General features: G+C 68.0%; 49 protein-coding genes, 3 tRNA genes and 1 pseudogene (1 of these 53 only partly in view). 29 read left to right on the plus strand and 24 right to left on the minus strand.

Features of this window, described 5'->3' with window-relative positions; translation table 11 throughout:
- On the minus strand, positions 1-252 hold a 252-nt coding region (locus tag M3G03_RS09395), incomplete at its 3' end, for a transposase (RefSeq protein ID WP_396121936.1).
- Here M3G03_RS09395 and M3G03_RS09400 point away from each other — a divergent pair.
- Positions 251-1,524, plus strand: a protein-coding gene (locus tag M3G03_RS09400; RefSeq protein ID WP_259809448.1) for an IS3 family transposase whose coding sequence is annotated in 2 segments (ribosomal slippage) — positions 251-602 and positions 602-1,524 — 1,275 coding nt in all. Because the reading frame shifts where the segments join, the coding sequence is not laid out codon by codon here. The genes M3G03_RS09395 and M3G03_RS09400 overlap by 2 nt on opposite strands.
- Positions 1,458-2,705 (plus strand): glycerol-3-phosphate dehydrogenase/oxidase, encoded by a 1,248-nt coding sequence (locus tag M3G03_RS09405; RefSeq protein ID WP_259809533.1) that lies wholly within the window; start codon positions 1,458-1,460, stop codon positions 2,703-2,705. The genes M3G03_RS09400 and M3G03_RS09405 overlap by 67 nt, the downstream gene beginning before the upstream one ends.
- Before the next feature lie 237 nt (positions 2,706-2,942).
- Here M3G03_RS09405 and M3G03_RS09410 read toward each other — a convergent pair whose 3' ends face one another.
- The 8 genes and pseudogenes from M3G03_RS09410 to M3G03_RS09440 form a co-directional block, all read right to left on the minus strand.
- The gene (locus tag M3G03_RS09410; protein ID WP_044496630.1) at positions 2,943-4,328 is read right to left on the minus strand and encodes a peroxidase; all 1,386 of its coding nucleotides are present in this window, start codon (positions 4,326-4,328) and stop codon (positions 2,943-2,945) included.
- Positions 4,328-5,044: a hypothetical protein gene (locus M3G03_RS09415; RefSeq protein ID WP_044496629.1), complete on the minus strand. Its 717-nt coding sequence runs from the start codon at positions 5,042-5,044 to the stop codon at positions 4,328-4,330. The genes M3G03_RS09410 and M3G03_RS09415 overlap by 1 nt, the downstream gene beginning before the upstream one ends.
- A gap of 24 nt (positions 5,045-5,068) precedes the next feature.
- A complete protein-coding gene (locus tag M3G03_RS09420; protein ID WP_259809449.1) occupies positions 5,069-6,148 on the minus strand; it encodes a catalase family protein in 1,080 nt (359 codons plus the stop codon).
- A 250-nt stretch (positions 6,149-6,398) separates the two neighbouring features.
- Positions 6,399-7,614, minus strand: a pseudogene (locus tag M3G03_RS09425) (IS256 family transposase).
- 281 nt (positions 7,615-7,895) lie between these two features.
- Positions 7,896-8,681 carry a bifunctional 2-polyprenyl-6-hydroxyphenol methylase/3-demethylubiquinol 3-O-methyltransferase UbiG gene (locus M3G03_RS09430; RefSeq protein WP_259809450.1) on the minus strand — a complete coding sequence of 262 codons (786 nt, stop codon included), beginning with the start codon at positions 8,679-8,681 and terminating at the stop codon, positions 7,896-7,898.
- A gap of 287 nt (positions 8,682-8,968) precedes the next feature.
- Positions 8,969-9,154 carry a helix-turn-helix domain-containing protein gene (locus M3G03_RS12955; protein WP_396121937.1) on the minus strand — a complete coding sequence of 62 codons (186 nt, stop codon included), beginning with the start codon at positions 9,152-9,154 and terminating at the stop codon, positions 8,969-8,971.
- Between the two features lie 38 nt (positions 9,155-9,192).
- Positions 9,193-10,224, minus strand: a complete 1,032-nt coding sequence (locus tag M3G03_RS09435) for a site-specific integrase (RefSeq protein ID WP_259809451.1) — start codon at positions 10,222-10,224, stop codon at positions 9,193-9,195.
- A gap of 362 nt (positions 10,225-10,586) precedes the next feature.
- A tRNA-Pro gene (locus M3G03_RS09440) sits at positions 10,587-10,662 on the minus strand.
- A gap of 275 nt (positions 10,663-10,937) precedes the next feature.
- Here M3G03_RS09440 and M3G03_RS09445 point away from each other — a divergent pair.
- The gene (locus M3G03_RS09445; RefSeq protein ID WP_259809452.1) at positions 10,938-11,429 is read left to right on the plus strand and encodes a cupin domain-containing protein; all 492 of its coding nucleotides are present in this window, start codon (positions 10,938-10,940) and stop codon (positions 11,427-11,429) included.
- Positions 11,430-11,463: 34 nt separating this feature from the next.
- Here the strand turns inward: M3G03_RS09445 and M3G03_RS09450 are convergent, their stop codons facing one another.
- Together M3G03_RS09450 and M3G03_RS09455 are read right to left on the minus strand one after the other, a co-directional pair.
- On the minus strand, positions 11,464-12,927 hold the full coding sequence (locus tag M3G03_RS09450) for a hypothetical protein (protein WP_259809453.1): 1,464 nt from the start codon (positions 12,925-12,927) through the stop codon (positions 11,464-11,466).
- On the minus strand, positions 12,909-13,724 hold the full coding sequence (locus tag M3G03_RS09455) for an Fpg/Nei family DNA glycosylase (RefSeq protein WP_259809454.1): 816 nt from the start codon (positions 13,722-13,724) through the stop codon (positions 12,909-12,911). Before M3G03_RS09455 ends, M3G03_RS09450 begins: the two co-directional genes overlap by 19 nt.
- 75 nt (positions 13,725-13,799) lie before the next feature.
- Here M3G03_RS09455 and M3G03_RS09460 point away from each other — a divergent pair, with 75 nt between their 5' ends.
- The gene (locus tag M3G03_RS09460) at positions 13,800-13,991 is read left to right on the plus strand and encodes a hypothetical protein (protein WP_259809455.1); all 192 of its coding nucleotides are present in this window, start codon (positions 13,800-13,802) and stop codon (positions 13,989-13,991) included.
- 24 nt (positions 13,992-14,015) lie between these two features.
- Here M3G03_RS09460 and M3G03_RS09465 read toward each other — a convergent pair whose 3' ends face one another.
- Complete coding sequence (locus tag M3G03_RS09465; protein WP_259809456.1) at positions 14,016-14,474, minus strand: ribose-5-phosphate isomerase; 459 nt, start codon at positions 14,472-14,474, stop codon at positions 14,016-14,018.
- Positions 14,475-14,524: 50 nt separating this feature from the next.
- Between M3G03_RS09465 and M3G03_RS09470 the strand changes: the two genes are divergently transcribed.
- Positions 14,525-15,793, plus strand: a complete 1,269-nt coding sequence (locus M3G03_RS09470) for a GNAT family N-acetyltransferase (RefSeq protein ID WP_259809457.1) — start codon at positions 14,525-14,527, stop codon at positions 15,791-15,793.
- Between the two features lie 6 nt (positions 15,794-15,799).
- Here M3G03_RS09470 and ligA read toward each other — a convergent pair whose 3' ends face one another.
- Positions 15,800-17,944 (minus strand): NAD-dependent DNA ligase LigA, encoded by a 2,145-nt coding sequence (gene ligA, locus M3G03_RS09475; RefSeq protein WP_396121939.1) that lies wholly within the window; start codon positions 17,942-17,944, stop codon positions 15,800-15,802.
- Between the two features lie 147 nt (positions 17,945-18,091).
- On the opposite strand from ligA, the gene M3G03_RS09480 reads away from it, so the two are divergent.
- Entirely contained in the window at positions 18,092-19,525 is a 1,434-nt protein-coding gene (locus tag M3G03_RS09480) for a sodium:alanine symporter family protein (protein ID WP_259809458.1), read from the plus strand.
- Between the two features lie 76 nt (positions 19,526-19,601).
- Here M3G03_RS09480 and M3G03_RS09485 read toward each other — a convergent pair whose 3' ends face one another.
- The gene (locus M3G03_RS09485; protein WP_259809459.1) at positions 19,602-20,228 is read right to left on the minus strand and encodes a DsbA family protein; all 627 of its coding nucleotides are present in this window, start codon (positions 20,226-20,228) and stop codon (positions 19,602-19,604) included.
- 146 nt (positions 20,229-20,374) lie between these two features.
- Here M3G03_RS09485 and pepN point away from each other — a divergent pair, with 146 nt between their 5' ends.
- The gene (pepN, locus tag M3G03_RS09490) at positions 20,375-22,951 is read left to right on the plus strand and encodes an aminopeptidase N (RefSeq protein WP_259809460.1); all 2,577 of its coding nucleotides are present in this window, start codon (positions 20,375-20,377) and stop codon (positions 22,949-22,951) included.
- Positions 22,952-23,022: 71 nt separating this feature from the next.
- On the opposite strand, the gene M3G03_RS09495 is transcribed toward pepN, so the two are convergent.
- The gene (locus M3G03_RS09495; RefSeq protein WP_259809461.1) at positions 23,023-23,298 is read right to left on the minus strand and encodes a hypothetical protein; all 276 of its coding nucleotides are present in this window, start codon (positions 23,296-23,298) and stop codon (positions 23,023-23,025) included.
- A 73-nt stretch (positions 23,299-23,371) separates the two neighbouring features.
- Here M3G03_RS09495 and pyrB point away from each other — a divergent pair, with 73 nt between their 5' ends.
- From pyrB to M3G03_RS09520, 5 genes are all read left to right on the plus strand, one after another.
- Entirely contained in the window at positions 23,372-24,415 is a 1,044-nt protein-coding gene (pyrB, locus tag M3G03_RS09500; RefSeq protein ID WP_259809462.1) for an aspartate carbamoyltransferase, read from the plus strand.
- A gap of 1 nt (position 24,416) precedes the next feature.
- Positions 24,417-25,184 (plus strand): GntR family transcriptional regulator, encoded by a 768-nt coding sequence (locus M3G03_RS09505; RefSeq protein ID WP_259809463.1) that lies wholly within the window; start codon positions 24,417-24,419, stop codon positions 25,182-25,184.
- Between the two features lie 71 nt (positions 25,185-25,255).
- Positions 25,256-25,927: a deoxyribose-phosphate aldolase gene (deoC, locus tag M3G03_RS09510; RefSeq protein ID WP_259809464.1), complete on the plus strand. Its 672-nt coding sequence runs from the start codon at positions 25,256-25,258 to the stop codon at positions 25,925-25,927.
- Positions 25,928-25,978: 51 nt separating this feature from the next.
- Positions 25,979-27,478, plus strand: coding sequence for a xylulokinase (xylB, locus tag M3G03_RS09515; protein WP_259809465.1), 1,500 nt, complete (start codon positions 25,979-25,981; stop codon positions 27,476-27,478).
- A gap of 85 nt (positions 27,479-27,563) precedes the next feature.
- A complete protein-coding gene (locus M3G03_RS09520; protein WP_259809466.1) occupies positions 27,564-28,826 on the plus strand; it encodes a dihydroorotase in 1,263 nt (420 codons plus the stop codon).
- Here M3G03_RS09520 and M3G03_RS09525 read toward each other — a convergent pair.
- The gene (locus M3G03_RS09525) at positions 28,816-30,681 is read right to left on the minus strand and encodes an alpha-amylase family protein (RefSeq protein ID WP_259809467.1); all 1,866 of its coding nucleotides are present in this window, start codon (positions 30,679-30,681) and stop codon (positions 28,816-28,818) included. The genes M3G03_RS09520 and M3G03_RS09525 overlap by 11 nt on opposite strands.
- Positions 30,682-30,898: 217 nt before the next feature.
- Between M3G03_RS09525 and gndA the strand changes: the two genes are divergently transcribed.
- Positions 30,899-32,404, plus strand: coding sequence for an NADP-dependent phosphogluconate dehydrogenase (gndA, locus tag M3G03_RS09530; RefSeq protein WP_396121940.1), 1,506 nt, complete (start codon positions 30,899-30,901; stop codon positions 32,402-32,404).
- Positions 32,405-32,519: 115 nt separating this feature from the next.
- Positions 32,520-34,223: a glycoside hydrolase family 13 protein gene (locus M3G03_RS09535; RefSeq protein WP_259809469.1), complete on the plus strand. Its 1,704-nt coding sequence runs from the start codon at positions 32,520-32,522 to the stop codon at positions 34,221-34,223.
- A gap of 20 nt (positions 34,224-34,243) precedes the next feature.
- On the opposite strand, the gene M3G03_RS09540 is transcribed toward M3G03_RS09535, so the two are convergent.
- Complete coding sequence (locus tag M3G03_RS09540; RefSeq protein WP_259809470.1) at positions 34,244-35,128, minus strand: thioesterase family protein; 885 nt, start codon at positions 35,126-35,128, stop codon at positions 34,244-34,246.
- Between the two features lie 70 nt (positions 35,129-35,198).
- Between M3G03_RS09540 and M3G03_RS09545 the strand changes: the two genes are divergently transcribed.
- The 7 genes from M3G03_RS09545 to M3G03_RS09575 all read left to right on the plus strand — a co-directional run bounded on the left by M3G03_RS09545 (position 35,199) and on the right by M3G03_RS09575 (position 41,513).
- Positions 35,199-35,756 (plus strand): MarR family winged helix-turn-helix transcriptional regulator, encoded by a 558-nt coding sequence (locus M3G03_RS09545; RefSeq protein ID WP_259809471.1) that lies wholly within the window; start codon positions 35,199-35,201, stop codon positions 35,754-35,756.
- A 25-nt stretch (positions 35,757-35,781) separates the two neighbouring features.
- Entirely contained in the window at positions 35,782-36,756 is a 975-nt protein-coding gene (locus M3G03_RS09550; protein ID WP_259809472.1) for a hypothetical protein, read from the plus strand.
- A 101-nt stretch (positions 36,757-36,857) separates the two neighbouring features.
- Complete coding sequence (locus tag M3G03_RS09555) at positions 36,858-39,632, plus strand: FAD-binding and (Fe-S)-binding domain-containing protein (protein WP_259809535.1); 2,775 nt, start codon at positions 36,858-36,860, stop codon at positions 39,630-39,632.
- Positions 39,629-39,817 (plus strand): hypothetical protein, encoded by a 189-nt coding sequence (locus M3G03_RS09560; protein ID WP_259809473.1) that lies wholly within the window; start codon positions 39,629-39,631, stop codon positions 39,815-39,817. The genes M3G03_RS09555 and M3G03_RS09560 overlap by 4 nt, the downstream gene beginning before the upstream one ends.
- The gene (locus M3G03_RS09565) at positions 39,814-40,146 is read left to right on the plus strand and encodes a putative quinol monooxygenase (protein WP_259809474.1); all 333 of its coding nucleotides are present in this window, start codon (positions 39,814-39,816) and stop codon (positions 40,144-40,146) included. Before M3G03_RS09560 ends, M3G03_RS09565 begins: the two co-directional genes overlap by 4 nt.
- A 156-nt stretch (positions 40,147-40,302) precedes the next feature.
- Entirely contained in the window at positions 40,303-41,238 is a 936-nt protein-coding gene (locus M3G03_RS09570) for a glycosyltransferase family 2 protein (protein ID WP_259809475.1), read from the plus strand.
- Complete coding sequence (locus M3G03_RS09575; RefSeq protein ID WP_259809476.1) at positions 41,160-41,513, plus strand: hypothetical protein; 354 nt, start codon at positions 41,160-41,162, stop codon at positions 41,511-41,513. Before M3G03_RS09570 ends, M3G03_RS09575 begins: the two co-directional genes overlap by 79 nt.
- 18 nt (positions 41,514-41,531) lie before the next feature.
- Here M3G03_RS09575 and M3G03_RS09580 read toward each other — a convergent pair whose 3' ends face one another.
- Complete coding sequence (locus M3G03_RS09580; protein WP_259809477.1) at positions 41,532-42,221, minus strand: Crp/Fnr family transcriptional regulator; 690 nt, start codon at positions 42,219-42,221, stop codon at positions 41,532-41,534.
- Between the two features lie 126 nt (positions 42,222-42,347).
- Here M3G03_RS09580 and M3G03_RS09585 point away from each other — a divergent pair, with 126 nt between their 5' ends.
- Entirely contained in the window at positions 42,348-42,578 is a 231-nt protein-coding gene (locus M3G03_RS09585) for a heavy-metal-associated domain-containing protein (RefSeq protein WP_259809478.1), read from the plus strand.
- 31 nt (positions 42,579-42,609) lie between these two features.
- Complete coding sequence (locus M3G03_RS09590; RefSeq protein WP_259809479.1) at positions 42,610-44,559, plus strand: cation-translocating P-type ATPase; 1,950 nt, start codon at positions 42,610-42,612, stop codon at positions 44,557-44,559.
- A 102-nt stretch (positions 44,560-44,661) separates the two neighbouring features.
- Here M3G03_RS09590 and ettA read toward each other — a convergent pair whose 3' ends face one another.
- The 5 genes from ettA to M3G03_RS09615 form a co-directional block, all read right to left on the minus strand.
- Positions 44,662-46,344, minus strand: a complete 1,683-nt coding sequence (gene ettA, locus M3G03_RS09595) for an energy-dependent translational throttle protein EttA (protein WP_259809480.1) — start codon at positions 46,342-46,344, stop codon at positions 44,662-44,664.
- A gap of 146 nt (positions 46,345-46,490) precedes the next feature.
- On the minus strand, positions 46,491-46,979 hold the full coding sequence (locus tag M3G03_RS09600) for a single-stranded DNA-binding protein (RefSeq protein WP_259809481.1): 489 nt from the start codon (positions 46,977-46,979) through the stop codon (positions 46,491-46,493).
- A 153-nt stretch (positions 46,980-47,132) separates the two neighbouring features.
- Positions 47,133-48,743, minus strand: coding sequence for a GTPase (locus M3G03_RS09605; protein ID WP_259809482.1), 1,611 nt, complete (start codon positions 48,741-48,743; stop codon positions 47,133-47,135).
- Positions 48,743-50,674, minus strand: a complete 1,932-nt coding sequence (locus M3G03_RS09610; protein WP_259809483.1) for a dynamin family protein — start codon at positions 50,672-50,674, stop codon at positions 48,743-48,745. Before M3G03_RS09610 ends, M3G03_RS09605 begins: the two co-directional genes overlap by 1 nt.
- A 64-nt stretch (positions 50,675-50,738) precedes the next feature.
- Positions 50,739-52,058: a PrsW family intramembrane metalloprotease gene (locus M3G03_RS09615; protein WP_259809484.1), complete on the minus strand. Its 1,320-nt coding sequence runs from the start codon at positions 52,056-52,058 to the stop codon at positions 50,739-50,741.
- A gap of 76 nt (positions 52,059-52,134) precedes the next feature.
- Here M3G03_RS09615 and M3G03_RS09620 point away from each other — a divergent pair.
- From M3G03_RS09620 to M3G03_RS09630, 3 genes are all read left to right on the plus strand, one after another.
- Positions 52,135-52,207, plus strand: a tRNA-Arg gene (locus tag M3G03_RS09620).
- A gap of 76 nt (positions 52,208-52,283) precedes the next feature.
- Complete coding sequence (orn, locus tag M3G03_RS09625; protein ID WP_259809485.1) at positions 52,284-52,958, plus strand: oligoribonuclease; 675 nt, start codon at positions 52,284-52,286, stop codon at positions 52,956-52,958.
- Between the two features lie 75 nt (positions 52,959-53,033).
- Positions 53,034-53,109, plus strand: a tRNA-His gene (locus M3G03_RS09630).
- On the opposite strand, the gene M3G03_RS09635 is transcribed toward M3G03_RS09630, so the two are convergent.
- Positions 53,102-54,010 carry a recombinase family protein gene (locus tag M3G03_RS09635; protein ID WP_259809486.1) on the minus strand — a complete coding sequence of 303 codons (909 nt, stop codon included), beginning with the start codon at positions 54,008-54,010 and terminating at the stop codon, positions 53,102-53,104. The two genes, M3G03_RS09630 and M3G03_RS09635, sit on opposite strands and share 8 nt — an antisense overlap.
- An 11-nt stretch (positions 54,011-54,021) precedes the next feature.
- Here M3G03_RS09635 and M3G03_RS09640 point away from each other — a divergent pair, with 11 nt between their 5' ends.
- The 3 genes in view from M3G03_RS09640 to M3G03_RS09650 are tightly spaced (at most 7 nt apart) and all read left to right on the plus strand, a layout consistent with a single transcriptional unit that may run on beyond the window.
- A complete protein-coding gene (locus M3G03_RS09640) occupies positions 54,022-54,990 on the plus strand; it encodes a hypothetical protein (RefSeq protein WP_259809487.1) in 969 nt (322 codons plus the stop codon).
- Between the two features lie 7 nt (positions 54,991-54,997).
- Complete coding sequence (locus M3G03_RS09645) at positions 54,998-55,351, plus strand: helix-turn-helix transcriptional regulator (RefSeq protein ID WP_142113285.1); 354 nt, start codon at positions 54,998-55,000, stop codon at positions 55,349-55,351.
- Positions 55,348-57,051 carry the 5' portion of a cation-translocating P-type ATPase gene (locus tag M3G03_RS09650; protein ID WP_259809488.1) on the plus strand. Its footprint extends 192 nt past the window's final position, so only the first 1,704 of its 1,896 coding nucleotides appear in the window; the start codon lies at positions 55,348-55,350; its stop codon lies off the right edge, out of view. The genes M3G03_RS09645 and M3G03_RS09650 overlap by 4 nt, the downstream gene beginning before the upstream one ends.

Below are 57,051 nucleotides of genomic sequence, written 5' to 3' on the forward strand. Positions count from 1 at the left end.
GGTCGAGCAGATCACCTTGCGGATCTCGACGTCGTAGTCCAGGAACGGGATGAACTCCGCCCAGGCGTTCTCCCACAGCCGCACGATCGCCGGGTAGGGCTTGCCCCATTTCTCGGCGAACTCCTCGAACCGGTCCCTGGCCGCGGCCGCGGTCGGGGCGGTGTAGATCGGGCGCACGTCGGGGCTTGACCCCGGTTCTTGGACACGCTGAATCCAGCACCTGCTGGGGAAGCGAGATGATCCAGGAATCATGGCCAGGAAGAACTACTCCGAGGAGTTCCGTCGTCAGGCCGTCGACTTGTACGAGTCCACCCCGGGCGCCACGGTCCGCGGCATCGCCGAGGATCCCGGCATCGTGCGCGGCACGCTGCGGCACTGGCTCGAGGTCTACGGGACCGGTAAGAAGACCGCCGCTGACGGGACATTGACCTCCAGCCCACTGCAGTCCAAGCCGTCGCCGACAAGCCCTACGGGTCCCGCCGGTGAGACGCCTGAGCAGAAGATCGCCCGGCTCGAGGCCCGGGTCAACGACCTCGAGGTCGAGACGACGAAGCTGACCACCGAGCGGGAGATCCTCCAGCGGGCGGCCAAGTATTTCGCTGGGGAGACGGGCTGGTGAGTCGCTTCCAGTTCGTCGCCGACAACTCCGCCACCTTCGAGGTGAAGCGACTGTGTGAGCTCGTCGAGATCGAGCGCTCGTCCTACTACGCCTGGCTCAAGGCTGCCCCGGCCCGCGAAGCCAGAGCAGCTGACGACGCAGCGCTGGCTGAGCGGATCAGAGCGGTCCATGCCGAGGACAACACCCAGGGCGCGCCGCGGATCACCGCCGAGCTCAACGCTCAACTCGGCGACAGCGCGGCTGCCGGTGAGCGGGTCAACCACAAGCGCGTCGCCAGGGTGATGCGGCTGCAAGGAATCCGGGGCTATGTGAAGAAGCGGCGGGTGCGGACCACGATCCCCGAACCGTCTGGCCAGAAGTACCCCGACCTGCTCAAGCGCGACTTCACCGCCCCGGCGCCAGGGCTGCGCTACGTCGGCGACATCACCTATCTGCCGATCGCCGACGGCACGAACCTCTACCTGGCGACCGTGATCGACTGCTACAGCCGTCGGCTTGTCGGGTGGGCCATCGCTGACCACATGCGTACCGAGCTCGTCGAGGACGCGTTGAAGGCCGCCGCCGCAACCCGGGGCACCCTCGAGGGCAGCGTATTTCACAGCGACCACGGGTCGGTCTACTGCTCGAAGGACTACGCCCAGCTCTGCAAGAAGTTCGGCGTGACCCAGTCCATGGGCGCCGTCGGGTCCAGCGCGGACAACGCGTTGGCCGAGTCGTTCAACGCCACCATGAAGCGCGAGGTTCTCCAAGACGCCGCCTGCTGGAGCAACGAACTGGTCTGCCGCCGGCAGGTCTTCAGGTGGCTCGTCCGCTACAACACCAAGCGACGCCATTCGTGGTGCCGCTACGTCCCGCCGGTCCTCTACGAGGCCGGCAACACCGCTACGCTGCCGACGGCTGCGTAATCACACCCCGTGTCCAAGATCCGGGGGTAGGGCCCTTGCGCGGTGCCGTCTACTACACCGACGGTCAGCTCGAGGACGACGCCCGCCTCGTGATCGCGCTGGCCCGCACCGCCGCGGCGCACGGCGCGGACGTCCTCACCCGGTGCGCCGCGACCGACCTGCGTGAGGACCGACTCACCCTCACGGACGAGACGACGGGCGAGAGCGTCGAGGCTCGGGGCACGGTCGTCTCGGCGACCGGCGTGTGGGCCGGTGAACACGACCCGTCGTTGCGGATCTCGCCGAGCCGCGGATCCCACCTGGTCGTGCGGGCCGAGGCGCTCGGGTGTCCCAGCGCCGTGTTCACCGCGCCGGTGCCGGGTCACTTCGGCCGGTTCGTGTTCGCTCTGCCACAGAGCGACGGCCTCGTGCTCGTCGGCCTCACCGACGACGCCGCTCCCGGGGTCGACGGCATCGCTCCGCCGGTGCCGGAATCCGACGAGGACTTCCTCCTCGCCACGATCAACCGCGCGCTGGAGCGCCCCCTGACCAGGCAGGACGTGGTGGGCCGGTTCGCCGGGCTGCGGCCGTTGGTGCTGCCGACTCCGTCGGGCGGGTCGACGGGAGGGACGAAGAGGCGGATCGGGAGGCACGGGTTCGGGGAGAGGCGCGAGCACGGCGCGTCGGGGGATCTGTCGGAGGGCGCGGAGCGCGCACTCGTCGAGGCGGGCGCGACCGCCGACGTGTCCCGACGGCACCTGCTCATCGACGAACCTGGCCGGCCCCTGACGATCGCCGGGGGCAAGCTCACGACCTATCGCACGATGGCCGAGGACGCCGTGGACGCCGCCTGCCGTCGTCTCGGGACGGACCGGGAGTGCCGGACGAGGACGCTCCCGCTCGTGGGCGCGGCGCCGCGGGAGGTGCTGGCCCGTCTCGAGGAACCGACCCGTCTCGTGCGCCGTTACGGCACCGAGGCCGGTCGTGTCGCGGAGTTGGGCCGTCGGTACCCCCGGTTCGCGGGCCCCGTCGCCGAGGGCGTCGCCTACACCGGTGCGGAGATGCTCTTCGGCGTGCTGGCGGAGGGCGCCCTCACGGTGGAGGACCTCGTCGAACGCCGCACCCGCACCTCCTTCGTCGAGTCCGCCGTCCCCGCCGCGCGCGAGGTCGCCGCCCAGGTCCTGGAACTCGCGACCACCTGACCCCCGCCCCCCGGATGACGTCATCGGGAAAGGGGGAGAGGAGGAAGGGGCAGGGGGGCCATCGACACGGCTGAGCGCGTCGAGCGCGTGCTCGCCCTCGTGAGGTCCGAGGGCGCGGACGGCCCCAGAGCCACGGCGTTCCGACTCGAGAGGCCCCCTCCCGGGTTGGGAGGGGGCCTCTCGCTCATCGCCGGTGCGGACGACCGGGCGAGCGCCGGTCTCGATCCGCCGGCCTGGTCAGCTCTCCCAGCCCGCGTCGGCGATCCAGCGGAGGGCGGTGAGGGAGGGCATGAACATGTATTCGCCGCCGCGGAGGCGGTTGAACGTGGTCACGCCGTCGACGCGCTTGCGGACGGGGCGGTCGGGGATGGTGAACCGGCCCGGTTCCTCGTGGAGTCCGACGACGGGGTCGCGTTCGGTGCCGAGGTCGACGAAGTTGCCGCGGTTGATCCACTCCTGCTGGAGGAACTCGACCGTGTCGTAGGCGCGGGCGCTGATGAAGATGAAGAACAGGCCGCGCTCGTCGTCCTTGTCGTCGGCGGCGGTGAGGTCGGGGTCCCATTCGGGGCCGAACGTCGAGGAGCGGCGGATGATCCGGTGGATGTTCTCGTCCGTGAGGATCGTCAGCTCGCTGCCGCGCGGGTTCATGCGGCGCACGTGCGCCGAGTGGGGGCACATGAGGCCGCGGCGGTCGTCGGAGTAGTCGAAGTCGTCGTTGCGGGACTGATCCATGCCGAGGTCGACATCGTCCTTCTCGGGGGAGAGGACGAGCGGCGCCCCCGACCGCCACCGGCCGACGAGCTTCGCGCCGAGGGCGTCGCGGGACTCCTGCGTGTCCTCCTCCGCGTGCTCGCGGAGGAAGTCGTTCCAGGCGCCGACACGGCTGTCGTACTTGCGGAGCACGACGAACGAGCCGTTACGACCCAGCACGTCCGGCGAGGGCATGGCGACGGGCGAACCCGTCTCGCTGTCCTCCCCGAGGATGAACTCGCCCGCCGCGATGGCCCGCTCCTGCCCCGGGAGGGCGTCGACGCCGGCGCCCGCGACGAGCGGCTGGCTGAGCGAGTCGTGGTAGCCGAACGGGTTGGCCGCATCCGGCGCCCCGAACGCGTGCGTGCCGAGCAGGGTGACCCCGTCGATCTCCTCCAGGTACCCCAGAGCCTTCTCCACGGCGTCCGCCAGGGACTCCTCCGAGTCGGCGTAGATCGTCACTGCGACGTGCAGGGAGTCGTCCTTGTAGAACTCCTCCCACGTCTCCGGGGCGTTCTCGCCCGTGTCCATGAGCTGGCCCGCGCGGGCCGCCATACCCTGGCGGAACGGCAGCGGGAAACTCGCGAGGGACTCCTCCGGCAGGCCCATCGCCTTGAGGCCGGCGTGGCTGATCGCCACCCCCGTCCACGCGTGCATGTCCGCGGTCCAGTCCTGCGCCGAGGGGACGTACTCGACGAGCCGCCCCAGCAGGGCACGACCCCCCTCGGGGGTGTCGACCCGCAACCCCGCGTGGATCCCGACGTAGGGCTCGGGCCGCGACCGCAGGATGAGGGACTGGATGTCGTCGAGCTGCAGCGTGACGCTCTCCCGACGGAACCGCTTGCGCAGCTCCCTGAGGTGCTCGAACGGCATCAGTAGTCCACCCCCTGCGGCGTCGCCACCGCGTCCGACAGCGCCGATAGGGCCTCCCGGGTCGTCGCGTCCATCGCGGTGTTCGCCGCCATCGCGTCGAAGAACGTGTCCAGGGCCTGCTCCATGCGCTGGTACCGGCGCACGTCCACGACCGTCACCTGCGGGTTCGCGACGAACCACGCGGCGGCGTCGATCTGGTGGTCGGCGATGAAGTCCTTGACCTTCGGGGAGTCGATCCCCGGCCAGCCCTCGACGTTGGCGAACAACAGGTCCATGAGCTCGGGGATCTTCGTCGCGAAGTCGTCGATGTAGGTGTCCCAGTCGCCGTCGTAGGCCGTGGCGAACAGCACACGCGTGTCGTCGTCGAGGAACACGAACCGCATGTTGTGCAGCGTCGAGACGCGCTTGGCGCCGTCGAAGTCGCCGCCGGTGAGGCCGAAGATGCGGCGCAGCCGGTCGGCGCCGCCGGGCCTGAGGTCGGCGATGGCGGTCAGCTCGGACACGTTGCCGGAGCGGGCACCGGCCCGGCCGGCCGACTCGTACGTGCCCTCGTGGAGCGGGTTCTTGTCGGTGAGCAGGGAGTTGATCGCGATCTGGGAGATCGTCGGCGCGTCGGCCGCGACCTCCTTGACCACGCGGCGGAACTCCTCCATGCGGCTCTCCTCCGAGAGGCGCGGGTCGATGCGGGTCTGTTCGGACGTCAGCTTCTCGTTCATGGGGTCCTCCAAGGGGGTGAGGGGTCAGGCGGTGAGGTCGGCGAGGGAGTCCGGCTCCCGGCGGGCCACGGCGTTGAGGTCGTGCCGCTGCCGCGAGGACGACTCGTAGGCGAGCTTGCGGACGCGCATGATCGAGCCGAGCGGCCGGTGCGCCTCGACGCCGTTCCACGGGTTGAACGCGAGCCGGTCGTCACCGGCGACGCGACGTTCGGGGGTGAACACGTCCTGCCGGTCGAACCGGACCGTCGCGACCACGCGGAACGGGGACTCGTCCTCGTCCCAGAGCACGGCGGCGTCCTCGACGGGCATGGTCTTCAGGTCGGTGCACAGCTGCGCCCGCAGCTCGTACGTCGCGCCCTTGGTCATGAAGTGGCGGACGACCGCGGTACGCATCGCGTCGAAGTCGTCGCCGACGTCGACGCCGGTGAGCTCGGCGACCTCCCCGGTCGGCGCGAGGGACATCTTGGCGACGTGGTCGCCGTAACGGATCGCGGCCTGGGTGTAGAAGGTCTCACCGAGCATGTGGGAGTAGTCGTTCGCGAGGCCCTGGACGGTCGCGCCGGGGGTGCGACCGAGTTTCTCGGTGATCGAGGCGATGCCCCGGGCGGCGGCGGAGACCGCCTTCTGCGCGGCGGCCGGGTTGCTCGCGTTCTTCTCGAGGATGTCGAGCATGTCCTCGTACTTGGTCACGGTGCCGAACGCGAGCGTCGGGAAGTTCACCATGAGGAAGTCCTGGTTGGCGCCACCGAGGTCGGGGGACAGGCGCTCGCCCTCCACGCCGATGATCTTGAGCGCGAAACCCCGCGGGGCAGGGATCTCGTCGGAGTGGATGTCGCCGGGTGCCGACGAGAGGCGGGCGACGACCTCGTGGGTGCCGGGGGTGGCGAAGATGCCCTGCGCGAGCTCGTGCGGCAGGTCGTCGTGGACGGTGAGTTGCCCGGTGATGATCGCGTGGCTCTTGGCGTGCGCGTCGCGGTGGGCGTGGCGGTGACGGTCGGCGTTCTCCGCCTGGGTGGCGGCCATTCGTTCGACGATTCGCTGGGAGATCTCGGCCTCGTTCTCGACGGGGACCTCGACGTCATCGTGGTAGCGGATGGGGTTCATCGGTATGCCTCCTCGACATCGTGACAACAATATTGTACTGGACTCAATTTGGCTCAAAGTTGAAGAGCCGACATTCTGCAAGTAGGAATCCGCCCCACGATGGGTGGTTCCAAGTTCCCGAACAGGGACACCGCTCGACCAGTCACAGGCCTGCGAGGACCCTCCACTGTTCAGAGATCACATTGTGTCTCGGTAAGTGATGCCCGGCCTCTCGCAGGCCCACTCCCAAGCTAAATGTAAGTGGCGGTTTCTACTGGTGGGTGCTGGCCGCGGGCATGCGGTCAGCGAAGGTGGTGGCGAACGCGTTCAACGCTGGCTTCCAGCGCATGCCCCATCTGGTTTGTCCGGTGCCCTTGGGGTCCAACGATCTCACGGTCAGGTAGAGCGTCTTCAACGCGGCCTGCTCGTTGGGGAAGTGACCGCGGGCCCGCACTGCCCTGCGGAAGCGGGCATTGAGTGACTCGATCGCGTTCGTGGAGCAGAGGACCTTGCGGATCTCGACGTCGTAGTCTAGGAAGGGGGACGAACTCGGTCCAGGCGTTGCGCCAGAGCCTGATCATGGCTGGGTAGGCCTTGCCCCATTTCTCGGCGAACTCCGCGAACGCCCGCTCAGCAGCCTCCGGGGTGGGGGCCTCGTAAACGGGCCTGAGGTTGACGGCGATCTCGGGCCAGTGTCGCTTCGACGCGTAGCCGAAGCTGTTGCGCAGCAAGTGGATCAAACACGTCTGGACCTTCGCGGCCGGGAAGACCTGCCCGATCGAGTCGGGCAGGCCCTTCAACCCGTCGCAGACGACGAAGAACACGTCCTTGACCCCACGGTTCTTCAACTCGGTCAGGCAGGCGAACCAGAACTTCGCCGACTCACCGTCCCCGTTGCCGGGCCAGATCCCCAGAATGTCCTTGTGACCCTCCAGGTCGACACCGATCGCGGCGTAGTAGGGCTGGTTACGAACCTGCCCATCCCGCACTTTGATCACGATCGCGTCGATGAAGATCGCGGCGTAGATCGGCTCCAACGGCCGGCTCATCCACCCGTTCATCTCGTCCACGACGCGGTCGGTGATCCGGCTGATCGTGTCCTTCGACACGCTGGTGCCGTAGACCTCGGCGAAGTGGGCAGCGATCTCACCGGTCGTCAGCCCTTTCGCGAACAAGGACAAGACCATCTGGTCCATGTCCGACAAACGGCGTTGGCGCTTCTTCACCAACCGCGGCTCGAACGTGCCGTTGCGATCCCGCGGCACCTGGATCTCGACCGCGCCGACGTTGTCAGTGATCACCGTCTTCGACCTCGTGCCATTGCGGGAATTGCCCGTGCCTCGCCCGATGGGGTCGTGCTTGTCATAGCCCAGGTGCTCGTTGAGTTCCTCATCGAGTGCTGCTTCGACGATTTGCCCGGTCAACGCCTTCAACAGGCCATCGGGGCCGGTCAGGGCGATACCAGCGTCCTTGGCCTGTCGCACCATCTGCGCGATCGCTTCACGCTGGGCCTTCTCGAGCTCGGCCGGCTCTAGTGGTCGTTCGCTCACGCCGTCCAGTCTGGCCGATTCCACGGCCGACGAGCTGCTGGTTGTTGTCTCGGTCATCATGACTCCTCCTGCCCCGCAGGGCGATGGAGCCACTTACACCGTTTCTAGGACAGTCCCTATAGCCGCGCGGTGGTCCGACAGCGCCGGATCAATCGACCGACTCTCGGCAGATCAGCCCTGTCACGCACTTTGCCGGTCGCGGCATTACAGGGCGTTGGTCAGCGGCGCCGCCCGATGCCCATCAGGTGAGGGCTCATCTCCCGGGGACCTTCAAGATGACCAATCGCTCGAACCAAGGTGAGCGCAGCGTCGATCGTTGAATCGTCCGCCTGGGCGACGAACTCCAGCGGGAGACCGCCGGGGCCTTCAATGGCGGCCAGTTGCACCACCTCGAGGTCAGCTTCCTCCATCTCTGCAGCCAGCTCCGTCGACGTGTGGAAGTGGGCACCCGGGAAGTGGGCCTGCGGATGCGACTCCCCTGTATCCAGGATGTGGTGGATCTCGTCCGGCACACTCGCACCGTCGGCCAGCGTCGTCGTCGAGTCTGTGTAGACGGCCCAGCGGGGGATCACCGCCCCAAACACGGTTCCGCCGGGACGGACCACGCGCGCCGCTTCGCGCAGTGCCTGGACACGGCTGGCCCGCGACTCAAGGTGGTACAGCGGTCCGAAGAGAAGCGCCGCGTCGCACGAGTTGCTCTCCAGCATCAGTGACCGGGCGTCTCCCATGGTCGCCTCGACGCCCGGGATCTGGGCTGCGATCTCGACGTGACGGGCAACAGGGTCGACCACAGTGACGTGGTGCCCTGCCTCGGCGAGCCACTGGGCATGCACGCCGGTGCCCCCGCCGATGTCAACGATCGTCGAGTGCGGCGCCAGCAGTGGGGCCACGAGTTCGCGGACGCGGGCCATCTCCAGCCGGCCCGCCGGCCTCTCGAGGCGCCGCTGCTCATCGAATTCGGAGCCGTAGTAGGCCTGCACCCTTGCGTCGATGTCCTCCTGCATGGGCAGAGCCTAGACCGGTCACCCGCAGGCAATCGACCGACCTTCGGCAGAGTCGGATGCTCACGCACCTGGGGATCGCTCCCCCGTCACTCACGATCTTTCAAGTCAACGCACGTTCGCCACCGGCTATCGCGCGCTCATCGGCAGTTGAGAATGCTCACGCACGGGACACGCATCTGGACAAGTCGGGTGGAATACCCAGCACCGGACTCCTTCAACGGTCGGCTCCGACACTGCTGACGCGCGACGACAAGTGGCGGAGGACCGAGAGACATGGGTGTGTGCGGTCAGGACGCCCGCTGGAGGAGGCGGTCGACTTCCGCCGGGTCCAGGCGGAGCATCCGTGGGCCAAGGCGGTACGCCGGAAGTCTCCCGTCAGAGATCATCCGACGCACCGTCTTGGGACACACCCCGAGTCGCCGCGCAGCCGACTGCACAGTCTCGACCTCAATCTCTCGCCGTGGATCCTGCATGCCCCCCAAGCCGTCACGGGCTCTCCCGTGATCGACACCTACTCGGCTGCGCCATCGCCACCGCGGGCCAGCTCGGCCAGCCGCTCTGCCAGGAGTTGTTCGCGCTGCCGGCTGGCGTGCTGGTAGCGGATCGCCATCTGGGCTGTCGTGTGCCCCATGCGCGCCATCAACTCGGCGGTCGTGGCACCATTCTGCGCGGCCATGGTGGCAGCAGTGTGACGCAGGTCATGGAACGTGAGATCGTGCCGGTCCATCACGTCGCGTGCCTGGTCGAAGGCATACCGCAGCGCCTTCTCACTCATCGGCAGCTCACCGCGACCAGGGAAGAAGTACGCAGAGCGCTCCCTCCGCTCCCCCAGCCCTGCACGCCACTCGCGAAGCGCCGGCAGCAGATGCGGCGGGATTCCGACATCCCGGATCGCCGCAGGTGTCTTGGGTGGACCCACGATCACCTGCCCCTTGATCCGCGTCACGCCCTGACGAACGTGGATCCACCCGGTCACGGTGTCGACGTCCCCAACCCGAAGCGCGCGCACCTCCCCAGCGCGAAGCCCACACCACGCGGCCAACAGCACGGGAAGTGCCTGCCCCGGTGGCAACCGATCGGCCACACGGTTGAGCTCGGTCACCGTCGCCGGCTGCATCGCCCTGGTGGTCTTGCGCCGGCCCGCTGAACGGATGCGGCAGGGATTGGCGACGATCAACTCCTCGTCCACACACACCGCCAGCAAGGACTTGAGCAGCGCGTACGCGTGGCTTCGTTGCGTCGCCCGCTCCGGCCCCATCCGGTCGAACCACGCGCGAACCTGCTTCGGCGTGATCGACGCCACCGCCTGATCCCCGAACTCGGGAAGGATCAACCGATCCAACAGACTCTCGTACAGAGCCCTCGTCCTCGGAGTCAGATCACGTCGGGCCACCTCGTCGCGGGCCAGGTCTCGGAACACGACCTCGACCGGAGCCTCCTCCTTCACCAGCTCGGGCTGGGGAGCCACCGGGGACTGCCACTCACCCCGGCTGATCGACCGTTCGACGTCGACGAGCCAACCTTCGGCGTCGATCTTGGCCACGAAGGTGCGGTCAGCACTCCGCAGGACACCGTCGGGCCCCTTGTACCGGGCTCGGTATCTCCCCGACGGCAGACGATCAATCTGGCCGAACCCACGGCGAGCCGACCGCTTCACAGATCTTCCGCGCTTGTCTGGGTTCCCCCTCTGAGCGCTTGCGTTCCCCCGCTCCTGGGCGGTTTTCCCCCTGGGCAACGCCTGACTGGGCTCGGACATGATGACCTCCATTTCGTGGGGCTTACGTGGGGTTCAGATGTCCCCACAAGTCCCTCGGAGGCCCCTTGGTGCTCATCGGACCGAGAAATGAAACAAGGCGTTCCCCCTAGTCACCTAGGAGAAACGCCTTGTGAGCGAAGTTCTTGAATTGGTCGGGGCGACAGGACTCGAACCTGCGGTCTCCTGCTCCCAAAGCAGGCGCGCTAGCCACTACGCTACGCCCCGGCGCGGATCGCTCCGCGACCTGAACAGCCTAGTGCATCCGCGCGGGAGTCGACGAACCAACAAGGGCAAGCCCCTCCCGGCCCATTTCGGCGCCTCGAGGCTCACTGGGATCCAACCATCACCGAGGGGGCCCATGCAGCAACGTGTGGCTGCCATGCAGAAGGCCTGTCGAGCTGTCTTCGGGTGATCTAGCCCCAGTCCGACCCCCACTCCCTAGGGTGGAAGGGAACCCGCCGCGCCACGCGCGGTCAGACACGACAAGGAAGGAAAGTGTCATGGACATCGTCGACAACGGCCCCAATCCCAACGCCTTCAACATCGAGGACGCGACGGTCAACAACACCAACTACCGCACCACCGCCTGGACCGGGAAGTATCTCCAGGTCACCCTCATGTCCATCCCCGTCGGTGAGTCGATCGGACTCGAGCAACATCCCGACACCGACCAGTTCCTGCGACTGGACTCCGGTGAGGGGCGCTGCGTGATGGGGCCGGCCGAGGACCAGCTCGACTTCCAGCAGGACGTCGCCGACGGTTGGTCGATTCAGGTGCCGGCCGGCATGTGGCATGACGTCATCAACACCGGCGATGAGCCGATGCAGCTCTACGCCGTCTATGCCCCCAGCCACCACGCCCAGGGCATTGTCCAGAAGACCGCTGACGACGCGGAGAAGGATGAGGAAGAGGGCCGCGACGTCCCGCCGGAGTGGACCCACCAGCCCCACCCGGACGCCGAGGACAAGTCCGCCAGCAGATCCACCTGCTGACCTGACGGGCGGCGCGTCCCGGGGACCTCGCCCGTCAGATGCTGGCCAGCAACCAGCCCAGCGCCTCCCGACCGCCCTCCTCCTCGATGCACGCCAGGACGCGATGCTCGGCCTGCTGCCGCACCACCGGCAAGGGCACCGGCCAACGCTCCAGCAGGTCCCAGTGCTCGGGGAAGAGGCTGGTCACCATCAGGGTCTGCGCCAGCCGGACAACCCCGACCGTGTCGCCGGGGAGTCCGGCGCCCAGCAGACCGGCCACCCGCCAGCACTCCTCACTCGGCTCCTCGGGAGGAAGTGCCAGCTGCCCCTCCACATCGCACAGCGCCCTCTCCACCGCGCTCACTTCGGGTCCTGCCACCACCCCGGCGGCGCCCAGCCCGGGAACGCCCAGCCCGCGCGGCGACCGCCCGACCTGCATCCCCGCCAACCGGGCGTGGACCAGCGCCATCAGCGAACCCACCCCCGGCGGCATCCGCTCCAACATCCCGACCAGCTGCGGCCACAGGCTGCCCGCGTTCTCCCGGCTGATGAAGGCGCTCGCGGCCATCACCTCCAGGGGGTGGGACGCCCCCAGTCGCGCAAGGCTCACCTCCGCCGCGGTTGCCAGGTAGTCCTGGGCCGGGGAGCCGGCCACGTCGAGGGCGCGGGCCATCGTCCACGCCTCCCAGGGGGCGCAGGTCCGGGGGTCGCTGCGCTCCAGCAACCGGTCCGCCTCCATCCGCAGCACCAGCGCGAGGTCATCGCCCCAGAACACCTCCAGGTCCGTGGTCCCCAGGCGGTCATGGACCTGCACCGAGTACCGCCCCGGCTTCGGGGATGACACCGAGGTGGCATCGTCCAGTTGCACCAGCTCGAGCCCGTCACCGCTGGTCACCGCCGCATCCGGCATCGGGAGGACCAGCTCGTCACCCTGTCGCAGGGAGGTGGTCGGCCACCAGGCCGGCAACACCTGGGCGATCCGGCGGTGGTCCTCCAGCCACGCGGCCCGCCAGGAGACCGTGAACTGGCCGGGCGTCTCCTCCGTCGCCGCCGGGAGCAGCAGCGGATCGGGCGTCAGCAGGATCTCCCCGTCGCGGTGGCCCGCCTGACCCCGCAACTGGGTGAACAGCAGCTGCTGCGCGCGCCCGGGGTCCACCCCCAGTGACGCCTCGTCACCGGCCAGCAGGCGACGCAGCGGCCAGTCCGCCCCGAACCGGAGCCGTGGGGCCGGCACCTCGACAGCATCCTGCGTCCGATTGAGCACGGTGACCCGCAGCGTGAAGGCCTCCTCGAACACGATCCGGGTCGTCGCGGTCGGTCCCGAGGGATGCGTCCACCGCTGTTCCAGTTCGCCGGCGAGCACTTCCACCTCACCGCGCTGCCAGGGCGCGGGGAATTCCACGGCCAGGTCCCGAAGCAGGAGGCGTCCGGACTCCTCGTCCACGACCTGGGCGATCACGCCAGTGGCATCGAGGCTGATCCGAAGCCCCTCCCAGTCGATCAGTGGCGGCGTTGGCATGTGGGGCACCAGTAGAGGTTGCGGGATTCCACGATCTCACTGCGGATTTCGTCCCCGCACACCAGGCAGGGCTGCCCGACTCGGCGATAGACGTAGACCTCGCCACCGTGCGGGTCGACGCGGGGGTCGCGGCCCATGGCCTCGGGCATGTGCTCGGGAAGCACCGAGTCGATGCGTCCATCATCAGTGGCCTGGCGCATCATCGCGACCAGGTCGGCCCAGATGGCATCCCATTCCCGTCGCGAGATGCGGTGACCGGGGGTGCGGGGGTCGCGGCGATGACGGAAGAGCACCTCGGCGCGGAAGATGTTGCCCACCCCGGCAGCCACCTTCTGATCCATCAGCAGCGTGGCAATCGACTTCTTCGACCGCTGGACGCGCGCGAACCCGCGCTCGGGATCGGCATCCTCCCGGATCGGGTCGGGGCCGAGCTTCGCCACGATCTCCTCGCGGCGCTGCGGGCTGACCAGCGCGCAGGTCTGGGGTCCGCGGAGGTCTGCGGCCAGGCGTCCATCGGTGAGGCGCAGCCGCACCTCGCCGACCGGCGGGGAGAGTGGCGCGATGCGCAGTGTGCCGATCAGGCCCAAGTGGATGTGGATGATCGGCTCGGGGACCCTGGCTCCGAACTCGAGGAACAGGTTCTTCCCCCAGGCCTCGGCGTTCAGGAGCGTCGAACCATCCACCAGTTCCGCCGAGGCCTCGAAGCGTCCCTGCGGGGAGGACACGTGCACGCGCTGGCCTGCGAAGGCATCGTTGAGCTCGTGGGCGAGTCGGTGGATGGCGTGTCCCTCTGGCACGGATGGCCCTTCCGTCTTGCTCGGGGTGAACTGGGGTTGGGTCTGCCCAGTATTCCAGCCCCTACACTTCCCTGCATGGCCCAGCAGCATCACGACCACCCCCGCCGCGAGTTCGGGCGCGACGGGATCAGCGGGCTGCTCGACTGGGACCGTGGCGTCCGCGGGCGCGAAGTGTCGAAGCCGAAACCCGAGGACAGGACGCAGGCCGAGGCCGTGCTGGACGCGCTGGTCGCGCGGGCGCGGGGAAGCCGCCAACGACGCCGCTGACCGGCGTCCCGCTGCAGGGAGGGCTCAGTTGATGGAGCCGGTCTCCTCATAGCGCTGCAACATGGCGACACGGCGGGCGTGGCGTTCCTCATTGGGCCAGGGCGTCTCGAGGAAGGCCAGCACGATCTGCAAGGACTGCTCCAGGGGCTGCATCCGCCCGCCCAGGGCCACACAGTTGGCGTTGTTGTGCTGGCGGGCCAGACGGGCCAACTCGGGGTTGTAGGCCAGCGCGGCGCGGATCCCCTTCACCTTGTTGGCGGCAATCTGCTCCCCATTGCCCGATCCTCCCAGGACGATGCCCAGCGAGCCGGGCTCCTCGGCGACGGCCTCGGCGCAGGGAATGATGAACACGGGGTAGTCATCGCTGGCCTCGTATTCGGCGGCCCCATGGTCGACGACGTCGTAGTCGCGGGCACGCAGCTCGTTGACAAGGTAGTCCTTCAGCTCGAAGGCAGCATGGTCGGTGGCGATGTGTACGCGCATGCCCCCATCTTGTCAGGTGCCCCACCTGCGGTGACAGATAGGGTCGGAACGTGAGCGACTACCGCCTTGAGAAGCTGGACCCCTCCCGCACCACCACCCCTGAGCAGCAGCAGGCCCTCGACCAGTGGATCCAGGCGATCTGCATGGGCTTCCTCGACCCGGCCCCCACCGAGGACCAGCTGACCCTCATTCGCAATCACCTGCCCAGGGATGGCGGAGTCCTGCGCGCCATGCGACGTCCACCTCGCAGCACCGTCGGTGAAGTCGAGCAGCCGGTCGCCACGATGCGAACCTGGACCAACTCCATCAACACCGGCGGTGGCCACGTCGAGCCCGCTGCCTTCATCACCGATGTCACCGTGCGCCAGACCGACCGCCGACGCGGCTTGCTGCGCACCATGATGGTGGACAACCTGCGCGAGATCCGCGACCAGGGCGTGGCGCTGGCCGCCCTCACCGCCACCGAGGCCACCATCTACTCCCGCTTCGGCTTCGGGGTGTCAACCTTCCACCACACTGTGGAACTCGACATCAGCCATGGCTTCGCGCTGCTCCACGAACCGATCGGGCCGGTGGTCCAGCTCGACCCTGACTCCCCGCGCACCGCCGAGGTCTGGGAAGGTGTGTTCCGCCGCTTCCACCTGCAGACACGCGGTTCCCACGGCGCTTCCGCCCACCACCTCGACGGGTTCCCCGGGCTCATCGACTGGGAGACCGGCAAGCGTGACCCCCGGACCCGCGCTGTCGCACACCTCGACGCCAGCGGCGAACCCGACGGCGTCCTGAGCTATGCGATCAAGGACGGTGAACTCAAGGTCGTCGACCTGGTCGCCCTCGACGCCAACGCCGAACTCGCCTTCTGGGACTTCATCGGCAACCACGACCTGCTGACGAAGGCCACCTGCAAGTCGGTCTCGGTCGAGTCACCCCTGCGCTGGGCGCTGCGCGACCCGCGTCGCCTGACGGTCACCAATGTGCGTGACGGGGTGTGGACGCGGATCCTGGACGTCCCGAAGGCTCTGCGCGTCCGTGGCTTCGAGCACGATGGCGAGGTCACCCTGGGCATTGACGACCCCAGCCTCGTGCGTCGCGACATCGTGCGGTTGTGCGTCCGTGAGGGGGTCACCGAGGTCGAGCCGTTCGGTGGTGAGCCCGAGCTGCAGATGGACGTCTCGGCCCTGGGATCGCTCTACCTGGGTGGGGTGGACGCACTGACCCTGTTCGGCGCCGGCCGCATCACCGGCTCCCCCGAGGCGGCGGCGAGGCTTGATGCCCTTTTCCAGGTCACCCTGCCCCCGCACAGCGCCCGCTACTTCTGAGACCCTCTAGTTCTGGGCCACAGCCTCAGGTCCCCCCTCCAGCAACCTGAGGAACCCGGCTTCGTCGAGGATCGGACGCCCCAGCTCCTCGGCCTTGGCGGCCTTCGACCCGGCATTGGCCCCGATCACCACGAAGTCGGTCTTCTTGCTCACCGAGCTGGCTGCCTTGCCGCCGCGGGAGATGATCGCCTCCTTGGCGCCATCGCGACTGAAGCCCTCCAGCCCACCGGTGACCACGACGGTGAGACCCTCCAGGGTCCGCTCGATCGACTCGTCGCGCTCATCAGCCATCCGCACCCCCGAGGCTGCCCAACGGTCGACAACCTCGTGGTGCCAGTCGACCCCGAACCACTCCCGGATCGACTCGGCGATCACCTGGCCGACCCCGTCGGTGGCCGCCAAACGCTCGGTGGACGCCTCCCGGATCGCCTCCATCGAGCCGAACTCGGTCGCCAGCGCCCGCGCGGCGGTGGGTCCGACATGGCGAATCGACAGTGCCACCAGCACCCGCCACAGGGGCTGGTCCTTCGCCCGCTCGAGGTTGGTGAGGAACTTCTGCCCGTTCGCGGTCAGGACGCGCCCCTCGACCCCGGTCTCGGTCTTCTTCGCCGTACGGGTGAAGAAGGGGACGCGGACCAGGTCGTCGGCAGTCAGGTCGAACAACCCGGCCTCATTGGTGAGCACTCCCGACTGGAGCAGGGCGATGCTCGCCTCCCAGCCGAGCGCCTCGATGTCGAAGGCCGAGCGGGACGCCAGGCTGAAGAGCCGCTCACGCAGCTGCGAGGGGCAGGACCTCGCGTTGGGGCAGCGAATGTCCTTGTCACCCTCCTTCTCGGGGCGCAGCTCCGCGCCGCAGGCCGGGCAGTGGCTCGGCATCACGAACCGGGTCTCGGAGCCGTCGCGCAGCTCCACCACCGGCCCCAGGATCTCCGGGATCACGTCGCCGGCCTTGCGCAGCACCACCGTGTCACCGATCAGGACACCCTTGCGCTCAACCTCATGGGCGTTGTGCAGGGTGGCCATCGAAACCGTCGATCCGGCCACCACCACCGGTTCCATCACGCCGAAGGGCGTCACCCGGCCGGTGCGCCCGACGTTGACCTGGATGTCGAGGAGTGTGGTGTTGACCTCCTCCGGCGGGTACTTGTAGGCGATCGCCCAGCGCGGGGCGCGCGAGGTGAAGCCCAGCTCGTTCTGCAGGTCGAAGCGGTTCACCTTGATCACGGCGCCGTCGATCTCGTGCTCGACGTCGTGGCGGTGCTCCCCGTAGAACTCGATGAACTCCTTCACCTCGGGGATCGTGTCGAGCACCTTGACATGCTCGGAGGTGGGCAACCCCCAGGCACGCAGCTTCTCGTAGGCCCTGGACTGGGTGCCGATCTCGAAGCCCTCCCGGGCGCCGATGCCGTGCACCAGCAGGCGCAGGGGACGCGTCGCGGTCACTGCCGGGTCCTTCTGGCGCAGGGAGCCGGCCGCAGCATTGCGCGGGTTGGCGAAGGGGTTGCGCCCGGCCTCGACCAGGGAGGCATTGAGCTCGGCGAAGGCCTCGATCGGGAAGAAGATCTCCCCCCGCACCTCAACCAGGGCCGGGATCTGCTCGCCCTGCAACCGCTGGGGGATGCCCGGGATCGCCAGCACATTGCCGGTCACGTCTTCACCCACCCGCCCGTCCCCGCGGGTGGCAGCGGTGACCAGTCGTCCGTTCTCGTAGGTCAGGTTGATCGCGACACCATCGATCTTGGGCTCGCAGAGGAACTCCACGTCCGCGCCGACGGTCTTCTCCACGCGCGCCAGCCACTCGTCGAGCTCCTCGAGGCTGAACACATTGTCCAGGCTGGTCATCTGCGCCCGGTGGCGAACCGGCGCGAAGTCGGTCACCCGGTGCGCCGCCCCGACCTGCTGGGTGGGGCTGTCCGGGGTGCGTAGCTCGGGGTGGGCCTCCTCCAGCGCCTGCAGTTCGCGTAACCAGCCGTCGTACTCGGCATCGGAGACCGTCGGCGCGTCGGCACCGTAGTAGGCCTCCTGCGCCTCAGTGATGCGCTCGGCCAGGTCGGTCCAGCGATGCCGAAGGTCCGGGTTCTGGTTCGCGTCCGCGTCCGCGGTCACGTCGGGGGTCTCGAAGGCTTCCGGATTCTGCGTCACATCCCCCATCATGCCGCCCCCGACCCCCGTAGCCACGTTTCGACCTGTGACCAATTTCATGGAAACACTTGCCGCCACCCTAGGGACTTTGGTCTGCTGTCCTCCACCATCCCTCCCGGGCCCGGCTGTCCGGGAGGACTTCCTGACAGGAGTTCCATGGACGAGATGCTCAACGAGATCGACAAGATCATCTGGGGTCCCTATGTCCTCATCCCCCTACTGCTGGGCACCGGCATCTGGCTGACCCTCCGGCTCGGAGGTCTCCAGTTCACCAAGCTCGGGCCCGCTCTCGGCCTCGCCTTCCTCCGTCGCAACGATGCCGCCGAGGACGAGGGCGACGTCTCCCACTACCAGGCCCTCGCCACTGCGCTGGCCGCCACGGTGGGCGTCGGCAACATCGCCGGCGTCGCGACCGCCATCCACCTTGGTGGGCCCGGCGCCCTCTTCTGGATGTGGATCTCGGCCATCTTCGGCATGGCCGCCAAGTACTCCGAGGCCTTCATGGGTGTCCGTTTTCGCACCCTGGACGCCAACGGCGAGGTCTCGGGCGGACCCCAGTACTACCTGCAGAAGGCGATCCCAGGCGGCTTCGGCAAGTTCCTGGCGCTCTTCTTCGCGGTGGCGGCGGTCATCGCGAGTTTCGGCATCGGCAACATGACCCAGTCGAATTCGGTGGCCGCCGCCATGAAGGAGACCTTCCACGTCTCCCCGACCATCGTCGGCGCCGTGCTGGCCGTCATGACAGCGCTGGTGTTGCTGGGCGGCCTCAAGTCGGTCTCGCGGGTCACCAGCGCCTTCGTGCCCGCCATGATCATCTTCTACGTCGTGGCCGGCACGATCGTCCTGATCATCAACGCCAGTGGCATCGGCGAGGCCTTCCGACTGGTCTTCACCGACGCCTTCACCGGCACAGCCGCGGTGGGTGGCTTCCTGGGAGCGGGCATGGCGCAGGCGATCCAGTACGGCATCGCTCGCGGCATCTTCTCCAATGAGTCCGGAATGGGGTCGGCCGCCATCGTCGCCGCCGCCGCCAAGACCAAGCATCCGGTCCGCCAGGGCCTGGTCTCCATGACCCAGACCTTCATCGACACCATCATCGTGGTCTCCATGACGGGGTTGGTCATCCTGACCACCGGCGTCTGGCAGGGCGGCAAGACCGGCGCCGCCCTCACCGCGGAGGGTTTCTCCGCCGGCCTGCCCGGCACCTGGGGCGGCATCATCGTGGCCCTGGCGCTGATCTTCTTCGCCTACTCCACGGTGCTCGGCTGGGCCTACTACGGCGAACGCAACATCGAGCGCCTGGTCGGGGTCAAGGGCATCCTCCCCTACCGCCTGCTCTTCTCCGCGGTCGTCTTCGTGGGAGCCACCCTGGAGCTCTCCACCGTGTGGACTCTCAGCGACATCGCCAACGGCCTGATGGCGCTGCCCAACCTGATCGGCCTGCTGATCTGCTCGGGCCTCATCGCACGCGAGACGAAGGCCTACCTCAAGGCCGATCCGATGCTCAAGGACCCGCCGCGCGAGTCCACCCTCAATGGCATGGAGCTGCTGCTCCGCGAGGAGGTCGGGCCCGGCCGCGACCGGCGCTGACCAGCCACCCGGCCAGCCTCACCACGTGAACGACCCGGACGCAGGGAGCGTCCGGGTCGCTGGTCTGTGCGCGTCCTCAGTCGAAGATGGGGTGCACGTCGTTGCGGGAGCGCTTGAGTTCGAAGAAGCCGGGGTAGGCGGTCACCTTCACGAAGCCGTCGAAGAGCTCACCGGCCTGCTCACCCTTGGGGGCAGGCGAGATGACCGGCCCAAACAGCGCCAGCCCGTTGACATGGATCACCGGAGTGCCAACCTCATCCCCCACCGGGTCCATGCCCTCGTGGTGGCTGGCCCGCAGCGCCTGGTCGATGTCGTCGGACTCGTCGCCCGGCTGCCAGGCGGCAGCACGATCAGCCAAGGACTCATCGGCACCCACCTCTGACAGTGCAGCCTTCACGGTCTCGATGGTCTGGGGCTCTTCCTGGGGGTGGTAGCGGGTTCCCAGCGCGGTGTAGAACTCGCGCAGCTTCTCCTGCCCGTGTTCCTTCTCCACCAGGATGGCCGTGCGCACACCGAGCCAACCGCGCTCCATGGTGCGTTGGTAGCCCTCGGGCAGGTCACGGCCCTCGTTGAGCACAGAGAGGCTCATCACGTGGAAGCGGGTGTGCACGTCACGGACCTTCTCCACCTCGAGCATCCAGCGGGAGGTCATCCAGGCCCAGGGGCACAGCGGGTCGAACCAGAAGTCAACATCGGTCGTCATGGTTCCCACAGTAGTCAGGGGCTGTGACCACAGTGTGCGAATCGAGCGCCCCCACTGGCTGAATCCGTTGGCGACGAGGCCGTTGCTCTAGGCTCGAGAAGAACACCAGCCCGGCGTTTCAGCCCAGGGCATGTGAAAGGACCTTGATGACCAACATCACCCGCAGTCAGGCACAGGAGCGCTCGCAGATCGTTCACACCCACAGCTACGAGGTCACCGTTGACCTTTCGGGACGCGACCTGGTCGACTCCGACACCTTCCTGTCCACCACGACGCTGCGCTTCAACACCGACGGACGCCCCACCCATGTGGACCTCATCGCCGACTCGGTGGTCGAGGCAACCCTGGACGGGCAGCCGCTGGATGCGTCCACCTTCACCGGGGCGACCCTGCCCCTCGAGGCTTCCGCCGGCGCCCACGAGCTCACTGTCACCGCGATCTGCCGCTACTCCCACACCGGTGAGGGTCTGCACCGCTTCGTCGACCCGGCTGATGACAGGGTCTACCTCTACACCCAGTTCGAGACCGCTGATGCCCGGCGCATGTTCACCTGCTTCGAGCAGCCCGACCTGAAGGCGACCTTCCAGCTCACCGTGATCGCCCCGAAGCACTGGGTGGTCATCTCCAACGCCCCGGCGGTGCAGCCGACCGAGGTCGAGTCCGCTGAGGACATGGGCCAGTGGACCTTCGAGCCCACTCCCCCGATCTCGACCTACATCACTGCCCTGGTGGCCGGTGACTATCACGTCGTGCCCCACACCTACACCTCGGTGGCCGGTGAGATCCCCGGCTCGGTGCTCTGCCGCCAGAGCGTCAGGGAGCATCTGGACACCGAGCGCATCACCACCACGACCCAGCGTGGGTTCGACGTCTTCGAGAAGGATTTCGGCGTCCCCTACCCCTTCGGCACCTATGACCAGGCCTTCGTGCCCGAGTTCAACGCCGGGGCGATGGAGAATGCCGGCTGCGTGACCATCCGCGACGAGTACCTGTTCCGCTCCCGGGTGACCTCGGCCGCCTACGAGGGCCGCGACAACACGATCCTCCACGAGCTCGCGCACATGTGGTTCGGCGACCTGGTCACGATGACCTGGTGGGACGACCTGTGGCTGAACGAGTCCTTCGCCGAATGGGCCTCCCACTACGCCCAGAGTCGCATGGTGGAGCAGTACGGCGGCATCGATCCCTGGGTCAGCTTCGCCAATGCCCGCAAGGGTTGGGCCTACATGCAGGACCAGCTGCCCACCACCCACCCGATCGCGGCCGACATGGTCGACCTGCGCGCAGTGGAGCAGAACTTCGACGGCATCACCTACGCCAAGGGCGCCTCCACCCTGAAGCAGCTGGTCAGCTTCGTCGGTCAGGACACCTTCCTGGAGGGCGTGCGCGCCTACTTCCGCGACCATGCCTGGGGCAACACCCAGCTCTCCGACCTGCTCGGTGCCCTCGAGGACGCCTCCGGCAAGGACCTGTCCTGGTTCTCCGGCCAGTGGCTCGAAAAGGCGGGGGTCAACACCCTGCGCGCCGACTTCGACCTGGACGCGGAGGGCCGCTTCACCCGCTTCGACCTGGTGCAGACCGCGAACCCGCAGTGGCCGACCCTGCGCCGCCACAAGCTCGCGATTGGCCTCTACGACACCCAGGGCGAGGCCTTGAAGCGCCGCGACTCCCTCGAGGTCGAGATCGACGGGGAGCGCACCCCGATCGCCTCGCTCGTCGGCCAGCCCGCCGCCGACCTGGTCCTGCTCAACGACCAGGACCTGAGCTACGCCAAGGTACGCCTCGACGAGCGCTCCCTCGCCACCGCCATCCACCACATCGACACCCTGGAGGACCCGCTGGCCCGCGCCCTGCTCTGGGGTGCCACCTGGGACATGTGTCGGGATGCGGAGATGTCCGGCTCGGACTACGTCGATCTCGTCACGCGAGGCGTGGGGTCCGAGACCGACCTGACTGCGGTCCAGACCCTGTGTCGTCAGGCGACCCTCGCAGCGACGGGGTACACCGCCCGCGACCGGCGTCCCGAGGTCAGGGCACGACTGGTGGCGGGACTGGCCCAGCTGCTCAAGGACGCCGAACCGGGCTCGGACCACCAGCTCGCGTTCGCGAATGCCCTGGTCGGCGCCGTGTCGACCACCGAAGGGGCCGACCTGCTCAAGGCCTGGCTGGACGGCGAGGAGGTGCCCGAGGGGTTGCAGGTCGACACCGACATGCGCTGGAGGATCCTGACGGCGCTTGCTCGTCTGGGAGCAGCCGACCGTCAGGCCGTGGATGCCGAACTACAGCGCGACAACACCATCTCCGGTGCCGAGTCGGCCGCTGGCGTCCTCAGCGCGATGAAGGACCCACAGACCAAGGCCGAGGCGTGGGCCCGGGCCACCGCCGAGCAGGGCATCCCCAATGGGACGCACCATGCGGTGTGCGTGCAGTTCAACCAATTCGACCAGGACGACCTCCTGGAGCCCTACCAGGACAAGTACCTCGAGCTGGCCGAGGCCATCAGCCAGGACCGCGACGGCTGGCCCCAGCGTGGACATGCGGCGGTGAATGCCGTGCTCACCTTCCTGTTTCCGGCCGACGCCCCCCAGGCCTTCGTGGACCAGGTGGACGCCTGGATGGAGCGCACCAACCCCTCGGACCAGGTGCGCCGGACGGTGACCGAGCGCCGCGATGCGCTGGCTCGAGCCCTGCGTTGCCAGCAGGCAGGCGCCGCCACGAAGTGAGCAGAACACCACAGTGCCCCGCCAGCCAGGCTGGCGGGGCACTGTCGTGGGGTGGTTCAGGGACTTCTCGGTCAGGATTCGATCGAGCGGCGAGCGGCGTGCGCGCCGCCGGCGCCAACCGGAGTGGCGTCGTCGTCGACGGTGCCCCGGGGGCTGGCGCCCAGACCGGCGGCCGTGGCCGCCTTGCGCTCCGCGCCCATCAGCTTGGGCGCCCACGTGATGGCCGTGATCACGAGGCCGACCAGCAGCGGTCCGAAGAGGCACAGCAGCAGCAGGTGCATCGTGGACACAGGGGTGGGCTCCGGCCAGCCGGGCAGAACCTCGAGAGTGGTGAGCCATGCGTTCATGGCGCTCAGACTAGCTGATTCATCCAGTGGTGCTAGTTTCAGACCAGATCCGCCCCCTCGCCAGGAGTCCCGCGTGCCCCACGACCACTCGCACCTGCCCGCCTTCGGCCCCGGACGCCACCTGCTGAGCGTGCAGCAGTTCGACCGGAGCTCACTGGACCAGCTGTTCTCGCTGGCCGACCTGGTCACCCCGATCGCAGAGCGGCAGAGCGTGTGCACGGTGCTGGACGGCGCGGTGCTGGGCAGTCTCTTCTTCGAGCCCTCGACGCGGACCAGGCTGAGCTTCGAGTCGGCCTTCCTGCGGCTGGGTGGTGAGGTGACCACGACCACCGGGTTCACCTTCTCCTCCATGGCGAAGGGAGAGTCGATCGAGGACACCTCGCGGGTGGTCTCGGGCTATTCGGACGTGCTGGTCGTGCGCCACCCGGACGAGGGCTCGGTGGCGCAGTTCGCCTCGGCGTCCACCGTGCCCGTGCTCAATGCCGGCGATGGCGCCGGAGAGCACCCCTCCCAGGCCCTGCTGGACGTCTACACCCTGACCCGCGAGCTGGGGGCGCGCGGCGAGGTGATCGACCAGAGCACCATCGCCGTCGTCGGCGACCTGCGCTATGGACGCACGGTGCACTCGCTGATGAAACTGCTCGCGCTCGCCGAGGGCCTGAGCTTCCAGCTGTTCTCCCCCGACGGCCTGGAACTGCCCGACGAGATCGCCGACTTCGTCCGTGCGCGGGGCCATCGCGTCCGCTTCTGTGATTCGGTGGTGGAGGCGGTCACCGGCGCCGAGGTCGTCTACGCCACCCGGGTGCAGCGCGAGCGGATGACCGAGGAGGCGCACGCCGGGGTGCGCGGAAGCTTGCTGAACCGGGCGATGCTGGAGGAGGCGGGCAATACCGGGATCATCATCATGCACCCGCTACCGCGGGACTCCCGCCACGACTCCTATGACCTGTCCGGCGATGTCGATGACCTGCCGGGGCTGGCGATCTTCCACCAGACCGACAACGGGTTGAAGGTGCGAATGGCGCTGTTCCTCACCGCGTTGGGCTGCTCGGCGGATTCGGTGCGGGCGACGTTGAAGCAGCGTCCCTGGAGCGCCCGCCTGGACTGGGACGCCTGAGGTGCCACGAGAGTTGGCCGGCGAGGCGAATGCGCCCCTCTACCGCCGGGTCCAGCGCTCACTGCTCGACGAGGTACGCGTCCGCCAGATGCAGCCGGGGGCACGACTGTGGTCGGAGAACGAGATCTGTGAGGAGTTCGGCGTCGCCAGATCAGTGGCGCGACAGGCACTGGCCGGGCTTGAGGCCCAGGGTATCGTCGAGCGTGTTCGCGGCAGTGGCACCTTTCTCGCCAGTGCCACCCCGCGAGATGGTCTGCTCTCCTCCGTGAGGGGCTTGCACGCCGATGCCGCCGTCCGCGGCCAGGAAGTGACCTCGCGCGTGCTGTCGCATGCTGCCGTCCCGGCCCCCGAGTGGGTTGCCCACCAGCTGGAGCTCGACCGGGGGACGCCCTGCGTCCGTCTGCGGCGCATTCGTCTCATCGATGGCGCACCCTGGACTTACGTCGAGTCATGGGTCCCTGCCCCCCTGGTCCCCGGCATCCTCCGCCATGACCTCTCGCGAGGTTCTCTCTATGCGCTCCTGGCCGACGAGTATGGTCTCATGGTCACCAGCGCTTCACGCAGCGTGGAGGCAGACCGCGCCGACGCGGAGTTGGCACGTCACCTCGAGGTTACCGTCGGCGATCCGCTCCTCGTCCTGCGATCGGTGGGGCGAGATCCCTCGGCTCGCCCTGTGGACGTGTTCACCGCGTGGCATCGGGCCGACCGCTCCCGCTTCGTTGTGGAGATCAAGCACCCCCATTCGGGTGGCCACGTGGAACCGGTCTGACCCCCTCTTCCCAGGAGAACATCTATGGCGTAAGTTGTACGTACAAATAGTTGTACGTACAAGGAGCACCCATGGATCTCACACCCACCACCTTGGCAGGCATGATCGACCACACGCTGCTCAAGCCCGATGCCACCCTGGAACAGTTCGACAGGCTGTGCCAGGAGGCCAAGAGCTACGGCTTTGCCACGGTCGCCATCAACCCCTACCCTGTCGCCCACTGCGCCCGAGCCCTGGATGGGAGCGGAGTCAAGGTCGGGGCAGCGATCTCGTTCCCTTTGGGCCAGACAACAATTGAGGACAAGGTGACCGAGACCCGTCAGGCGATTTCATGCGGAGCCGGAGAGATCGACTACGTCGTGAACATCACCGCGCTGAAGGCCGGCCATGACGACTACGTGCGCCAGGAGATGCAGCGCATTCTTGAGCTCTGCCGGGAGCATTCCGTCACCTGCAAGGTGATCTTCGAGAACTGCTACCTCACCGACGACGAGAAGCGCCGACTCGCAGAGATTGCTGTCGAGGTCCGCCCTGACTTCATCAAAACCTCCACCGGTTTCGGCCCGTCCGGGGCCACCCTCGCCGACGTCGAATTGATGCGCAACGTCGTCGGAGACTCCGTCCAGATCAAGGCTGCCGGAGGCATCCGCACCCTCGACGACGTCAGGGCCTATCTCGATCTCGGTGTCACGAGAATCGGAACCTCCGCCGGCATCAGGCTCGTGGAACAGCTGCGCGCCTGACCAATACCTCTCCGACCAATCATCGAGCCCATCCAGACAAAGGAGTTTGACATGCTCATCGCCCACGACTTGGGAACCACCGGCAACAAGGCCACTCTCGTAGATAACGACGGCCGCATGCTCGCGTCGAAAACCATCAACTACGGAGCCGACTGGGGCACCGACGGACGCGCCGAGCAGAACCCGAAGGACTGGTGGGATGCGGTCTGTCAGGCGACCCGCGCCTTGCTCCAGGAGACGAACACTGCGGCCAGCGACGTCGAAGGCGTGTCCTTCTCGGGGCAGATGATGGGCGCAGTTCCCCTGGACGAGAAGGGGGACCCGGCACGCCCTGCCATTATCTGGGCAGACACCCGATCCACCAAGGAGTGCGACCAGCTGGTCGAGCGCTATGGCATGGAGCAGTGCTACCAGGTCACCGGCCATCGACTGAATCCCACGTACTCGCTCACCAAACTGATGATGCTACGCAACCGAGAGCCGGAGAACTTCTCCCGCATGAAGCGCTTCTGCCTTGCCAAGGACTACGTGGTCCTCAAGCTCACCGGCGAGCTGGCGACTGACCCCTCCGACGCCTCCTCCACGAATGCCTTCGACCAGAACACGGGCGACTGGGCCTGGGACATCATCGATGCAGCCGAACTCGACCACTCGCTGTTCCCGCAGGTGGTCGACTCCACTGCAGTCGTGGGGAAGGTGACTGCGCAAGCCGCGCGTGAGACCGGTCTGGTCGAGGGCACCCCCGTTGTGATGGGTGGCGGCGATGGCCCCATGGCAGCCCTCGGAGCTGGTGTGATTGATGCGACCTCAGGCGCCTACTGCTACCTCGGGTCCTCGTCCTGGGTGTCCCTGTCGAGCAACCGCCCGCTGCTGGATCCGAAGATGCGCTCCATGACCTTCAACCATGTCGTGCCCAGTCAATTCGTCCCCACCGCCACCATGCAGGCTGGCGGCGCGTCTGCGTCCTGGGGCATGGAAGTCCTGTCCGGCGGTTCCAGCTACGAGGACTTCTTCGAGCAGGCCGCAGCCGTGGAGGCGGCCACCAAGGGCCTGTTCTTCCTGCCGTACCTGATCGGGGAACGCTCGCCGCACTGGAATCCGTTGGCCCGAGGCGTCTTCGCCGGACTGCACATGGACCACAAACAGGCCCATATGATGCGGGCAGTCCTGGAGGGCGTGGCGTTCAACCTCAACACCGGGCTAGGTGCCTTCTACGACGCCGGAGTTACGGTCGAGCACATCGACCTGATCGGCGGGCTCGCCAAGTCGCCAGTGATGCAGCGAATCCTTGCCGACGTCTGGAACGTTCCCATCTCTCCGCGCAACATCATCGACGAGGCGAATGCCATCGGCGCCGCTGTGGTCGCAGGGGTGGGTGTCGGTGTCTTCGAGGACTTCTCGATCGCCCAGCGGATGTCGAGCCGCGACGCCGACGTCCTTCCGGATGCAGCGGCCCACGAAGCCTACGGCAAACCGTACGCACTGTTCTTGGACGTCTACGAGCGGATGGAGAACTGGTTCGCAGAGGCCCACGACCTCGCCGGTTCCTGAGCTCCCTCCCGTGGCCCCCGGTCGCCGTGATCGGGGGTGACGGGCCTGACCTAGGATGATCGGGACCCCAACGACGAGGACGAGCATGAGCACCACCTGGACGATCATCGGCGCCACCCTGCCCGACGGCAGCACCACCGACCTGCACATCAGCAATGGCGTGTTCGTCGAGGAGGCACCCACCGGCGCCGAGCGCATCGACGCCCGAGGCCTGCGGGCCCAGCCCGGACTGGTCGACCTGCACACCCACCTGCGCGAACCGGGAGGTGAGGAGGCCGAGACCATCACCACCGGCACGGCAGCCGCCGCCCGCGGCGGGTTCACCGCCACCTTCGCCATGGCCAACACCAACCCCGCCACCGACACCCCCGAGCGCGCCGAGCAGGTCCGTCGGCTGGCCGCCGGGGCCAGCACCGAGGTGGTCCCGATCGGCTCGGTCACCAAGGGACTGGCCGGTGAGGAACTCTCCGACATTGCCGGCATGAACTCAAGGGCCGGGGTGACCGTGTTCAGCGATGACGGCTTCTCGGTGCCCAGCGCCGGACTGGTGCGGGCTGCGATGGAGCAGCTGCTGCCCTTCGACGGCGTGCTGGCCGAGCACTGCCAGGACCAGACCCTGGCTGGCTCCTCGGCCTGCTGCCACGAGGGCCCGGTCAGCGAGGAGCTCGGCCACGTCGGCTGGCCCACCATCGCGGAGTCAGTCGTCATCGCCCGCGACGTCCAGATCGCCCAGTACCTCGGGGCCCGACTTCACATCTGCCATGTCTCCACTGCCGAGGGGGTTGAGGTGCTGCGCTGGGCCAAGGCGCGCGGGGTCCGGGTCACCGCCGAGGTCATGCCCCACCACCTGTTGCTCACCGTCGACGAGCTGCGCACCGGCGACACCACCTACAGGGTCAACCCCCCGCTGCGCTCCCCCGAGGACGTCGAGGCGGTGCGCCAGGCACTGGCCGAGGGCATCATCGAAATCGTCGCCACCGACCATGCCCCACACCGCAAGCAGGACAAGGACAAGCCATTCCCCGAAGCCAAGCCTGGAATGGTGGCCATTGAGCATGTGCTGTCGGTGGTCATCGAGACCATGATCAACCAAGGACGCCTGAGCTGGTCAGGGCTCGCCGACCGCATGAGCCACCGGCCCGCGCAGATCGGTCGCCTCGCCCACCAGGGGCGTCCGGTGGCGGTGGGCGAGCCGGCCAACCTGGTGCTGGTCGACCCCGCTGCCCGCAGTCTGGTCGACCGCGAGCAGGCGCTGTCCAAGGGGCGCAACAACCCCTACCACGGCCGCAACCTGCCCGACCCGGTGGTCGCGACCTTCTGGCGGGGCCGGCAGACCTTCAGCCGTTGAGCACCAGCAGGTCGTAGGGGTTGAGCCAGAGCCCCTCGCCCACCTCGACCTCGCGCCCGGTGAGCAGGTCGGTCTCGGTGGCCGCCCGAGCCGAGAACACGTCGCTCGCGATGTGCTGCGCACGGGGCGCGAAGTTCGCCAGCACCAACAGCGGGCCGCGGGTGAAGCCCAGCACATGGTCGTTGTGCGCGTCGAAGGTGCCGAGTTCGTTGCCGCCCAGTTCGGCGTGTTCATGGCGCAGGTCGATCAGTGAGGTGATCGCCTGGAAGACCTGCCCGGCCTCGCTGGTCGGGTAGCCGGCCTCGAGGTAGCGATCCGCGGGACGCCGTGGGCGATGCACCCAGCGGGTGTCGTGCGCGACGGCCGGATCGCTGGGGTCGTTGAGCTGGCCCACCTCATCACCCAGGTAGACCAGCGGGATACCACCGGTGAGCATGGCGATGCCATAGGCCAGCCGGATGCGTGCCAGGGCATGCTCGTCACCCTGCTCGAGACCTAGCAGTGAGGCGGTGGTGCCCGAGATGCGGCAGTCGCCGGTGCGCGGGTTCTCCTGGAAGGGCACTCCCCTGGCCCACGAGCCCTCGTGGCGTCCGGTGTACCAGCGATTCAGGAAGCGGCGATGGTCGTAACCATTGATGCCCAGCTCGGCGGCGTCCTCGTCGGCGAAGGTCCAGCCGATGTCGTCGTGACTGCGGACGTAGTCGACCCAGTTCGTCCCGGCCGGGAGCGCGTGGCGACGTTCGAGGGCCTGGGCGAGCAGGGTCGGGCGGGTGGTGGCCAGGCCCTCCCAGGTGAGCGCCATCTGGAGCGGGTTGTAGCCGAGCTGGCATTCCTCCGGGGAGATGTAGCTGACCACCTCGTCGGGGTGCACGATCGCCTCGGACTTGAACACCACCGCCGGCGCGGCGATGCGGCAGATCGCGTTGAAGGCGCGCAGCAGCCGATGGACCTGGGGCAGGGACTCACACGGCGTGCCGAGCTGCTTCCAGATGAACGCGACGGCGTCCATGCGCATGACCTCGACGCCCATGGCGGCGATCGCCAGCATCTCGCGGGCCATCGCGCGGAAGACCTCGGGGTTCTCGTAGCGCAGGTCCCACTGGTAGTCGTGGAAGGTGGCCCAGATCCAGCGACCATCGGGCTCGCCGGAGGCGTCCTTGAGCGGGACGAAAGCTCCCGGGTGGTTGTCGGGGAAGATCTCGCGCACGGTGGCCTCGTAGGCGTCGGGCATGGTGCGGTCGGGGAAGATCCAGTAGTACTGGTCGTAGGGCGAGATGCCGCGGACGGCCTGCTGGGCCCAGGGGTGGTTGTTGGCGGTGTGGTTGAAGACCAGGTCCAGGCACAGGCTGATGCCGGCTTCTCGAAGGTCGGCAGCCAGCGCGGTGAGATCGTCGGTCGTCCCCAGGTCAGGGCGGACGTCGCGATAGGAGGAAATGGCGTACCCTCCGTCGTTCTCGGGCTCGGGCACGGCGAACAGCGGCATCAGGTGCAGATAGGTGATGCCGAGGTCCTTCAGGTAGCCGATCTGCTCCCGGACCCCCTGCAGGTCACCGGCCCACCGGTCCACGTAGGCCATCGCGCCGACCATGTCGTGGGACAGGAACCAGTCGGGCTGCGCTTCTCGCTGGCTGTCAAGTTCCTTGAGGGCCTGGGGACGCTCCGCCCAGCAGGTGGCCAGGTCTTCTGCGAGGGCACGCAGTTGGAGCAGGGAATCGGGGCGGTCGCCGTAGACGGTGAGGAACTCCTCCGCCAAACGCGGGAAATGCTCGTCGAAACGCCTGGTGAAGTCGGGACCGGGATCGCGTCCGGCCACGATGTCGGCGCGGATGAGTTCGACGATGGGTGCGACGGACATGGAACCTCCCCGGAGCAGCCCGCTGGTGGGCCGTTTCCCCGTTGAGGCTACCGCCCATCCCGTCTTTGCCGCCTGGGGTGGGCGGGTGGGCGCGGATTCTTGGGACGGCGCACGGTGAACGGGTCTGACGCGGTTGGATGGAGGCGAGACCGACGAGTGGGAGAGATCCATGAACGACCAGAACAGCCAGCGTCCCCCTCGCGAGGAGGAGCAGAAGATGGCTCCTCCGCTGGACCCGGCGGAGACCCCCGGCGAGGACGCAACTGCCGAAGGTGGCGGGCAGGGCCCTGAGCTTGCCCAGATCGGCGTGGTGGGCATGGCGGTGATGGGCTCCAACCTGGCCCGCAACTTCGCCAACCACGGCTACCGCACCGCCATCTACAACCGGACCTGGGCCCGCGCCAAGGGCGTCCAGGAGGCTTTCCCGGAGGCCAACTTCGTGGCCTCGGAAAAGGTGGAGGACTTCGTGGCCTCGCTGGAGAAGCCGCGCCGCATCATCATGATGGTGAAGGCCGGCGCCGGCACCGATGCCACCATCGAGACGCTGACCCCCCTGCTGGAACCCGGCGACATCCTCATCGACGGGGGCAACGCCTTCTTCCAGGACACCCGCCGCCGCGAGGCGGCACTGCGCGAGCACGACATCCACTTCGTGGGGTGTGGCATCTCGGGCGGTGAGACCGGAGCGCTGGAAGGCCCTTCGATCATGCCCGGTGGCTCGGAGCACTCCTATGAGTATGTGGGGAAGATGCTGGAGGACATCTCCGCCCATGTCGAGGGCGAACCCTGCTGCACCTACATCGGCACAGATGGCGCGGGCCACTTCGTGAAGATGGTCCACAATGGCATCGAGTACGCCGACATGCAGTTCATCGGCGAGGCCTACGAGCTGCTGAAGGGTGTCGGGCTCAGCGCAGCAGAGGCCGCTGACGTGTTCGCGCAGTGGAACACCGGGGACCTGGACTCCTTCCTGATCGAGATCACCTCCGAGGTGCTGCGCCAGGTGGACGCCCGCACCGGCCAGCCGCTCGTGGACGTGATCAAGGACGCTGCGGGGATGAAGGGCACCGGCACCTGGACCGTGCAGGAGGCCCTGACCCTCGGCGTGCCGGTGTCCACCATCGGCGAGGCGGTCTTCTCGCGCGCCGTGTCCTCGAGCCCGGAGCTGCGCGAGGCGGGGCAGAAGACCCTCGAGGGACCGGATCGCAGCGTCCAGGTGGACGACCGTGACCGGTTCGTCGACGACATTCGCCAGGCGCTGTGGTGCGCGAAGGTCGTCGCGTATGCCCAGGGCCTGCACGAGATCAAGGTCGCCGGGGAGCAGTACGGCTGGGACATCGACGTGGCCGCCGTCGCCAGGATCTGGCGCGACGGATGCATCATCCGCGCCAAGCTGCTCGATCGCATCAGCAACGAGTACGCCGCCAACAACCTGGTCACCCTGCTGGAGGCGCCCACGATTCGTGATGGCCTGGCCAAGTCCCAGGGCAGCTGGCGACGCGTGGTTGCACGGGCGAGCGAGGCCGGAGTCCCGATCCCCGGGTTCGCGTCCGCTCTGTCCTACTACGACATGGTGCGCGCCCCCCGCCTCAACGCTGCTCTCACCCAGGGTCTGCGCGACTTCTTCGGCGCCCACACCTACCAGCGGGTTGATGCGGAGGGCACCTTCCACACCCTGTGGTCGGGCGACCGTACCGAGGTCGAGGCCGAGGACACCCACTGACAGCTGGCCCTCCCGCTCATGGCGGGCGGGTCGAGCACACCGGTCATGGCGCGGGTAGTGTCGAACGAAGATAGTTCCTCAGCGCAACAAACATCCCCCACCTCGAAGGGACAGCATGCTCCACCCACGCCTGACCGACCAGAACTGGTGGCGCTCGGCCGTCGTCTACCAGATCTACCCGCGCAGCTTCGCCGACTCCAACAACGACGGCACCGGCGACGTCCGGGGCATGACCGACCACCTGGACTACCTCGAGAAGCTGGGCGTCGACGCGGTCTGGGTCTCCCCCTGGTACCCCTCCCCGCTGCACGACGGCGGCTACGACGTGGCCGACTACAAGGACATCAACCCCGACTTCGGCACCCTGGCGGACGCCGATGAGTTCATCGCGCAGGCCCATGCGCGTGGGTTGCGGGTGCTGATCGACCTGGTCCCCAACCACTGCTCCAGCGACCACCCGCTGTGGCAGGCTGCCCTGGCCGCAGGGCCCGGGTCGCCCGAACGCGAGATGTTCATCTTCCGTGACGGCGCCGGCGAGAACGGCGAACTTCCGCCCAACAACTGGGGCGCCCACTTCGGCGGCCCCGCCTGGCATCGGGTCACCGAAGCCGACGGGACGCCCGGACAGTGGTACTGCCACTTGTTCGCCCCCGAGCAGCCGGATTGGAACTGGGAGAACCCCAGGGTCGCCGACATGTTCGACGACATCCTGCGGTTCTGGTTCGACCGAGGTGTCGACGGCTTCCGCATCGACGTGGCCGACGCCATGTTCAAGCACCAGGAGTTCCCTGACGCGCGGGTCGACCCCGCCACCGGGCTGGGCACGGTGTCGAAGTACGAGGGCTCCCCGATCTGGGACATGCCCGCCATGGAGGGCCTGCAGCGCCGCTGGCGAACGGTGGCCGACGAATACGCCGACAGCGACCTCGGCCCGCGCGTCTTCGTCTCCGAGGCCTACCTGCCGGGCAACCGCCGCATCAAGTACCTCGCCGAGGGCCGGCTGCACACCTCCTTCAACTTCGAGCTGCTCGAGAGCGAATGGTCGGCCGCCAGCATGCGCGTGGTCATCGACCAGAGCCTGGCCGAGCACGCCACCGTCGGTGCCCCCACCACCTGGGTGCTCAACAACCACGACAACATCCGCACCGTCAGCCGCTTCGGCAAGGACCCCTCCGGGCTCGATTTCACCAGGGGCCGGGACCGCTTCGATCCCCACCTGGGCGAGCGCCTCGCCCGGGCCACCACTGACGTGGAACTGGGACGCCGCCGCTCCCGCGCGGCCGCGATGCTGATGCTCGCGCTGCCCGGTGGCGCCTACGTCTACCAGGGTGAGGAATTGGGTCTGGAAGAGGTTGAGGACCTGCCCGAGGAGTCCCTGCAGGACCCGATCTGGTTGCGCAGCAACCACACCATTCGTGGACGTGACGGCTGCCGCGTCCCCATGCCCTGGTCCGGGACCCAACCTCCCTTCGGGTTTGGTCAGGACGCCGAGCCGTGGCTGCCGATGCCGGCCCACTGGAGCGAGCTGAGCGTCGAGGCCCAGGGGGAGGACCCCGGCTCGGTGCTGGAGCTCTACCGGACGCTGCTCGACGAGCGGCGCCGCAACGTCGCCCTCGGTGAGGGCCCGATGGAATGGGACGAATCCCCCGAGCAGGTGCTCTCCTTCACCCGCGGCGACCTGTTCCGGTGCGTGGTGAACTACGGCCCCGAGCCTGTGCCGGTGGCCGATGAGGTCATCGTCGCCAGCGCCGACCTGCTGGTGGAGGAGGATCAGGTGCTGCTCCCCCAGGACGCCGCGGTCTGGCTGCAGCTGGACTGAGCGCCCGGTCGCCCTCGGGCTCAGCTCTCGGCGGGAAGCAGGTAGTCGCCCAGCGACGACCTCACAGCGTCCGGGATGAGGATCGGATGGCCCTGCTCGTCCACGCGCACCAGGGCCATCCGGGAGCGCGCGATCAGCGTGCCCGAATCGGGTTCGACGAGTTCGGAGGCGACGGCCAGCGAGGTGCGTCCCAGATGCGTGACCGCCGTGGTGACCCGGTAGGGGTCGCGGCGGAAACGCATCTGGTTGACGTACTCGACCTCCTGCTGGGCGATGACCCAGGGCAGGGCGTCCGGGTCAGCGGCAGCCGCAAGCACGATCCGCGCCTCCTGGAAGTAGTCCAGCATCCGCACATTGTTGACGTGGTGCTGGGCGTCGATGTCGGACCACCGGGTAAGGACGGGCAGCTCCAGCCCACGCCCCTGCAGTGAGGGGCGCGGCAACTCCCGGAAGGGCCGCTCCACCGTCCAGGTGAACCTGTCGAAGTGGGCCGCCTCCTCCGGGGTGATCCGACGCAGCCGCTGGGCCGCGATGTCGTAGGGCACCAGCGTCGAGGCCGCGATGGCGCAGAGCTGCTCGTCGTGGGTGACCAGATAACCCACCCGGAACCTGGCTGCGCCACGATCCAGCATCACCACGTGCACCTGCACCGGCTCGCTCGACCAGCGCATCGGCTCTCGATAGGCGATGGTGTGGCCCACTGCCAGGACACCCTGCTCCAGCATCTGGGTGATCCCGCCATCCAGCAGGAAATCGACGCGCGCATCCTGCAGGTAGTCGAAGTAGGTGGAGTTGTTGACCTGCCCCAGCGCATCGAGGTCGCTCCACCGAATCGGGATCTCTGTGGTGAACACCTCACCCTCCCGCTCGACCCTGAGCCCCGCCCGTTCGAACCAGTGCTGCATGCTTCTCCTCCGACCTCGACTTAGGGCACCCTTTGACAGAATGCCTTCGGGCGCAGGATAATCTTGTCCCATGCTGGCCGATGAGACCTCACCAGACGCCCGCAGCGGGGTGAAGGCGGCCGAGGAACCGACCCGCGGCTGGTTGACCGGCGAACAGGAGCGTGTGTGGCGCAGCTGGTTGGCTGGTGTCGCACGCATCGACGCCCACCTCTCCCAGTCACTCCGCTCCACCGGACTTGACCTGTCCGAGTACGAGATCCTGGTCCGGCTCTCCGAAGCGCCCGATCGTGAGATGCGGATGTCCGAGCTGGCCGATGAGGTGGACCAGTCCCGTTCCCGACTCACCCACACCATCACCCGGATGGAGAAGTCCGGCCTGGTGGTGCGCCGTCGCTGCAAGGGTGATGGCCGAGGCGTCTGGGCCCACTTGACCGACGAGGGGTATGCGCTGCTCCTCGCTGCTGCCCCCGGCCACGTGGACGCGGTCCGCGAGTGCTTCGTCGATGTTGCCGACCCGGCTGACTTCGAGGCGCTGGGGCGGGTCATGGACGCCGTGCTGATGGCCCACGCCGACCGCCAGGCGCGAACCGGCCGCCAGGCGCAGGCCGCCGCCGATTCGATCGCATGAGCCGGCCCCGATAACATGGTGCGACGTGAATCGTCGCCATCTCGTAGCCGCCAGCCTCCTGTCCACCTCCCTCGCGTTCTCCCTCGGAGCCTGCGCCGGTGAGTCCACGCCCGCGTCCTCGGGCTCCAGCACGGGCGGGTCGGCATCGCAGTCCTCCGCCCTGGACTACACGACCCAGATCCAGCAGATCGCGGAGGCGTCCGGGGAGAAGGCCTTCGCCGAGATCGACGCGGTCGGGCCCATGATCACCCTCACCTACCTCGAGGGGCGCACCATCATGAATGGCGCCGGACGAGCGAAGGGCGAGTTCGCCTACCGCTCCTACGACGACTTCCAGGACCACCGCAAGTTCCTGCCCCTGGACAAGCTGCCCGTCGCCGAGTTCGGCAAGGCGCTCAACGAGCAGCAGGCCAGCTGCGGCAAGGCCCAGGCCACCGGACGCCTGACCGTCACCTCCACCGGGGCCTTCCTGCAGCGCCTGGGTTGCGAGGCCACCACCACCCGCCTGGACGTGAAGCAGACCACCTTGGCCGGCAAGCCCGTCCAGGAACTGTCCAGCCTGGTCAGCGCTGCATCGGTGGACACCATTCTGGCTGAGGCGAAGACCATGCACGGTGCCGCGATCGCCTCCCTGGAGCTCCAGCCCAAGCCAGCCACCGAGGGTGAGCAGCCGCTGGCCATCGTCACTGCCCCCGCCAAGCCTGCGGTGAACCCAACCCAGCAATGCGCACAGACCTCCACCCGCTGGATCAAGCCGGGCGCAGCAGGCCTGGTGCTCGACTACGCCGACTGCGCCATGACCCCTCCCCCGGCCGGACGCCAGCTCACCCTGGCCACGCTGAAGGGAGAGACCATCGTGAAGGGCATCGAGCAGGTCGCCAGCAAGCTGGGCGTGAAGCCGGACGCCCTCGACCGCATCCTGGTCACCCCCTCGGCCAACCCCAAGGCCATCACTGTGCAGGCGTTCGCCGGCGACAAGCAGGCCAGCACCACCCTCTGAGTCCGTGAGAGACTGCCCGGGTGAGTGATGTGAGGGTTCCCGCGCCGACTGCTGCACTGTTCGAGCGGTTCGGGGTGGACGCCAGCAGCCTCACCCGGGGCATGTTCTCCAGCGACGCGTCGATCTACCGCGTGGTCCCCGAGGGCGTCACCTTCCCCCGCACCCGCGAGGAGCTCGTGGAGATCTCGCGTGCCGCCCTGGCCGCCGGCGTCCCCATCACCCTGCGCGGGGCAGGAACCTCGTGCGCGGGCAATGCGATCGGGCCGGGGCTGGTGATTGACGTCTCGCGCCACCTCAACCGCGTCCTCGAGGTTGACCCCGTCGCCCGGACGGCCACCGTCGAACCCGGCGTGGTGCAGGAAGTGCTGCAGCGTCACACCGCCCCCCATGGATTGCGCTTCGGACCCGACCCCTCGAGCTCCTCGCGCTGCACCATCGGCGGAATGATCGCCAACAACGCCTGCGGCCCCCGCGCGCTGGGCTACGGACGTACCAGCGACAACATCGTCGAACTGGAGGTCCTGACCGGTACCGGGGACCTGGTGATCCTGCGCTCGCCATCTGCTGCCGCAGAGGCAGCACATCGCGAGCGGGCAGAATGCCCCCACAGCCTGCGCCCCCTCGAGGGCCTGGTGGCGGCCAATCTCGGCCTCATCCGCACGGAACTGGGCACCTTCAGCCGTCTTGGCTCCGGCTATGCGCTGGACTGGCTGCTGCCGGAGAAGAAGTTCGACCTGGCTCGTTTCATGGCCGGTACCGAGGGGACGCTCGGCATCATCACCCGCGCCACCGTACGACTGGTCGCGGATGCTCCGGTGAAACAGATGGTGGCACTGGGGTACCCGACCATGGCCGAGGCCGCCGATGACATGGCGCGGTTGACGGCCTTCGGCCCGGTCGCGGCCGAGGGGATGGACCGGCGCATCGTCGACGTCGTGGCCCGCAAGTTCGGCCCCGCTGCCGTCCCCGACCTACCCGCCGGCGACGGCTGGGTCTTCGTCGAGCTCGTCGGTGAGGACGCTGACGAGGTCCGCGCCCGGGCCGAGGGCATGAAACTCGCCTCCGCCGCCCTGGAAGCCTGGTTGGTCGACGATCCCGCCGTCGTGAAGGCGCTGTGGAAGATCCGCTCGGACGGCGCGGGCCTGGCCGGCGTCAGCCTCGAGCGCCCCGCCTACCCGGGGTGGGAGGACGCCTCGGTGCCGGTGGCCAAGCTCGGCACCTACCTGCGCGAATTCGACGCCATCATGGCCCGCCACGGCTTGGAGGGGCTGCCCTACGGCCACTTCGGTGACGGCTGCGTCCACTGCCGCATCGACTTCCCCCTCGACGAATCAGACGGCCCGGAGCGCTACCGGGCCTTCGTGGAGGAGGTGGCTGACCTGGTCGCCTCCCTGGGCGGGTCCATGTCGGGTGAGCACGGTGACGGACGTGCCCGCTCGGCGCTGCTGCCGCGACTCTTCTCCCCCGAGGCCATCGACCTCTTCGGCCAGGTCAAGCAGGTCTTCGACCCCCAGAACCTGCTCAACCCCGGCGTGTTGGTCGATCCCCGCCCGGTCGAGGCCGACATCCGCGTCGCTGCCACCGTCACCTCACCACTGCGGCTCAACGACCCCCACTTCGTCGAGGCGGTGCACCAGTGCTCCGGGGTCGGCAAATGCCTCGCCGACGGGATGGCCGGCGGCCAGGTGATGTGCCCCAGCTTCCAGGCCACCCGGGAGGAGAAGGACTCCACCCGCGGTCGCGCTCGCGTCCTGCAGGAGATGGTCAACGGCTCCCTGATCAGCGAGGGCTGGCGCTCCCCCGAGGTGCACGAGGCCCTCGACCTGTGCCTGTCCTGCAAGGGTTGCGCTCGCGACTGCCCCACCGGTATCGACATGGCCGCCTACAAGTCACGTGTCCTGCACGAGACCTATCAGGGACGACTGCGTCCCCGCTCCCACTACGCCCTGGGCTGGCTGCCACGCTGGGGGCGCCTGGTGGGGCGCGTCCCCGGCCTGGGCGGGGTGGTCAACGCCACACTGCGGGTCCCGGGGCTCTCGCGGGCGGCCACGTGGATGGCCGGCGTCGACCGACGTCGACCGCTGCCGCGATTCCGCCGCGGGCGTTCGGCCCGTCGCGGTTTCGCCCGCCACACGTCACCCCGGGGCAGGCCGGTGGTGATCTGGGTGGACTCCTTCGACGATGCCTTCGCCGGTTCGCAACTGGCCAGTCTGGTGCGGGTGCTCGAGCGTGCCGGGTGGGCGCCCCGGGTGCTGCAACAGGACGCCTGCTGCGGGCTGACCTGGATCACCACCGGCCAGCTCGACGGTGCCAGGGTGCAGCTTCGGAAGGCCCTCGACGTGCTCGCGCCCATCGCCGAGTCCGGAACCCCCATCGTGGGCATGGAGCCCTCCTGCCTGGCGGTGTGGCGTTCCGATGCCGGCGAGCTGCTCGAGGACGATCCCCGCGTCCCCGTGGTCGCGGCAGCGATCAGGACCCTCGCCGAGCTCCTGGCGTCCGACCCCGACTGGAAGGCACCGGACCTGAGCGGACACACGATCGTGGCCCAGCCCCACTGCCACCACGCCGCGATCCTGGGCTGGCAGGCCGACGCGACACTGCTGGCAGCGACTGGAGCCGAGGTGGTGACCCTGGGTGGTTGCTGCGGTCTGGCAGGAAACTTCGGTGTCGAGATCGGCCACTACGAAACCTCCGTGGCGGTCGCGGAACACACCCTGCTCCCCGCGCTCCGAGAGCATCCCGAGGCGGTCGTGCTGGCAGACGGCTTCAGCTGCCGCAAGCAGGTCTCCGACCTCGAGGGCCGCGACGCAATGTCCCTGGCGCAACTGCTCGCCACCCACCTGTCGCCCGATCCCGGAGAAGGAGTGCGCCGATGAGCCCCACCGTGACGGCCGTCCTGATCGTGGTGGCCACCGCCCCTGCGCTCGGCCTGGTCTGGCTCGTGGCCGTCCTCGCCAAGCGACAGGCGGAGCAGAACCAGCGTGAACTCGAGGCAGACAAGGCTGCCGGACTGCTGGATCCTCAGCCGAGCGATGAGGACCATGACAGGCTGGGCCCATGATCACCATCACCGTCAAATGGGACGTCAAGCCCGAGTATGCCGACCAGTTCATGGACCTCACCCGTGAGTTCACCGAAGCCTGCCGCGCCGAACCCGGCTGTTTGTGGTTCGACTGGTCGCGCAGCGTTGACAACCCCAACGAGTACATCCTCATCGAGGCCTACAAGGACGGCGAGGCGGGCAAGGCGCACGTGGAGTCCGCCCACTTCACGAAGGCGATGAAGGAACAGGGCCAGTACGTCAACACCCGCCCCAAGGTCATCAGCTACGAGATTCCCCAGGACGACTGGTCCGACCTGGGCGAGCTCGAGATGCCCGACGAGGGCTGATCCACCCCCGGGCCGCAGACCGCCGAAACATGTGGGATTTACCTCACTTGCTGGGGCAATCGTCCCACAATCTCAGCTCCAGGTTCATCTTCCGTTTTCCCTCCAGTCAACAACCGGAGTTAATCTCCGGTTGACGACCGATGCCCCGCCCGCTCAGTGGCGGATCGTGCTTGGCCTCCTCTTCCTTCCCGGTTTGGTGAAATACGGCATCCAGATTCTGGTGGCACCCTTCTTCCCGGCTGTGATGGCCACCCGCCGGCGGCAGCGTCAGCGCGCCCTCGCCCGAGCGTCGCGTCGCGGCGTCCTCGACGCTGCATCCTCGACTCGCGCTACCCCGATTTCGAGGTGGTCGTCATCAATGACGGCTCCACCGACCGCACCGACGAGGTGATGCGCGCGCTGGTCGCCGAGCACCAGGCCTCGGGGCACCCTGCGCGTCTCGTGTACGAACGCAAGCCCAACGGCGGCAAGGCGTCCGCCATGAACCGGGCGCTCGAGCTCGCCAGCGGTGAGCTGGTCATCACCACCGACGCCGACAGCGTCATGGCCCCCGATGCGCTCACCCACTTCGCCCGCCAGTTCGAGGACCCCACGGTCATGTCGGTCTCTGGCAACGTCAAGATCGGCAACGCCGTGGGCATCATCGGGCTGGTCCAGCAGCTGGAGTACATGTACGGCTTCTGGTTCAAGAAGGCCGATGCCCTGATGGGGTCGATGTACATCGTGGGGGGCGCCGCAGCCGCCTACCGGCGCCGCGTCTTCGACACCCTGCCCCGCACGAAGGACCGCACCGTCTTCGATGAGCGCAACATCACCGAGGACATCGAAATGTCCACGCGCATCCAGGACGCCGGTCACCGGATCTCCTATGCCCCCGACGCGGTCATCCACACCGAGGGACCCACCGAGTGGAAGGCCTTCGCCCGGCAGCGGCTGCGCTGGAAGTACGGCCGCTTCCTGACCTTCCTGCAGTACCGGCACCTCTTCTTCAGCACCCGCAGGCCACAGAAGGCATGGCTGACCATGCTCGTCCTGCCGGTGGCCCTCCTCTGGAGTTCCTCCTGCTCCTGGAACCGCTGGCGATCAGCCTGATGTGGGGGTACGCGCTGGTCACCCACGACCTGCTGCCGGGAGTCGTCTACGTCATGTTGACCACTCTGCTGGTGGTCTTCCAAGTGCTGACCGACTGCCGTCGACGTGAGAACGCCAACCTGCTGCTGGTGGCCCCCTTCGCGTGGGTGCTGTTCTACCTGGTGGACGCCGTGGAGTTCACTGCCCTGGTGCGCAGCCTCAAGCGCCTCGCCACCGGCCGTGGGGTCACCTGGCAGCGCTGGCAGCGCAAGGGCGTGTTCGCCCAGACCACCTGACCGGCTCCCCCGGTCCCCTCAGACGGGCCCGGCGGAACCTGCGCGTGCTTCCAGCGCGTCGAGGTCACGCAGGCCGATGCGGGCTCGATCGATCGTCACCAGCCCGTCGCGCTCAAGCTTCGCGAGTGCCCTGCTGAGCGATTCCGGGGTCGTGCCCAGGTAGGACGCCACATCGCGCTTGCTCATCGGCAACTCCACGGCCAGATCCTCGCTGCCACCGCCGGCGGGAAGGGTGAGCAGGTAGTCAGCCACTCGCGCGCCGACATCGCTGGTCGTCATGGCGGTCAGCCGGTGCTCGGCGTCGGACAGGCGACGGCTCAGTTCCTGCAGCATCGCGAACGCGATCCCCGGGTGCCGAGCCGTGAGACCGACCATGTCCCGATGGTCGAAGACACAGGCCCGGAGCGGAGAGGTCGCCGTGATCGTGTGATCAGGTGCAGTTCCGTTGAGGAAGGCATGCTCCCCCACCACCTGGCCCGGCTCCAACGAGCGCACCAGGCGTTCCTGGCCATCGGCCCGGAGGCGCGTCATCTTGGCCGTGCCCCGGTGGATGATGAACAGCTGGGCGACCGCGTCCCCCTGTCGGTAGAGGGTCTTACCGCGATCCAGCTCGCGGGGGCGCGCGAAGGACGCGACCTGGTCCTGCGCCGCGTCACCCAGCCGCCCGAAAATCGGCACCTGCGCCACGCATCGATCAACTCCAGTCATGGCCCCATTGTGCCGCTGCACCCCTGGTCGAGCCCTTGATGCACGTCAAGGCGCCACCGCACGCGAATTCCTACCGTGGTCCACATCGGAGGCAACCAGGCCCCGAACCCACGAAAGGAAAGACCGATGAACACCACGACCACCACCCACACCACCCTTCGCGCCCAGGGGTTCTCCTGCCCCTCCTGCGTCTCGAAGATCGAGAAGGCCCTGATGCGCATCGAGGGTGTGCAGAAGGCCGAAGTGAAGTTCGCCAGCGCACGCATCGAGGTCGACCACGACGATCGTGTGAGCGTCCAGGCCCTGGTCGAGGCCGTCCGCAGGGTCGGCTACGAGTCCACGCCGGCTGCGTTCTGAGGCTGTCAGCGATCACGAGGAGGCACTCACCATGACCACCACACCTTCCACGAGGAACCTCTGGGAACGGCTGGCCCATTCGCGCTGGACGGTCTCGGCGACGGCCTCCGGGCTGATCCTGCTGTCCTTCCTGGCCAGCACCCTGGACTGGACGCTGACCGGCGACATCCTGATGGTCGCCGCCGCACTGGTCGCAGGCGCTCGCATCGCCCACGGTGCGGTGCGGGCCCTGCGGCAGCGCTCCATCGGCATCGACCTGCTCGTCACGATTGCTGCCATCGGCGCGGTCTTCCTGCGCAACTACTGGGAGGCGGCTGCGGTCACCACCTTGTTCGCGATCGGCCATGCGCTGGAGGAGGTGACCCTCGCCAAGACGCGGAAGGCCCTGTCCGACCTGGTGGATTCCGCCCCTGACCGGGCCCTCGTCCTCCGGGACGGGCAGGAGGTCGACGTGCTCGCAGGCGAGGTGCTCCCCGGCGAGACCGTTATCGTCAAGGCCGGCGCGGTGGTGCCGGTCGACGGGAAGGTCCTCTCCGGCGAGGCCTTCGTCAGCGAGGCGAACATCACGGGCGAGTCCCTGCCTGTCACCAAGTCCGCCGGCGAGGACGTCTATGCCGGAACGGTCCAGTCCAGCGGGCACCTGCGTGTCCTTGCCAGGGCGGTGGGCGGGGAGACCACCCTGGCTCGCATCATCCGCCGTGTCGAGGATGCCCAGGACGAGAAGGCGGCCACGCAGACGGCCATGGAGCGCTTCTCCGCCTGGTACACGCCCGGCATCATCCTGCTGGCCATCATCAGTGGCCTCATCACCCGCGACCTCGAGCTGGCGCTCACCCTGCTGGTCATCGGCTGCCCCGGCGCGCTGGTGATCTCGATCCCGGTCGCCATCGTGGCAGGTGTGGGCCGCGGCGCCCGCGACGGCGTCCTCATCAAGGGCGGGGAACACCTCGAGGGCGCAGCCTCCATCGACACGATCGCCTTCGACAAGACCGGGACGCTGACCTACGGTCATCCTCAGCTCACCGGCGTGACCACCCTGGATCCCGAACTCACTGACGAGGACGTGCTCCGCTTCGCGGCGAGCGCCGAGGTGGGCAGCGGTCATCCTCTCGCTGGTCCGATCGTCGACGCGGCTCGGGCGTCCGGGCTGCCGATCGACGACGAAGAGGCCGAGTTCCAGCCGGTCGCCGGCCAGGGCATCAGCGTCAGGACGCAGGGCCGACACGTCGTGGTCGGTCGCCCTGCCCTCCTCGCTGCTGAGTTCCCCGGCCTGGACGTCTCCGCCGCGGAGAAGGCAGTCGCGGCTGCTGGCGAGGACGGCCAGACGGCGATGGCCGTCGGTGTGGACGGTCGCATCGCCGGCATCGTGTCGGTCGCAGACACCATTCGTCCCGACGCCGCTGCCACCCTCCAGCGCCTGCGCGGGATGGGAATCAGGAACCTGGTCATGCTGACCGGGGACCGCGAATCCGTGGCACGATCGGTTGCTCGCCAGGTCGGTGTGACCGACGTCCGTGCCGGACTGATGCCGGAGGAGAAGCTGGACGCGATCCGTGCCCTGCAGGGCGAAGGACATCGGGTGGCCATGGTCGGCGATGGCGTGAACGACGCCCCCGCACTCGCCACCGCCGATGCAGGCATCGCGATGGGTGCCGCCCGCAACGGCCTCGCGGTCGAGACCGCCGACATCGCCCTGATGGGTGATCAATTCGGTCGCCTCGCCGATGCCCTGGGGCTGGCACGACGAACGGTTCGGGTCATGCGGGGCAACATCGCGATCGCGATGGTGACGGTGGCCCTGCTGATCCTCGGCGTCTACCTGGGCGGGGTCACGATGAGCATCGGGATGCTCGTCCACGAGGCGTCCGTGCTGGTCGTCATCATCAACGCAATGCGACTGCTGCGCCGTCGCGAGACCTCACATCAGGGACCCACTGCCGCCGTGGAGTCGCGGGTCGAGGCGACCACTGTGGCCGCATGACCCCGGGCCCGATCACCACACGGGCCATCACCACACAGGACAGCACCCCCGATCCGGATGGGATCGGGGGTGCTGTCATCTGCGGGCTCGATCAGCCGAGGATCAGTCGCGGGTCAGTCGACGATGCTTGGAGGCGTGCGGACGGGCCGCCTCAGCACCCAGGCGCTCCACCTTGTTGGCCTCGTAGTCGGCGAAGTTGCCCTCGAACCAGAACCACTTGGACTCATCCTGCTCGGTGCCCTCCCAGGCCAGGATGTGGGTCGCGGTGCGGTCCAAGAACCAGCGGTCGTGGGAGATGACCACAGCACAGCCCGGGAACTCGAGCAGGGCGTCTTCCAGGGAGGACAGGGTCTCGACGTCCAGGTCGTTGGTGGGCTCGTCGAGCAGCAGGACGTTGCCGCCCATCTTCAGGGTCAGCGCGAGGTTCAGGCGGTTGCGCTCACCACCGGAGAGGACGCCGGCCTTCTTCTGCTGGTCGGGGCCCTTGAAGCCGAAGGAGGCCACGTAGGCGCGCGAGGGCATCTCGAAGCTGCCCACCTTGATGTAGTCCAGCCCGTCGGAGACCACCTCCCAGACGTTCTTCTCCCCATCGATACCGGCCCGGGACTGGTCGACATAGCTGAACGAGACGGTCTTGCCGACGTTGAGCTCGCCGCTGTCGGGCTGCTCCTCGCCCACAATCATCTTGAACAGGGTGGACTTGCCCACTCCGTTGGGGCCGATGACGCCGACGATGCCGGCGCGGGGCAGGGTGAAGCTGAGCTGGTCGATCAGGACGCGGTCGCCGAAGCCCTTGGTGAGCTTCTTGGCCTCCAGCACGTCGGCACCGAGGCGTGGGCCGGCCGGGATGTTGATGTCGGCGGTGTCGATCTTGCGGTTGCGTTCGGCCTCGGCCGCCAGTTCCTCGTAGCGCGCCAAGCGGGCCTTGGACTTCGCCTGGCGGGCCTTCGGGCTGGAGCGGACCCACTCGAGTTCGCGCTCGAGGATCTTGGCTCGCTTGGCGTCCTTCTGGCCCTCGATCTGCAGGCGCTTGCGCTTGGTCTCCAGGTAGGTGGAGTAGTTGCCCTCGTAGGGGTGCAGGCGTCCGCGGTCGATCTCGCAGATCCAGCCGGCCACGTTGTCCAGGAAGTACCGGTCGTGGGTCACGGCCAGGACGGCGCCGGGGTAGTTCTTGAGGTGGCCCTCCAGCCAGTTCACCGACTCGGCGTCCAGGTGGTTGGTGGGCTCATCGAGGAGCAGCAGGTCAGGCTGCTGGAGCAGCAGCTTGCACAGCGCCACGCGGCGACGCTCACCACCGGAGAGGACGTTGACGGGGGTGTCACCGGGCGGGCAGCGCAGGGCCTCCATGGCCTGCTCGAGCTGCGCGTCGACATCCCAGGCGTTGCGGTGGTCCAGTTCGGTTTGGAGCTTGCCCATCTCCTCCATCAGGGCGTCGAAGTCCGCGTCCGGGTCGCTGAACTCGTTGGAGATCTCGTCGAAGCGCTTCAGCATCGACTTGGTGTCGGCAACGGCCTCCTCCACGTTCTCCCAGACGGTCTTGTCCTCGGTGAGCGGCGGTTCCTGCAGCAGGATGCCGACGGTGGCGCCCTTGGCCAGCTGCGCCTCGCCATTGTTGGGCCTGTCCAGCCCGGCCATGATCTTCAGCATCGTGGACTTGCCCGCCCCGTTGGGGCCGACGACGCCGATCTTGGCGCCCGGGAGGAACGACAGCGTGACGTTGTCGAGGATCACCTTGTCGCCAACGGCCTTGCGGACGTTGTGCATGGTGTAGATGAATTCAGCCATCGAGGATGCGATTCCTTTGCGTGGACGGAGCGCCCCTGCATTGTCGGCGGACTGTCGGGGGCGATACAGGCACTGGCCAGTATGCCAGCCCGCCCGGGCCCCGCGCCGGGCCGACCTCGCGGCATCGGCGCGGGACGCGGCATCCCTCACACGGTGGCCAGGTCCTCCTCGACGGCCTCGGTCTCCTCGTCCTCCTCCATCGGGCTGGTGGGGCTGGTCGGCACGGTGGTCGTCGAGCCATTGGGGGGCACCGGGGTGGATGCCTTCTCCGCTCCCCATTCCACCGGCTCTGCCTTCATGAAGGCAGTGGTCCCGCGGGTCAGGTCGTGACCGAGGGCGCTGGCCTCCACGACCAGCCGATCGACCCGATCCCCGTCCGGGGTGTGCCAGGTCTGGGTCCGCAGCCGGCCGGTGACGACGACCGGGTCGCCCTTGCGCAGGCTGTCGCGGACGTGTCCCGCAGTGCGGTTGGTCGTCCGTACCGTCATCCAGGTGGTCTCCCCATCGGTCCACTCCCCATTGCGCAGGATGCGTGGGGTGCAGGCCAGCCGGAAGCGGGCGACGGCCCAGCCATCGCCCTGGTGGTACTCAACGTCGGTACCGACATTGCCGGACAGGTTCACGAATGCGTCCATGGTGGTCTCCTTGTCTTGCGCGGTTCGCGACAAGGTCATGCAGTCATCACAGGTGTTTGCGATAAATGGACAACACTTCGGCCCACATGGACAACACTCCACTGGCCCGGGACGACACCTGACTGAGGTGTGACAACATCCCAGACCACACCGTCAGCGGGCTCGGGCGATGGCCTTACGCGCCTGCTGCAGCCGTCGGAGTTCGGCATTCACCGGTTCGACCACCTTGGCCAGGGCCACCTGCTCGATGGAGCGGTGGAGGACCTGTTCGGCGCGTCGCCCCTTGGCGCGTGCGGTGATCTCCACCAGGACCCTCGATATCCCTGCCAGCACCAGCCCGCCCGCCACGCCACCGAGTACCAGCCAGGTCTGCAGGGGGATGCTGCGGTAGCGGCGGGTCGGCAGCGGGGGCATCTGGAAGTAGGCCAGGGCGAAGTCGACAGCCAACCAGCCCAGGCCCGCCAGCACGCAGGCAAACAGGATCCACTGGATGACCTGGATGAAGCGCCAGTAGCCGAAGCCGCGATCCATCGCAAGGTCAGTGGTGGCCACCGCACGGTCCAGGTCGTCGGGGAGGGTCTCGGCATGGGTGAGGGAGGCGCGTCGCACCGACTGCGCCCAGCCACGCGGCATACCAGCCGCCACCTCGTCGGAAACCTCGCGGATCGCCGAATCCACCCGTGCCTTCGAGGCCCCCTGCCCCCGGGGCAGGGCGGTGCGCTGGACGCGCGCAGGTTCCAACTCGTGCTTGCGATCGGCCTTCGGGAGGGCCCCGAGACGCAGCCGACGCAGGGGGTCCGGCCGCAGCGAGGCGAGCCAGGACAGGGCCGGCCACCCGGTGATCAGCGAGCCGCGACGGCGAGTCGCCCCCATCACCGCCTCGGCCACCACGGGCGCCCCGGCAGCGGCGGCCAGTGAACGGGTCAGCTGCCTGCTCCGGGCCTCACTGACAGCTCCGGGCGCCTCCTTCCCGAGGGAATCGGCCAGCAATCCTGCCGCGTGGTCGACATCCTGGGAGAGCCTGGTGGCAGCCACCTTCTTGTCGCGCACCATGCCCGAGAGCAGTTCGCGCACCTGGGCCACACCCTGTCCAGTCCGCGCGGAGAAGGGCTGCAGCCTCGCCTTGCCCAGGCCTTCGCTGTCCAGCAGTCGACGCAGGTCCTTCACCACGTTGTCGGCCTGCTCCGGCGCCAACGTGTCCACCTGGTTCAGCAGTACGAGCATCACGTCAGAGTGGTGGGCCATCGGCACCAGGTAGCGGTCGTGGAGGGCGGCATCCGCATACTTCTGCGGGTCGACCACCCAGATCAGCATGTCGACCAGCTGCACCATCCGATCGACCTCCATGCGGTGCGCGGCCTGGGTGGAGTCGTGGTCCGGCAGGTCGAGCAGGACCAGGCCGTCGAGTCCCTTGGGCACCTCGCTCACTTCATGGCGCCGGGGCACGTCGAGCCAGTCGAGCAGCTCCGAACTCGGGGCGCCACCGAAGCTCGCGGCCATTGCCTTGGAGGTGGTGGGTCGCTTCACGCCGGGCTCGGCCAAGGGCGCCCCGGCAATCGCATTGAACGTGGACGACTTGCCCGACCCGGTCGCCCCCGCCAGGGCCACCACGGTGTGGTTGCCCGAGAAGGCCAAACGTCGGTCCACCTTGTCCAGCAGGGTGGAGGTCTGGTCGATGAGCTGGTCCTCGCTGCGTCCCCGGGCCAGATCGGTGGCCTCGCGCAGGGCGGTGATGCGCTCAGGAAGTGGGCGCTGGCGGCTCATCAGCGTCCCCCCTGCCCGTTCCACTGTTGTCCGGGCCAGGCATGCGGGGATTCCTCGACCAGTTCGGCCTCCAACACCTCGTCGTCGGTTCGGGGGACGCCCAGCTGGTGCAGACGGTGATCCTCCATCTGGCCCGGCCCGATCGCGGACTGCTGGGCGGTGGGCAGGGAGTGCTGCCCGGCCTCGATGGCGGCCTGCTCCTGTGCGCTGGCGATCGCACGTCCGCCGGATTCCAGCGAGGCCTCCACCGACGCGGCCGCCTCGGTGATCGCGGCCGCATTCCCGGCACGCTCCCCCGCTTCGGCCAGGACACGGTCGTAGCGAGCGAACTCCTCCATCATCAGCGCATCGACGCGCTTGTCGAGGTCGCTCTTGGCCGTCTCGGCGAGCTTGCGCACGGCATCATCACCCATCAACGCCTCGAGGAGTCGCTGGGCCACCACCGAGGTACCGCCAGCGATGCCGATCTCGGCGCCGGTGAGGCCGCCGGTGTGGGCGAACACCATCACCATCAGCGCCACCGAGGCACCGTTCACCCCGAAGGCGAGCAGTCGAGCCCGAGAGCGCTTGGACATCCCCTGGGAGGAGACCAGCTCGATCACATCCCCCTGCCAGTCGCGCACCATGCGTGCGACCTTGCCGGGGAGTTCGGCCGAGGCCCGCGCGAGGTCGTCGCCCTGGCGCTGTGCGTGCTGACGCAACAGTTCACGCCCTGCCGGGGTCGACGCCCAGGCCAGTTCGGCTCGTTCGGCGGCAGCGGTGGCCTCCTCGCGGACCAGGGCCTCCAGCCCGTTCTCGACGGCGACCTTCATGTTGTCGACCTCGGGTGGCTTGCCGGCGATGGCACCCCAGACCCGGTCGCGCAGCCAGCTGATCCTCTGCTCCACGGCACGCATGAACTCGCCGGTCCCGACGAACTCGTGCCAGCGGGACAGCACCTCGCCCCGCATCAGGGTGCCATCGCTGGTCTGCACGGCCACCGAGCGCGAGGCCTCCTGGTAGGAGGCCAGGGCATCCTTGCGGACCTGGACCAAGGCCTCGTCCTGGTCCTCGACCGCGTGGGCCAGTGCCGGGGCCTGGTGGACGAGGTTGCCGATGGCGCCCTCGAGGGTCTGCATGACCAAGGCAGCCTTGGTGCTCTGGTCCCCAGCCAGAGTGGCCAGCCAGCCGCGGATTGGCGAGACGGCCGAGTCAGGCAGGAAACCCTGCTCGTCGGTGGCGGTCTCGGGCACTGTGAACAAGGCGGACTCCCCCAGGCCGCGCTCGGTCATCATCTGGCCCAGATGCGGGGGGACGTCCTTCATTGCCGCGGGTGGGACGCGGTTGAGCACCACGGCCACCGCTGCCCGCCGCATCACGGCCTGCCGCAGGTAGTCCCACGGCACGGCGTCGGCATAGCGCGCCGCCGAGGTCACGAAGAGCCACAGGTCTGCGGCCTGCAGCAGCTGGGCCGCCAGGATGCGGTTGTTCTCCTCCACCGAGTCCACGTCCGGGGCGTCGATGAGCGCCAATCCCCTGGGCAACGAGGCCTCCGCGACCAGCTGGATGGAACGCGTGTCGGCCGAGGGGACCTTCGCCCTGATCAGGCCGGGCAGGATGCGTTCGTCATCGAACCAGTGCTCGTCATCGGGATGGTGGACCAGCACTGGGCTCTTGGTGGTGGGGCGAATCACACCGGGTGTGGTCACCCTGCGTCCAATCAGCGAGTTGACCAGGGTCGACTTGCCAGCGCCGGTGGAACCGCCCACGACGCAAAGCAGCGGGGCCTCGATGCTGTCCAGACGCGGGAGGATGTAGTCGTCCAGCTGCTTGGTGAGGTCGCGGGCCAGGCGCTGGCTCCCCTCGGCACCCGGCAGCGGCAGCGGCAGGTGGACGGCAGCCAGCTGCTCCCGCAAGCCGCGCAGTGACTGGGCAAGTTCCTTGGTCGACACGCCCACCATCGTGGCATGACGCGCCGAGGTCGCGGGGCAAGCGGGGTGATCGGGACGCCGGAACTCAGCGATGGGTGCGGACCGGCACCGGTGCCAGCTGCGGCGTCCGGTGGCGACGCAGGAACTTCGGCAGCGGGGGCAGCACGATCGGCTCGGACGCGCGGGTCACCGCGACGGCACGGTCTGCGTTGATGGCATCGACCAGGTCGCGGGCCCGGTCATTGCCGGCCTCGTCGACCAAGCCACGCACCATGGCATCACGCAGGTAGGCCAGCTCGGTCATGGTGCCGATCATCCGCCAGGTGGCCGGGACACGGGAGGGCTGGAAGAGGGAGATGAAGACCAGCCTCGGGCGGGTGAAGGGGCCCGAATAGGTCTTGGGGTCGTCCGGGAGCAGCCAGCCGGTGCGCACGTAGTCGGTGAGTCGAGCACGGATGCGGCGCATCTCGGTGATGAGATGGCCGATCAGCATGATCAGGATCATCAGCACCACACCCAGCGCCATGAACCAGTAGATCTTCGACTGCTCCAGCGGGACCGTGGAGGCAATGCCGTTGAAGATCATGTGCCCCAGCGCCGAGAAGCAGAAGCCGGCCAGGGGCGCGCAGACGCGCACGAGCTTGGAGCGATGGCGAAGCCCCACGACCAGCCCGAAGGCGGTCATCGAGGTGAACAGCGGGTGGCCGAAGGAGGTGTAGACACCACGCAACATCACCAGCTGCATGACCTCGCCGATCGGGTCCTCAATGCCGGGCACCTGGGTGGCGTAGTTGTAGGCACGGGCGTAGTAGACGATGTTCTCCACGAAGGCGAAACCGATCGCCGAGAGGCCGGCCAGGGGGATCAGCTGCAGGCTGCTGACCAGGCGGTACCGGATGAACAGCGCGAGCCCGAACAGGATGGTGACCTTGCTGATCTCCTCCACGAAGGGCGCTGAGAAGATCGCTGCCCGGGCACCGGTGTCAGGGTCCTGCCCGGTGACCCCCATCCTCTCCCCCGCCCAGGAGTTCACGTGCATCGAGAACCAGGTGGAGAGGCAGCCTCCCCACAGGAAGGCCATGACGTAGAGCGAGATGTTGAGCGTGCGGAAGCGGTCGAGCCAGATGAACAGGGCTGACCAGACCAGGGCCGTTGGCCAGGCCCACTTGGCGGCCTGGACGAAGATCTCGCGCGGAATGCCATACGCGATGCTTCCATCCGGCAACTCGATGTCGCGGTGCATCATGGCGTACATGTCGACCAGGGCCAGCAGGCTCAGGATCGCGATGGCGAGCAGCCCCCAGGTGTAGCCACTGGTGAGCACACGCTTCCACAGCGGACCGCTGCGACGGCGGGGCAGGCCGTTGAGCGCACGGGCACGCCGTTCGAGCTTGGGGGTCAGCATGCGCCCCAGACTAGCGAACGGCCGGACTGGCGAACGGGTGGTGAACCGGGCCGGGGCGATATGCTGGACCACCGTTGCTCCCGTAGCTCAATGGATAGAGCACCGGCCTTCTAATCCGTAGGTTGCAGGTTCGAGTCCTGCCGGGAGCGCACCGCACCCAGCGCAGCTGTAGTGTCTATCACGCGCAGCCCGCGCCTTTTCCACGATCCAAGGAGCCAGTCCCCCGTGAGTGCCACCAGCGAAACGCTCGTCTGGATCGACTGTGAGATGACCGGGCTCGACCTGGGCGCCGATGCCCTCATCGAGGTTGCCGCACTGGTCACTGACTCCGAGCTGAACGTGCTGGGCGAGGGCGTCGACGTCATCATCAAGCCCACCGACGAGGCGCTGGCGCAGATGAACGACTTCGTCCGCGAGATGCACACCAGATCCGGCCTGCTCCACGAGTTGGCCTCCGGGATGTCCATGCGCGAGGCGGAGGAGGCAGTGCTCACCTACGTGCGCGAGCACGTGCCCACAGCCCGCAAGGCGCCTCTGGCCGGCAACACCATCGGCACTGATCGGATGTTTCTGGCCCGCGACATGCCCGAGCTCGAGGGATGGGTGCACTACCGCAATGTCGACGTGTCCTCCATCAAGGAGCTCTCGCGCCGCTGGTTCCCCAAGGCCTACTACAACTCCCCGGCCAAGTCCGGCAACCACCGCGCGCTGGCCGACATCCAGGAGTCCATCGAGGAGCTGCGCTACTACCGCGAGGCCGTCTTCGTGCCCGCCCCCGGTCCCTCGACCCAGGACCTCAAGCCCATCGCCCGTCGCCACCAGGGCGCCCTCACCGGCGCTGTGGCGGCCGACCTGGGCCATCGGGCAACAGAAGGCGCTGAGGACAACCCCGCCACCTGAATCCCGATTGGCTTTCAGCCGATGGAATCGGTAGAGTTCTCCGAGCCGGTTCGTCCGGTGTGATGTGTGGACGTGGTGGGTATAGCTCAGCTGGTAGAGCACCTGGTTGTGGTCCAGGATGTCGCGGGTTCAAGTCCCGTTACTCACCCCAAACGGATCAGGTGTGAACTTGCGACCAAGGGGCCACCCTTGGTCGCGGTTCGCGCCTGGCCCATTTTCTTCGCCTCGGCGGCCCAGCTCAGGGCGTCGGCGTGGAGGCCGGAGAGGCTCAGTCCGTCATACGGGTTCCGGTAGCCGACGCGCACGTCGTTGTCCTCGTCGATGTAGATCGCCCTGAACAGTGCTTGGTTGCACAGTCGGCGGTTCGCGTCGTCGGCGTGCTCGTAGAGGTCGGCTGCGTTGGACAGCAGTTTCAGCGAGTCGTCGAGGTTCGCCCGCGCGTCGGCATAGTGGCCGTGGTGAGCGGTGATCCGGTGCTCGATGGTCTCCAACGACGCGGTGATCCGGTCCTGCTCCTTCTTGAGCAGGTCGAGCGGGATGGCTCCGGCGTAGTGGGCTTGCAGCAACTTCTGCTGCTCGCCTTCGAGTTGGGTTCTCCGGGACGCGAGGTCGGCAAGTTCGGCGGCTCCTTCGGCCATCATCTCGTCGAACCGGGCATGGATCATCGCCGAGACCGCCTGCGTCGTCTCGGGATCGAGCTGCACCTTGGCATAGAAGCGCTCGATGAGCCGTTCGACCTGCTCGATGAGCATCGCCTGCCGGGTGCAGTCGCCTCTGCCACCATGCCTGCTCGCGCACACGAAGTACGGGTAGATCGTGCCCTGGCTGCTCTTGGCGTTGCACACCAGTAGCCGCGAGCCGCACTGGCCGCAGAACACCGTCCCCTTCAAGTAGTGCTCGTGGACTTGCGTTGCATCTGCTGCCGAGCGGTGCGTGCCGAGCACGGTCTGCACCTGGTCCCACACCTCGTTGGGGACGATGGCCTCGTGCGCTCCGGCATAGGTGACGCCCTGGTAGCGCACGCTGCCCTTGTAGTACGGGTTCGTCAACATCCGGTGTACCGATGAACTCCACCATCGAAGTCCTCGAAGACGCAGGTCTCCTCATCGACGATAGGGTGCCGTCCTTCACCAAGCTCTTCGCACGCAAGACCCAGGCCCTTCCCGAGCCGATGCGATCGCAGCTTGAGCTCTGGCGCGACATCATGGTCGACGGCTCCAAGACCCCGCCGCAGCGCCAGCCCCGCGACACGATGACGGTCAAGGGTCAGATGTATGGCATCCTCCCCGCGATCACCCGCTGGGTCGAAGACGGGCGCACCAGCCTCGTCGGCATCAGCACCGAGGACATCCTCGCCATGCTCCCCGACGATCCCTCGCGCCGTCACACCATGATGCTCGGCTTCCGCACCCTGTTCACGATCCTGCGCGGCCGCAAACTGGTCTTCCTCGACCCGACGAAAGCGATCCCGCTGCGCGGCCCCAAGCGCAACATGCCGCTGCCGATGGAACCCACCGCGATCCGCGACGCCCTCACCAACCCCGACCCCGCGATCGCGCTGGCCGTCTCACTCATCGCCTTCCACGCCCTGACCACACAGCAGGTCCAGCACGTCCAGCTCACCGACATCATCGACGGGCGACTGCGGATGCCCGATGGCCGGTCCATCCCGCTCGCGAAGCCGGTCCGCGTCCGCCTCACTGCCTGGCTCGACCACCGAGCCAAACGCTGGCCGGAAACGAAGAATCCCTACCTGCTCGTCACCATCCAGACCGCGCCCCGTCTCTCACCGCCCAGCCGGAACTTCCCCTGGAAGAAAGCCGGTGTCACTGCCCAGGCGCTGCGCACCGACCGGATTCTCTACGAGGTCGAACAGACCGGCGGCGACGTCAGACGCGTCTGCGACCTCTTCGGCATCGGCATCGAGACCGCGCTGCGCTACTCGGCCACGATCCTCGAACCACCCACCCCAGGCGAACGCGCCCCGACACACACGGGAGAGATCGACAACGAGTCAGCATCCAGTGTATAGTCAGTGCATGCTGACTATTACTTCGCGTCTCGACGTCATGAACCGGCTCGGCCGGGCGATGGCGGACCCGACGCGCTCCCGGATCCTGATGACCCTGCTGGACGGCCCGAGCTACCCGGCGGTGCTCTCACGCGGGCTGGAACTGACCCGCTCGAACGTCTCGAACCATCTGACGTGTCTGCGCGACTGCGGCATCGTGGTCGCCGAGCCCGAGGGCCGGCAGACGCGCTACGAGATCGCGGACCCGCACCTGACCGCGGCGCTGACAGCGCTCATCGACGTGACGTTGGCCGTCGATGAGAGCGCCCCGTGCCTGGACTCGGCCTGCACCGTGCCGGGATGCTTCGGGGCGGGCGCGTGAGCGCCGCGTGCGGCTGCGACGAGCCGACCACCACCCCGGAAACCGAGGAAGTAGAGCGCCGGTGGTGGCGAGACCGCGGGATCATGGTGCCCGTCTTCTCCGGCGTCGCGTTCGGCACCGGACTGGTCCTGGAGTGGGCCGGGGCAGAGATCGCGGCTGTGGTGGCGTTCTGGATCGGCCTGCTGCTGGGCGCATCGACGTTCACGCCCGGCGCGATCCGGAACCTCGTCACGAAGCGCAAGCTCGGCATCGGCCTGCTGATGACGATCAGCGCCGTCGGCGCGGTGATCCTCGGCTACGTCGAGGAGGCCGCCGCGCTGGCGTTCCTCTACTCGATCGCCGAGGCACTGGAGGACAAGGCGATGGACCGTGCCCGCGGCGGACTGCGGGCGCTACTCAAACTCGTCCCGGAGACCGCGACCGTCCGCAGTAACGGCGCCTCGGTCGAGATCCCGGCGAAAGACCTCACCGTCGGGCAACTCATGCTCGTCCGCCCCGGTGAACGGATCGCGACCGACGGGATCGTCCGGTCCGGGCGCTCCAGCCTGGACACCTCGGCGATCACCGGAGAGTCGATCCCGGTCGAAGTCGAGCCCGGCGACACGGTGTCGGCCGGGGCGATCAACGCCGCCGGAGCCTTGGAGATCGAGACGACCGCGGCAGGCACCGACAACTCCCTCACCACGATCGTCGAGCTCGTCGAGCAGGCGCAGGCAGAGAAAGGCGACCGTGCCCGTCTCGCGGACCGGATCGCCCGCCCGCTGGTGCCCGGAGTGCTCGTGCTCGCCGCCCTCGTCGCACTCATCGGCTCGCTGCTCGGCGATCCGGAACTGTGGATCACCCGCGCCCTCGTCGTGCTCGTCGCCGCGTCGCCATGCGCGCTGGCGATCTCCGTGCCGCTCACGGTCGTTGCCGCGATCGGCTCGGCCAGCCGGTTCGGCGTGATCATCAAATCCGGCGCCGTCTTCGAACGCTTCGGCACCATCCACCACATCGCCGTGGACAAGACCGGCACGCTCACCCGCAACGAACCGACAGTCACGGCCGTGCTCACAGCGGACGGCGTGACGGAAGCACAGGCACTTCACTGGGCGGCGGCCCTGGAACAGCACAGCACCCACCCGCTGGCCGCAGCGATCACCGCCGCAGCACCAGAAGCACCCGCGGCCGAGGACGTAACCGAGCAGGCCGGGCACGGCATCGAAGGCCATCTCAACGGCACGAAGATCACCGTCGGCAGCCCTCGCTGGCTCGACCCCGGGACGCTCCGCGACCAAGTCTCGGACCTGGAGGAGCAAGGCATGACGGTCGTTGTCGTGCACCGCGACGGCGTGCCGGTCGCCGCGATCGGGGTTCGCGACGAGCTGCGCCCCGAGGTCCCCGAGGTCGTGCGCACCCTCACAGCTCAGGGCGTCGGGGTGACCATGCTCACCGGCGACAACACCCGCACCGCCCACGCGCTGGCCGCGCAGGCCGGGATCGAGGACGTGCGCGCCGAGCTGCGCCCCGAGGACAAATCCGCCGCGATCTCCGAACTCGGCAGGACCGGCTCGGTCGCGATGATCGGCGACGGCATCAACGACGCCCCGGCCCTGGCCGCCGCGGACATCGGGATCGCCATGGGAGCGACCGGCTCGGACGCCGCGATCGAATCCGCCGACGTCGCCTTCACCGGCCACGACTTGCGGTTGCTCCCACGC

It is taken from the genome of Aestuariimicrobium sp. p3-SID1156 (genome assembly GCF_025144225.1).
Lineage (GTDB): Bacteria > Actinomycetota > Actinomycetes > Propionibacteriales > Propionibacteriaceae > Aestuariimicrobium.

Bases quoted from the DNA above. Each gene is read 5' to 3' on its own strand.
- M3G03_RS09410 (WP_044496630.1), bottom strand. From the start codon at position 4,328: ATGCCGTTCGAGCACCTCAGGGAGCTGCGCAAGCGGTTCCGTCGGGAG.
- M3G03_RS09415 (WP_044496629.1), bottom strand. From the start codon at position 5,044: ATGAACGAGAAGCTGACGTCCGAACAGACCCGCATCGACCCGCGCCTC.
- M3G03_RS09420 (WP_259809449.1), bottom strand. From the start codon at position 6,148: ATGAACCCCATCCGCTACCACGATGACGTCGAGGTCCCCGTCGAGAAC.
- M3G03_RS09430 (WP_259809450.1), bottom strand. From the start codon at position 8,681: ATGCAGGAGGACATCGACGCAAGGGTGCAGGCCTACTACGGCTCCGAA.
- M3G03_RS12955 (WP_396121937.1), bottom strand. From the start codon at position 9,154: ATGCAGGATCCACGGCGAGAGATTGAGGTCGAGACTGTGCAGTCGGCT.
- M3G03_RS09445 (WP_259809452.1), top strand. From the start codon at position 10,938: ATGGACATCGTCGACAACGGCCCCAATCCCAACGCCTTCAACATCGAG.
- M3G03_RS09450 (WP_259809453.1), bottom strand. From the start codon at position 12,927: ATGCCAACGCCGCCACTGATCGACTGGGAGGGGCTTCGGATCAGCCTC.
- M3G03_RS09460 (WP_259809455.1), top strand. From the start codon at position 13,800: ATGGCCCAGCAGCATCACGACCACCCCCGCCGCGAGTTCGGGCGCGAC.
- M3G03_RS09465 (WP_259809456.1), bottom strand. From the start codon at position 14,474: ATGCGCGTACACATCGCCACCGACCATGCTGCCTTCGAGCTGAAGGAC.
- ligA (WP_396121939.1), bottom strand. From the start codon at position 17,944: ATGGGGGATGTGACGCAGAATCCGGAAGCCTTCGAGACCCCCGACGTG.
- M3G03_RS09480 (WP_259809458.1), top strand. From the start codon at position 18,092: ATGGACGAGATGCTCAACGAGATCGACAAGATCATCTGGGGTCCCTAT.
- M3G03_RS09485 (WP_259809459.1), bottom strand. From the start codon at position 20,228: ATGACGACCGATGTTGACTTCTGGTTCGACCCGCTGTGCCCCTGGGCC.
- pepN (WP_259809460.1), top strand. From the start codon at position 20,375: ATGACCAACATCACCCGCAGTCAGGCACAGGAGCGCTCGCAGATCGTT.
- M3G03_RS09495 (WP_259809461.1), bottom strand. From the start codon at position 23,298: ATGAACGCATGGCTCACCACTCTCGAGGTTCTGCCCGGCTGGCCGGAG.
- deoC (WP_259809464.1), top strand. From the start codon at position 25,256: ATGGATCTCACACCCACCACCTTGGCAGGCATGATCGACCACACGCTG.
- xylB (WP_259809465.1), top strand. From the start codon at position 25,979: ATGCTCATCGCCCACGACTTGGGAACCACCGGCAACAAGGCCACTCTC.
- M3G03_RS09520 (WP_259809466.1), top strand. From the start codon at position 27,564: ATGAGCACCACCTGGACGATCATCGGCGCCACCCTGCCCGACGGCAGC.
- M3G03_RS09525 (WP_259809467.1), bottom strand. From the start codon at position 30,681: ATGTCCGTCGCACCCATCGTCGAACTCATCCGCGCCGACATCGTGGCC.
- gndA (WP_396121940.1), top strand. From the start codon at position 30,899: ATGGCTCCTCCGCTGGACCCGGCGGAGACCCCCGGCGAGGACGCAACT.
- M3G03_RS09535 (WP_259809469.1), top strand. From the start codon at position 32,520: ATGCTCCACCCACGCCTGACCGACCAGAACTGGTGGCGCTCGGCCGTC.
- M3G03_RS09540 (WP_259809470.1), bottom strand. From the start codon at position 35,128: ATGCAGCACTGGTTCGAACGGGCGGGGCTCAGGGTCGAGCGGGAGGGT.
- M3G03_RS09545 (WP_259809471.1), top strand. From the start codon at position 35,199: ATGCTGGCCGATGAGACCTCACCAGACGCCCGCAGCGGGGTGAAGGCG.
- M3G03_RS09555 (WP_259809535.1), top strand. From the start codon at position 36,858: ATGTTCTCCAGCGACGCGTCGATCTACCGCGTGGTCCCCGAGGGCGTC.
- M3G03_RS09560 (WP_259809473.1), top strand. From the start codon at position 39,629: ATGAGCCCCACCGTGACGGCCGTCCTGATCGTGGTGGCCACCGCCCCT.
- M3G03_RS09565 (WP_259809474.1), top strand. From the start codon at position 39,814: ATGATCACCATCACCGTCAAATGGGACGTCAAGCCCGAGTATGCCGAC.
- M3G03_RS09575 (WP_259809476.1), top strand. From the start codon at position 41,160: ATGGCTGACCATGCTCGTCCTGCCGGTGGCCCTCCTCTGGAGTTCCTC.
- M3G03_RS09580 (WP_259809477.1), bottom strand. From the start codon at position 42,221: ATGACTGGAGTTGATCGATGCGTGGCGCAGGTGCCGATTTTCGGGCGG.
- M3G03_RS09585 (WP_259809478.1), top strand. From the start codon at position 42,348: ATGAACACCACGACCACCACCCACACCACCCTTCGCGCCCAGGGGTTC.
- M3G03_RS09590 (WP_259809479.1), top strand. From the start codon at position 42,610: ATGACCACCACACCTTCCACGAGGAACCTCTGGGAACGGCTGGCCCAT.
- ettA (WP_259809480.1), bottom strand. From the start codon at position 46,344: ATGGCTGAATTCATCTACACCATGCACAACGTCCGCAAGGCCGTTGGC.
- M3G03_RS09600 (WP_259809481.1), bottom strand. From the start codon at position 46,979: ATGGACGCATTCGTGAACCTGTCCGGCAATGTCGGTACCGACGTTGAG.
- M3G03_RS09605 (WP_259809482.1), bottom strand. From the start codon at position 48,743: ATGAGCCGCCAGCGCCCACTTCCTGAGCGCATCACCGCCCTGCGCGAG.
- M3G03_RS09615 (WP_259809484.1), bottom strand. From the start codon at position 52,058: ATGCTGACCCCCAAGCTCGAACGGCGTGCCCGTGCGCTCAACGGCCTG.
- M3G03_RS09635 (WP_259809486.1), bottom strand. From the start codon at position 54,010: ATGTTGACGAACCCGTACTACAAGGGCAGCGTGCGCTACCAGGGCGTC.
- M3G03_RS09640 (WP_259809487.1), top strand. From the start codon at position 54,022: ATGAACTCCACCATCGAAGTCCTCGAAGACGCAGGTCTCCTCATCGAC.
- M3G03_RS09645 (WP_142113285.1), top strand. From the start codon at position 54,998: ATGCTGACTATTACTTCGCGTCTCGACGTCATGAACCGGCTCGGCCGG.